The sequence below is a fragment of the Echinicola sediminis genome, assembly GCF_054777495.1.
The window spans coordinates 57,672-100,199 of the sequence record NZ_BAAHAP010000005.1 but is presented as its reverse complement, the minus strand read 5'-3'; the positions used below and the strand labels follow the sequence as shown (position 1 = coordinate 100,199).

38 protein-coding genes are annotated in these 42,528 nt (G+C 43.3%); 21 read left to right on the top strand and 17 right to left on the bottom strand.

All coding sequences use genetic code 11. The features are described 5' to 3' along the window. Together ACYVAA_RS02545 and ACYVAA_RS02540 are read left to right on the top strand one after the other, a co-directional pair. Positions 1-463: restriction endonuclease (locus ACYVAA_RS02545; protein WP_460538467.1), on the top strand; the 463-nt coding region annotated here is incomplete at its 5' end. Further along, entirely contained in the window at positions 463-1,170 is a 708-nt protein-coding gene (locus ACYVAA_RS02540; RefSeq protein WP_460538466.1) for an exonuclease/endonuclease/phosphatase family protein, read from the top strand. The genes ACYVAA_RS02545 and ACYVAA_RS02540, both read left to right, overlap by 1 nt. A 136-nt stretch (positions 1,171-1,306) precedes the next feature. Here ACYVAA_RS02540 and ACYVAA_RS02535 read toward each other — a convergent pair whose 3' ends face one another. Continuing rightward, complete coding sequence (locus ACYVAA_RS02535; protein WP_460538465.1) at positions 1,307-3,481, bottom strand: B12-binding domain-containing radical SAM protein; 2,175 nt, start codon at positions 3,479-3,481, stop codon at positions 1,307-1,309. A gap of 324 nt (positions 3,482-3,805) precedes the next feature. After that, on the bottom strand, positions 3,806-4,516 hold the full coding sequence (locus ACYVAA_RS02530; RefSeq protein ID WP_460538464.1) for a DsbA family oxidoreductase: 711 nt from the start codon (positions 4,514-4,516) through the stop codon (positions 3,806-3,808). Between the two features lie 146 nt (positions 4,517-4,662). On the opposite strand from ACYVAA_RS02530, the gene ACYVAA_RS02525 reads away from it, so the two are divergent. Then, positions 4,663-4,818, top strand: coding sequence for a hypothetical protein (locus ACYVAA_RS02525; RefSeq protein ID WP_460538463.1), 156 nt, complete (start codon positions 4,663-4,665; stop codon positions 4,816-4,818). A gap of 302 nt (positions 4,819-5,120) precedes the next feature. Here ACYVAA_RS02525 and ACYVAA_RS02520 read toward each other — a convergent pair whose 3' ends face one another. Further along, on the bottom strand, positions 5,121-6,167 hold the full coding sequence (locus ACYVAA_RS02520) for a Fic family protein (RefSeq protein ID WP_460538462.1): 1,047 nt from the start codon (positions 6,165-6,167) through the stop codon (positions 5,121-5,123). A gap of 797 nt (positions 6,168-6,964) precedes the next feature. Between ACYVAA_RS02520 and ACYVAA_RS02515 the strand changes: the two genes are divergently transcribed. From ACYVAA_RS02515 to dprA, 10 genes are all read left to right on the top strand, one after another. Further along, positions 6,965-7,639, top strand: coding sequence for a GNAT family N-acetyltransferase (locus ACYVAA_RS02515; protein WP_460538461.1), 675 nt, complete (start codon positions 6,965-6,967; stop codon positions 7,637-7,639). A gap of 1 nt (position 7,640) precedes the next feature. Next, a complete protein-coding gene (argG, locus tag ACYVAA_RS02510) occupies positions 7,641-8,840 on the top strand; it encodes an argininosuccinate synthase (RefSeq protein ID WP_460538460.1) in 1,200 nt (399 codons plus the stop codon). Then, on the top strand, positions 8,833-9,801 hold the full coding sequence (gene argC / locus ACYVAA_RS02505) for an N-acetyl-gamma-glutamyl-phosphate reductase (RefSeq protein WP_460538459.1): 969 nt from the start codon (positions 8,833-8,835) through the stop codon (positions 9,799-9,801). The genes argG and argC overlap by 8 nt, the downstream gene beginning before the upstream one ends. Before the next feature lie 94 nt (positions 9,802-9,895). Further along, complete coding sequence (locus tag ACYVAA_RS02500; protein WP_460538458.1) at positions 9,896-11,041, top strand: aspartate aminotransferase family protein; 1,146 nt, start codon at positions 9,896-9,898, stop codon at positions 11,039-11,041. Between the two features lie 198 nt (positions 11,042-11,239). Further along, complete coding sequence (locus ACYVAA_RS02495; protein ID WP_460538457.1) at positions 11,240-12,181, top strand: Rossmann-fold NAD(P)-binding domain-containing protein; 942 nt, start codon at positions 11,240-11,242, stop codon at positions 12,179-12,181. A gap of 33 nt (positions 12,182-12,214) precedes the next feature. Beyond that, positions 12,215-13,015, top strand: a complete 801-nt coding sequence (argB, locus tag ACYVAA_RS02490) for an acetylglutamate kinase (RefSeq protein WP_460538455.1) — start codon at positions 12,215-12,217, stop codon at positions 13,013-13,015. Positions 13,016-13,056: 41 nt separating this feature from the next. After that, complete coding sequence (locus ACYVAA_RS02485) at positions 13,057-14,124, top strand: M20 family metallo-hydrolase (protein WP_460538453.1); 1,068 nt, start codon at positions 13,057-13,059, stop codon at positions 14,122-14,124. A 114-nt stretch (positions 14,125-14,238) separates the two neighbouring features. Beyond that, positions 14,239-15,573 (top strand): argininosuccinate lyase, encoded by a 1,335-nt coding sequence (argH, locus tag ACYVAA_RS02480; protein ID WP_460538452.1) that lies wholly within the window; start codon positions 14,239-14,241, stop codon positions 15,571-15,573. A gap of 144 nt (positions 15,574-15,717) precedes the next feature. Next, positions 15,718-16,071: a MerR family transcriptional regulator gene (locus tag ACYVAA_RS02475; RefSeq protein WP_460538451.1), complete on the top strand. Its 354-nt coding sequence runs from the start codon at positions 15,718-15,720 to the stop codon at positions 16,069-16,071. After that, positions 16,052-17,170: a DNA-processing protein DprA gene (gene dprA, locus ACYVAA_RS02470; protein ID WP_460538450.1), complete on the top strand. Its 1,119-nt coding sequence runs from the start codon at positions 16,052-16,054 to the stop codon at positions 17,168-17,170. Before ACYVAA_RS02475 ends, dprA begins: the two co-directional genes overlap by 20 nt. Before the next feature lie 229 nt (positions 17,171-17,399). On the opposite strand, the gene ACYVAA_RS02465 is transcribed toward dprA, so the two are convergent. Continuing rightward, on the bottom strand, positions 17,400-18,245 hold the full coding sequence (locus ACYVAA_RS02465) for a hydroxymethylglutaryl-CoA lyase (RefSeq protein ID WP_460538449.1): 846 nt from the start codon (positions 18,243-18,245) through the stop codon (positions 17,400-17,402). Positions 18,246-18,634: 389 nt separating this feature from the next. On the opposite strand from ACYVAA_RS02465, the gene ACYVAA_RS02460 reads away from it, so the two are divergent. From ACYVAA_RS02460 to ACYVAA_RS02435, 6 genes are all read left to right on the top strand, one after another. Beyond that, complete coding sequence (locus tag ACYVAA_RS02460; protein WP_460538448.1) at positions 18,635-19,147, top strand: YybH family protein; 513 nt, start codon at positions 18,635-18,637, stop codon at positions 19,145-19,147. 251 nt (positions 19,148-19,398) lie between these two features. Continuing rightward, positions 19,399-21,834 (top strand): YfhO family protein, encoded by a 2,436-nt coding sequence (locus tag ACYVAA_RS02455; protein ID WP_460538447.1) that lies wholly within the window; start codon positions 19,399-19,401, stop codon positions 21,832-21,834. Then, positions 21,818-22,528 (top strand): class I SAM-dependent methyltransferase, encoded by a 711-nt coding sequence (locus tag ACYVAA_RS02450; RefSeq protein ID WP_460538445.1) that lies wholly within the window; start codon positions 21,818-21,820, stop codon positions 22,526-22,528. The genes ACYVAA_RS02455 and ACYVAA_RS02450 overlap by 17 nt, the downstream gene beginning before the upstream one ends. A gap of 15 nt (positions 22,529-22,543) precedes the next feature. After that, entirely contained in the window at positions 22,544-23,401 is an 858-nt protein-coding gene (locus tag ACYVAA_RS02445; RefSeq protein WP_460538444.1) for a glycosyltransferase family 2 protein, read from the top strand. Between the two features lie 53 nt (positions 23,402-23,454). Continuing rightward, the gene (locus ACYVAA_RS02440; protein WP_460538443.1) at positions 23,455-24,171 is read left to right on the top strand and encodes a class I SAM-dependent methyltransferase; all 717 of its coding nucleotides are present in this window, start codon (positions 23,455-23,457) and stop codon (positions 24,169-24,171) included. A 3-nt stretch (positions 24,172-24,174) separates the two neighbouring features. After that, a complete protein-coding gene (locus ACYVAA_RS02435; RefSeq protein ID WP_460538442.1) occupies positions 24,175-25,656 on the top strand; it encodes a lipopolysaccharide biosynthesis protein in 1,482 nt (493 codons plus the stop codon). Between the two features lie 129 nt (positions 25,657-25,785). Here ACYVAA_RS02435 and ACYVAA_RS02430 read toward each other — a convergent pair whose 3' ends face one another. From ACYVAA_RS02430 to ACYVAA_RS02395, 8 genes are all read right to left on the bottom strand, one after another. Beyond that, the gene (locus ACYVAA_RS02430; RefSeq protein WP_460538441.1) at positions 25,786-26,661 is read right to left on the bottom strand and encodes a DUF6528 family protein; all 876 of its coding nucleotides are present in this window, start codon (positions 26,659-26,661) and stop codon (positions 25,786-25,788) included. Between the two features lie 127 nt (positions 26,662-26,788). Then, the gene (locus ACYVAA_RS02425; protein WP_460538440.1) at positions 26,789-27,880 is read right to left on the bottom strand and encodes a DegT/DnrJ/EryC1/StrS family aminotransferase; all 1,092 of its coding nucleotides are present in this window, start codon (positions 27,878-27,880) and stop codon (positions 26,789-26,791) included. After that, a complete protein-coding gene (locus tag ACYVAA_RS02420; protein ID WP_460538439.1) occupies positions 27,861-29,174 on the bottom strand; it encodes a glycosyltransferase family 4 protein in 1,314 nt (437 codons plus the stop codon). The genes ACYVAA_RS02425 and ACYVAA_RS02420 overlap by 20 nt, the downstream gene beginning before the upstream one ends. A gap of 159 nt (positions 29,175-29,333) precedes the next feature. Continuing rightward, a complete protein-coding gene (locus tag ACYVAA_RS02415) occupies positions 29,334-30,509 on the bottom strand; it encodes a glycosyltransferase family 4 protein (RefSeq protein ID WP_460538438.1) in 1,176 nt (391 codons plus the stop codon). A 163-nt stretch (positions 30,510-30,672) separates the two neighbouring features. Next, positions 30,673-33,621: an FAD-binding and (Fe-S)-binding domain-containing protein gene (locus ACYVAA_RS02410; protein WP_460538436.1), complete on the bottom strand. Its 2,949-nt coding sequence runs from the start codon at positions 33,619-33,621 to the stop codon at positions 30,673-30,675. A 103-nt stretch (positions 33,622-33,724) separates the two neighbouring features. After that, positions 33,725-34,462 carry a class I SAM-dependent methyltransferase gene (locus ACYVAA_RS02405; protein WP_460538435.1) on the bottom strand — a complete coding sequence of 246 codons (738 nt, stop codon included), beginning with the start codon at positions 34,460-34,462 and terminating at the stop codon, positions 33,725-33,727. Continuing rightward, positions 34,459-35,796, bottom strand: a complete 1,338-nt coding sequence (locus ACYVAA_RS02400; RefSeq protein WP_460538434.1) for a DUF2254 domain-containing protein — start codon at positions 35,794-35,796, stop codon at positions 34,459-34,461. The genes ACYVAA_RS02405 and ACYVAA_RS02400 overlap by 4 nt, the downstream gene beginning before the upstream one ends. Positions 35,797-35,876: 80 nt before the next feature. After that, positions 35,877-36,248, bottom strand: coding sequence for a hypothetical protein (locus tag ACYVAA_RS02395; protein ID WP_460538433.1), 372 nt, complete (start codon positions 36,246-36,248; stop codon positions 35,877-35,879). Positions 36,249-36,453: 205 nt separating this feature from the next. Here ACYVAA_RS02395 and ACYVAA_RS02390 point away from each other — a divergent pair, with 205 nt between their 5' ends. Beyond that, positions 36,454-36,807 carry a single-stranded DNA-binding protein gene (locus ACYVAA_RS02390; RefSeq protein ID WP_460538432.1) on the top strand — a complete coding sequence of 118 codons (354 nt, stop codon included), beginning with the start codon at positions 36,454-36,456 and terminating at the stop codon, positions 36,805-36,807. Between the two features lie 45 nt (positions 36,808-36,852). Here the strand turns inward: ACYVAA_RS02390 and ACYVAA_RS02385 are convergent, their stop codons facing one another. The 5 genes from ACYVAA_RS02385 to ACYVAA_RS02365 form a co-directional block, all read right to left on the bottom strand. After that, positions 36,853-37,494, bottom strand: coding sequence for a carbonic anhydrase (locus ACYVAA_RS02385; protein WP_460538431.1), 642 nt, complete (start codon positions 37,492-37,494; stop codon positions 36,853-36,855). Positions 37,495-37,525: 31 nt separating this feature from the next. Next, positions 37,526-39,172 carry a SulP family inorganic anion transporter gene (locus ACYVAA_RS02380; RefSeq protein ID WP_460538430.1) on the bottom strand — a complete coding sequence of 549 codons (1,647 nt, stop codon included), beginning with the start codon at positions 39,170-39,172 and terminating at the stop codon, positions 37,526-37,528. A gap of 134 nt (positions 39,173-39,306) precedes the next feature. Next, complete coding sequence (locus ACYVAA_RS02375; RefSeq protein WP_460538429.1) at positions 39,307-39,672, bottom strand: hypothetical protein; 366 nt, start codon at positions 39,670-39,672, stop codon at positions 39,307-39,309. Between the two features lie 143 nt (positions 39,673-39,815). Continuing rightward, positions 39,816-40,712, bottom strand: coding sequence for an aldo/keto reductase (locus ACYVAA_RS02370; RefSeq protein WP_460538428.1), 897 nt, complete (start codon positions 40,710-40,712; stop codon positions 39,816-39,818). 49 nt (positions 40,713-40,761) lie between these two features. After that, on the bottom strand, positions 40,762-41,748 hold the full coding sequence (locus ACYVAA_RS02365; RefSeq protein ID WP_460538427.1) for an aldo/keto reductase: 987 nt from the start codon (positions 41,746-41,748) through the stop codon (positions 40,762-40,764). Positions 41,749-42,126: 378 nt separating this feature from the next. Between ACYVAA_RS02365 and ACYVAA_RS02360 the strand changes: the two genes are divergently transcribed. Then, entirely contained in the window at positions 42,127-42,519 is a 393-nt protein-coding gene (locus tag ACYVAA_RS02360; RefSeq protein ID WP_460538426.1) for a Dabb family protein, read from the top strand. Positions 42,520-42,528 lie beyond the last annotated feature (9 nt).

The following is a 42,528-nucleotide window of genomic DNA, read 5'->3' as shown; positions in this document are numbered from 1 at the left end:
GTTAAAAGCTGAAACTAATTTATTAGAGGTGCTTCAATCATTATCTCCAAGCGGATTTGAAAATGTCTGTAAAGAGCTTTTACGAGAACATGGGTTTGAAAATGTTCTAGTTACAGGACAATCCCATGATGGTGGAATAGATGGCTATGGTGTCCTTGAACTTAACCCTTTTGTCAGTTTCAAAGTTTTGTTCCAGTGTAAAAGATATAAAGGAAGCGTTTCTAGAGCTCAAGTTGGAGATTTCAGAAACGCAATGATTGGTCGTGCTGAAAAAGGCATTATCATGACAACAGGATTTTTCACAAGAGAAGCTGAAAAAGAAGCATCAAGAGATGGCGCTCCGCCAATCGAGTTAGTAGATGGTAAAAAGCTGGTAGAAATGTTTGAAAAAGTTGAACTGGGCCTAAAACCCAGAACTGTTTACGAGGTTCAGCTTGGCTATTTTGAAAAATTCATGAATTGATGAAAATCGTCTCTTGGAATTGCAATGGTGCCTTTAGAAAGAAATTCCATTTACTCGATGAACTATATGCTGACATTCTAATTATTCAAGAATGTGAAAACCCAAGCTGTACAAAAGACCAAAATTATCAGAACTGGGCATCTAATTATCTTTGGATTGGAGACAATAAAAATAAAGGATTGGGAGTTTTCGCCGATCCATCCATCAAACTTGAAAACTTAAACTGGTCTAACGCCTATCAAGACCACTTTGTCAAATATTTCCTCCCCTGCTCCATTAATGACCAATTCAATCTTTTAGGAGTATGGGCCCATCACAACAACTCCCCTAACTTTGGCTATAACGGTCAACTCTGGAAATATTTGGAAATAAATATCCATGCCTTCACCAATATCATAATTGGCGGGGATTTAAACAGTAACTGCATTTGGGACCAATGGGATAGATGGTGGAACCATTCAGATATAATAAGATCGCTCGCATCAAAAAATATTAATAGTGTATATCATTCTTGGCATACCGAAGAACAAGGAAAGGAATCTACTCCAACCTTCTTTTTGCAAAGAAAAGCCGAAAAGCCTTATCATATTGACTACTTTTTTGCATCAAAAAACTTACTTGATTCCATTAAACATTTTGAAGTTTTAACAGATGATAAATGGTTAGATGTAAGTGACCACCGACCTTTGTTAATGAAACTAAACTAACAAGCAAAAATAGTCTTGAAAATTAATTATTTCAATCTGTGTTGATCACCTTCATCTGTGGCCAAAATGAAAAATCAATCTCCGTCTCTCCGTGCCCTCAGAGCCCTCAGCGGTTATTTGTAACTGCATAAGACAACTAAAAAACCAACAAACCATGCTCCTTCAAAATCTCCCACACCTCTGACGCTACCAGTTCTCCAAAATCACCCATTGTCGCCTCATAATCTTCCCAAACCACTTGCAATCGATTTAAAGGCTGCTCATAAGAAACCGTGGCCAGCATGTCGGCCACCCATTCGGCCAGTTCCCAAGGAAGTTCCATAGCAAAGTCCTCCTTCTTGCCTGAAAACACCAACTCCGCGTGCCCTTCCTCTTCACTTTCCATCAGATCAGGCTGTGATCCTATCCAAATGATCCGATGATGCTTTTTATAGGCCAGAAGTTCTTCCTCTTCAATCTGTCGGCCGATATAGTTTTTCGAAATACTGGTTACCGGAACCTTAAAATCAAACCAATTCTTCAAAGGCACCTCAAAGCCCACCCCATGCATATAATTGAATAGGGATTTGCGCAATCCCTCTGAAAAAGCAGCATGATCCACACCCAAAGGATCCTCATACCCCACTTCATTATTGGCAAATGGCGCCAACTCCAAATCCGTCCTATACACCCCAAATTCCTGAGGAGCCAAACCTACCGGGCTATGGGCTGTCATGGCAAAGCGGTGCCAGAAACCTGATTGGATTACTCCTGCCTCAAAAAGCTGGCGCACCATTTCCAAGGAATCTATGGTCTCCTGAGCCGTTTGGGTTGGATAACCATACATCAGATAACTATGCACCATGATTCCTGCCTGGGTCAAATGGTTGGTCACTTGGGCTACCTGGGGAACGGTCACCCCTTTTTTGATCAATCCTAACAATCGATCCGAAGCCACTTCCAATCCACCCGATACCGCTATACAACCAGAAGCCCTGAGCAGTCTGCAGAGATCTGCTGTAAAATTGCTTTCAAAACGGATATTGGTCCACCAGACGACTACCAATCCTCTGCGAAGAATCTCTATGGCCAGATCCCTCATCAAAGCAGGCGGGGCCGCTTCATCCACAAAGTGGAATCCATTGGTTCCCGTTTGGGCCATAATCTCCTCGATACGGTCACAAAGCATGGAAGCCGTAATCGGTTCATAACGTCCAATATAATCCAGGGAAATATCACAAAAGGTACACTTGCCCCAGTAACAACCATGGGCCAAAGTCAGCTTATTCCAGCGCCCATCACTCCACAAGCGGTGCATGGGATTGGCTACTTCGATCACACTCAAATAATCCCTCAAAGGCAAATCGCTGTAATCCGGTGTACCCACCTCCCGTTGGGAAACGTCCTTGACCGCCGAATTATTGATCATTTTCACCTCCCCGTCCATCCTCACAAATGTCCGTTTTAGCTCTTTCAGTGGTAATCTTCCATCCAAATGCTCCAACAGCAATCGGACAGGCGCCTCTCCATCATCCAAGGTGATATAATCCACATAATCAAATATCCTAGGATCTTTCAGCGAACGTAGTTCGGTATTGGGATAACCTCCTCCCATCCAGATTTTGATTCCTGGATGCTTGGATTTAAGGTACTGTCCACACTTCAGGGCTCCATAAAGATTACCTGGAAATGGTACCGAAAATGCAACAGACTCAGGTTGATAAACCCGGATTTTCTCCTCCAGCAGATCCAGTAGCATCGCATCTATCAAACTTAAAGGCTCTTTCAGCGCAGCTTCCATTTCATCAAAGCTCGCAGCTGACATCCCCAAGCTCTCCGCATAACGGCTGAAACCGAAATAAGGATCAATGGCTTCTGTGATCAGGTCTCCTAGATCTTCTAAATACAGCGTGGCCAAATAACGCGCTTTATCCCTAAGTCCCATGCTTCCAAACGCCCATTCGGTATCATCAAGCTGTTCAAACCTTCCGGCCTGCGGCAGAAAGTCTCCCTCAGAAATATGATAGGCTAAAGTAGGGTTCTTGTCCTGAAGAAAATCAATCACCGTATCAATGGTTTGCAGGTAGGCCGTTTTCATTCTCAGGATTCGGTTCACATTGTCCGAATACTCCAATTCCTGCTCCTCAGCCAGTTCAAACACCTGCTGTAATCCCTTTCGGGAAAACAAACGCAAGATCACTTCCAGGCCCAGATCGGCCTGACGGGAATTTATGTTCAAGGTGTTAAGGTAACCCTTCAAATAAGCCGTGGCCGGGTATGGTGTATTGAGCTGGGTAAATGGAGGAGTGATGAAAAGAACTTTAGTAGCCACTATTTCAGGGATTGATTTGGGGCAAAGTTAAAAAGAAAGGCGGAATAATTAATCTTCCATTAATCTACAGTTGATGGCTAAAAAAGGAAGCATTTAAACTTAGAAAACTTTGAGCACATGGCACACAAGTCCCTGAACAAGGCACAAAATCTCTGTAAATACATCAACCAAATAATCTGTGTTTATACAATTCATCTGTGCCCACTAAAAATATTAATCTTGGACTCCAATCGGGAATACTTCTAAAAGGTATATTTAAAAGGCAGCGCCAATAGCCCTGCCTTCCTTATTAACTAACCAATCACATATGTTCAGAAGAAACTCTTAACAATTACCATCCATATCACAGGCAGCGCCCTCTCCATCCCCTGACACGGTTTGTAATGAAGGTTTCTCCTGCTCATAAGTTTTCCAAGCAGTTTCTAATGCCTGCAAAAAAGTCTCCTTGGGCTGGGCGCCTGAAACTCCATATTTTTGATCCAAGACAAAGAAGGGCACTCCTCTGACACCCAATTGCTGGGATTCGTAGATATCATGATTTACGGCCACATCATAGTCTTTTGATCGTGCAGCTTCTTTTGCCTTTTCCTCATCCAGCCCTACTTCTTGTGCCAAAGGCACCAATGCCATTTCATCAGCAATATTAACTCCTTCGGTAAAATAAGCTTTGAACAACCGTTCTTTCATCTGATCACCTTTCCCCACCAGTTTGGCGTATTGCAAAAGCCTGTGAGCCCTTCTTCCATTGGCCACGACCACCCTATCAAAATCATATTCCAAACCTTCTTCCTTGGCCATATCAGCCACTTGGTTTCCTGCTTCTTTTGCCTGCTCCACTGTCCAACCTTTGGTTTCTGCCAGGTATTGGGCAATGCTTTTCTCCGTATCGGTTTCCATTTCAGGGTTGAGCAAAAAGCTTTTCCAAACCACTTCCACTTTATCCTTATGTGGAAATTCTTCAAGAGCGGCTTCCAGCCTTCTTTTACCGATATAACAAAACGGACACATGATGTCTGACCAAATTTCTATCTTCATAGCATTTTTTGATTATCTTAAGGGTAAATCAATTTTGAGGAATTTGAGTTCCCCTGACCTCCTAAATCACCTGTTCATAAATCAAACAACAACTCAACCCTATAATAACTTAGTAACGTAATAACCAAATAACTCAAAACTAAACCATGAAGACAAAAGAATGCCCCTCCTGCGCAATGGAAGTGGATTCCAAGGCCAAAATATGCCCCATCTGCCAATATGAATTCCCCAAAAGAAGTCCCCTCATCCAAATAGTGGCCATTCTTTTGGTGATTTTGTTTGTGTTGATGTACGTGTTGTAGGGTTAGTATGGAGTAGGGAGTACTGAGAATTGAGGCGCTGAATTTAATACATTAAACACTAGATCTAAAATTAGCAATAAATCAGTAAACCACCTTTGATTCCCAAACTGAACCAAAGTCGGCCCCTGAGTCTGTCGAAGGAAATCTTGAGCGTATCGAAGATGGCCCCTGAGCTTGTCGAAGGTGGTCCCTGAGCTTGTCGAAGGCTGTTCCTGAGCTTGTCGAAGGCTGTTCCTGAGCTTGTCGAAGGCTGTTCCTGAGCTTGTCGAAGGACCATTCAACTACCCTCAAGAACCGCATCTTCAAACCATCTCCAGATGCTGCACCAAAGAATCCTTTACGGCATCTGCCACCAAGTGATAAAAGGGTACCGGGTCATTGTTCACCTGAACCGCTTCCAAAGCTTTGTAGTAAGCTAGCCTTGAAACATCATCCCCTTTCAGATTGGCAATAGTGTAACCATGCCCCACCAATACCAAATTCATCATCAGCCTACTGCTCCGGCCATTCCCGTCCACAAAAGGGTGGATACTTACCAAGCGCTCATGCACCTCAGCAGCAAGTATTACCGGATGAAGAATATTTTTCTGTCTTTGATAGTGTAAGAAATAATCTTCCATCAACTTCCCTATCAAATAAGGCTGTGGCGGCACATGCTCGCTCCCACTGATCCTCACCGGAACAGACCGGTACTTACCCGCATTATCCCTATCTATTCCTTTAAGGATGAGATAATGAAGCTCCAGTAAGCATCGCTGATTGATGTCCATTTTATCTGCTACCAACTTCTCCAGATAATCCACTGCTTCGGAGTGATTGATCGCCTCCAAATGCTCACGCATGGATTTACCACCAATGGTAATGCCTTCATTGATGACCAAGTGGGTTTCCTGTAAAGTCAAGGTATTCCCCTCGATGCGATTGCTCTCAAAAGTATAAGCCACATTAAAATACTCTTTCATCTTTTGAAGCTGTGTATGCCCCAATGGACGTTTTTGCTGCCAGACTTCCTTCAAAGTATCTATTTCATCCAACTTTTGAAGTACATCTGAAGGCACTTTGTCCAGTATTAAGGCCTGCTCTCCGGCAAGATATTCTACCCGGCTTTCGGCCAGGGCCAATATCTCCGAAGCATCCACTTCATACTGCACCAGGTTGAGAATCTTTTCTGCCAACCATTGCTTTTTCAGAGCATCGAAGGAAAGCTGATAAGCCTTGGCCAATTCTTCCAGATTGGCTTCTGAAGGGAGCCGCTTTCCCCTTTCAAACTTACTGATTAGCCCAGCATCTACCCCTGTCTTTATGACGGCATCTTTTAAAGTAAGCCCAAGACCTACTCTTGCTTTCATTAAAATGTTGGCCAATGTGTTCATTTTGACTTTTTTACTTTTGACAAATTTAGTCAAATTACTCAGAAATACTAATCATTTACCTGAAAATCACCAAATTAACCTCACAAAAGTATTGATACCCCAAAAACTAAAGTGCCTCAGCTTAAGCTCATTTCAAAAAATCAAATCTAAATTACATCATTAATTAAAGGATACTGGCCTCCTAATTGCAAAAGTAAACCAGTTCCTCACCGCCTGACCTAATTTGATGGAATTAAAAAACTTTATCGTAGTTTTTGTGTATTCCGTGTAGCGGAAGGTTATTCCAATTAAAGGCTATCGGCTTGATGGCGGATAATCAAACAAACCATTATCGATGACAAATGACCAAATGATAAACTGCAAGAAGTAGGCTTTCCCGAAAATTAGCCCATCAGAAATACATTAACATCCATTCAAAACCTATCCAAACCAAGGATTTCATAAAATTTATAAAAAAATGTTTTGTATATTTAACGATTAATTCGAACATTTGTATCGCATTAGAAAAATGAGCAATTTGATCAACATAGCAAGTCTTAATAATACAATGGATGTCCTTTCCATTAACAGTATTGCTATGCCTATTTTTTCACCTAGGAAAGACTTCAGGAGTCTTTTTAGGGCATAGTCCCTGCTATTTTATTAGACTTCCTACGTAGAGGTCCATTCTCAAAACAAATCAAATTTATTTATTAGAACTTTCAGGAGTCGAATAGTTGGCTGAACACTGTCGGGATTGAGTGCCAATGGAGATTCCACCGATAAATACGAATATGACAAAAAGTCAATTTATCATACAGGCTGCGGGAGAGCAGCACAGTAAGTATGCTCAGGCCATTGTGGATGAAATGGCATTGTCCGCTCAAGCGCGAGGAACGGGCATTGCTAAACGTTCTCCGGAGTACATCACCCAAAAGATGCGAGAGGGCAAAGCAGTAATAGCCCTTTCCAAAGAAGGGGAATGGGCTGGGTTTTGCTATATCGAGGCTTGGAGCCACGGAAAATTTGTAGCCAACTCGGGACTTATCGTTTCACCGAACTTCCGAAAATCAGGCTTGGCGCGTGAAATCAAACGAGCGGTTTTCAAACTCAGCCGAACCAAATTTCCTGATGCCAAAATCTTCGGTTTGACCACCGGTGCAGCTGTAATGAAAATCAATTCTGAATTGGGTTATATACCCGTGAGCTATTCTGACCTCACAGACGATGAAGAATTCTGGAAAGGCTGCCAAAGTTGTGTCAACTACGAGATCCTAAAGAGCAAAAACCGTCAGAACTGTCTCTGCACCGCCATGCTTTATGTCCCTAAGGACCAAAAGAAAAAAGAAGTGGCCATGAGAAAGGACTTTGACAAGAATCTCGGTATTTTCGAACGATTAGTACGCATGAAGCGTGCGGTCTTTACCGGTTTAAAAAAAAAGACAAATAAAACATTAGAATTAATATAAAATGAAGAAAGTTGTTTTAGCATACTCTGGTGGCTTGGACACCACTTTTTGCGCTATCCACCTGTCCAAGGAAAAGGGCTACGAAGTACATGCAGTCCTTGTTAACACGGGCGGGTTCAGTGAAGATGAGTTGAAAGCCACCGAGGAAAGGGCCGGTAAGTTGGGGATTGCCTCTTTTGAAGTACTGGATGTGACCCAAACCTACTATAATGAAGTGATCAAGTACTTGGTTTTCGGAAACGTATTGAAAAACCAAACCTACCCTCTTTCTGTAAGTGCCGAAAGGATCCTTCAAGCCAAGGCCCTGGCCGAGTATGCTAAAAAGATTGGTGCAAAAGCCGTGGCCCATGGCAGCACCGGTGCAGGAAACGACCAGGTTCGTTTTGACATGATCTTCCAGACCATCTTGCCGGAAGCTGAGATCATCACGCCTATCCGTGATTTAAAATTGAGCCGCGAAGCGGAGATCGAATACCTCAAGAAGCATGGCGTGGAGATGAACTTTGAAAAAGCTGCTTACTCCATCAACAAGGGCATTTGGGGAACTTCTGTGGGAGGAAAAGAAACCTTGACTTCTGGAGATACCCTACCGGAAGAGGCCTACCCTACCCAATTGACCAAAACCGAACCAGAAACCATCACCTTGAAATTTGAATCGGGTGAGTTAAAAGGTGTGAACGGTCAAAACTATGACAATCCTGTAGATGCCATTCTGAAGGTACAGGAACTGGCTGATCCTTATGCCATAGGTCGTGACATCCACGTGGGCGACACCATCATTGGAATCAAGGGCCGTGTGGGATTTGAAGCTGCTGCACCTTTGATTATCATCAAGGCACATCAGTTATTAGAGAAGCACACCCTGACCAAGTGGCAAACTTTCTGGAAAAACCAACTGTCTGAGTTCTATGGCAATCATTTGCATGAAGGCCACTACTTAGACCCTGTTATGAGGAACTTAGAGTCCTTTCTTCAGGATACCCAGACTTTTGTTTCAGGGGAAGTAAAAGTAGCCCTAAAACCTTATCAGTTCCAGTTGATCGGCATCAACTCGGAGCATGACCTGATGTCCGCCAAATTTGGCAGCTATGGAGAAATGAACAAAGGCTACACCGCTGAAGACGTCAAAGGATTCACAAAAATCCTGGGCAACCAAACGGCAATTTTCCACAAAGTGAACCAAACCTTAGAAAATGACTAAAATCAAAACGGCCGTAATTGGCGCTGCAGGATACACTGGAGGAGAGTTATTAAGAATCCTTGTAAACCATCCCCACTGCGAGCTGGTTTATATCCATAGCAACAGCCAAAAAGGCAAAAAAATAGATGAAGTACACCCAGACCTGATCGGCGATTCCGATCTGGTCTTTACCGATGAAGTAAAAACAGAAGGCCTTGACGCCGTATTTTTGGGTTTGCCCCATGGTCAGGCCAAAAGTTTTTTGGAGGAAAACAAATTCGATGACAATACCGTAATCATCGACCTGAGCACGGATTTCCGTGATGAATCCAACGGATTCCTTTACGGACTTCCTGAGGTAAATGCAGGTAAAACCAAAGGCACCAAAAGAATCGCCAATCCGGGCTGTTTTGCCACTGGCATCCAACTGGGGCTGGCACCTGCCATTGCTGCCGGCTTGGTTAAAAATGATATTCATATCACGGGCATCACAGGTAGTACGGGAGCAGGAAAAAAACCCGGGGAGACCACCCATTTCAGCCAAAGAACCCAAAACGTATCGGTTTACAAGCTTTTCACCCACCAACACCTAAAGGAAATCAAACAGACTTTTGGTCAGCTTCAGAATGGCTTTGACCAAAATCTTTTGTTTACCCCTTACAGGGGCAACTTCTCCCGAGGGATTTGGATCACGGCGTATTTCCCTTTTGAAGGTTCGCTGGAGGAAGCTTATAAGGTGTACAAAGACTTTTATGCCAATGCAGCATTTACCCTTGTCTCCGAAAAGGATATCGATCTGAAACAAGTGGTGAGCACCAACAAATGTGTGGTACACCTTAAAAAAGAAGCAGGACAACTGGTGATCTATTCAGCCATTGATAACTTGCTCAAAGGGGCATCAGGCCAAGCGGTTCAAAACTACAACCTGGCTTTTGGCTTGGATGAAAAAGAAGGACTAAGACTAAAAAGTGTCGCTTTCTAAGACAATAATTCATTGGTCAACGGCCAATCAGGATCATTTGACGGTGGTCCATTCCCCTATTCCAGCTTAACTCAAGAACATCTTAACCAAAACCATGAAACCATTTGATGTATACCCTCTGATCAATGTCACCCCGGTCAAAGCTTCAGGAGCTAAAATATGGGATGATCAGGGAACAGAATATATAGACTTATACGGCGGCCATGCCGTCATCAGTATCGGCCATAGCCATCCCCATTATACCAAACGGATTAAAGAGCAACTGGAAAACATCGCTTTTTATTCCAATTCGGTCCAAATCCCAATCCAACAGGAACTGGCCACCAAACTTGGAGAACTTTCCGGCTACCCCGACTTTGACCTTTTCCTGTGCAACTCAGGAGCTGAGGCCAATGAAAACGCGATAAAACTGGCTTCTTTTGATACAGGCAAAAAAGGATTTATAGCCTTTACCAAGGGCTTTCACGGAAGGACTTCTGGCGCCGTTGCCTTGACGGACAATCCTAAAATCATAGCTCCTTTCAATGAACATGAGCACGTACATATCCTTCCTTTCAATGATCTTGAAGCTGTGGAGCAGCAACTGGCAAAAGGAGATATCGCGGGCGTGATTGTAGAAGGCATCCAAGGTGTTGGTGGTATTCAGGTACCCAACGATGAGTTCCTTTTGGGGCTTTCAAAGCTAACCAAACAGTACGGTGCCAAACTGATCCTGGATGAAGTCCAGTCCGGATATGCGCGTACGGGCAAATTCTTCGCCCACCAATGGGTAGAAGGCTTACGTCCGGACCTGATTACTGTAGCAAAGGGAATGGGCAACGGTTTCCCAATTGGCGGAGTATTGATCAGCCCTGACTTTAAGGCTTCCCATGGCTTGCTGGGAACCACCTTTGGCGGGAACCACTTGGCTTGCTCTGCTGCACTGGCGGTACTGGAAGTCATTGACGAAGAAAACCTTATTGAAGCCGCAAAAGCAAGTGGAGAAGTATTGATCAAAGAACTGAATGCGATCGAGGGAGTGACTGAAGTAAGAGGCCGAGGTTTGATGATTGGCTTTGACCTGGAAACCGAGGCGGCTCCAGTTCGATCAGCTTTAATCCATGAGCATAAGATATTTACGGGAAGCTCAGGAGGCAAACATACGATTCGTCTGCTTCCACCGCTGAATATTGATGCAAAAACCTTAACTTTATTTATCCAAAAGTTAAAGACGGTATTGACGGCCAATAAAGTGCAGTAATCGGTCTTCATCTTATAAAATCCATAGTACCAACATTCACCTTTTCTCTAAAAAGGTGAATGTTTTGTCTTTGGCAAAACCGTTTGCGGAACAACTAAATTTATGCGATGAAACCTCCCTATCATCCTTTCATCGGTACCTTTTCGGTATTGATTTGCATAGGAAAGTTCCATCTAACCACCAGAACACTATTAATAAATGAAGTACTATACCCAATTTGAAAACAAAAGCCTCGCAGATCGACTCGTCCAAAAAGCATTGGAATACAAGCAAAACCCGCTTTTGGACAAGAGCCTGGGCGCTGGAAAGAGAATTGGACTGCTATTTTTGAACCCTAGCCTGAGGACCCGTGTCAGCACCCAAATCGCTGCTTCTAACCTGGGGATGGAAGCCATCGTGCTCAACATGGACAAAGAAGGCTGGGCCTTGGAAATGGAAGATGGTGCGGTGATGAACCAGAACAAGGTAGAACATATCAAAGATGCGGCCGGGGTTTTGGGCAGCTATTTTGATGTGCTGGCGTTGAGGGCCTTCCCTTCCCTGACCAATAAAAAAGAAGACAGTGAAGACTTCATTCTTCATCAATTCATCAAGCATAGTGGTTTACCGGTAGTAAGTTTGGAGAGTGCCATCCGCCACCCCCTGCAAAGCTTGGCCGATATGGTCACCATTGAAGAACATAAGAAAAAAGACAAACCAAAAGTGGTCTTGACCTGGGCCCCACACATCAAGGCCATCCCCCATGCAGTAGCCAATTCCTTTGCGGAATGGTCCATCGGCTGCGGCCATGATGTTACCATCACCCACCCAACGGGGTATGAACTGGATGAAAGGTTCACAAAAGGAGCCACCATCGAATACGATCAGGACAAAGCCCTCGCTGATGCGGATTTCGTTTATGTGAAAAACTGGAGCGCCTTCAATGAGTACGGCAAGATCCTTTGTACCGATGAATCCTGGATGCTGAATGAGCAAAAGCTGATCAATGCTCCCCAGGCAAAAGTAATGCATTGCCTGCCGGTAAGAAGAAATGTGGAGCTTTCGGATGAAATTTTGGATGGTGAAAGAAGTTTAGTCCAGTATCAGGCCAAAAACCGGATTTTTGCTGCTCAGGCAGCGTTGAGTGAGATTATAAAATAAACTATATAACCACTAACAACCTTTAAACCAATCATGAAAATCAGCATTGTCAAAATCGGCGGTAATGTCATTGACAACCCCGAAAAACTCCACGAGTTTTTATCCTTATTTGCCCGGCTGGAAGGAAAGAAAATCCTCATTCATGGCGGTGGAGTCATGGCTTCCAAATTCGGGGAAAGTCTTGGCATAGAAGCAAAAATGGTAGAGGGCCGGAGAATTACCGATGCCGCCACGCTGGATGTAGTGACCATGGTATATGCCGGTTTGATCAATAAAAAGATAGTAGCCAAGCTGCAACAGCTTGAGCAAAATGCCATGGGTTTTACCGGAGCGGATGGAAATCTGATCAAATCAGCCAAACGTCCTGTCAAGGACATAGATTATGGATTTGTCGGGGATGTAAAGCAGATCGATACAGAACTTTTGGATGTCTTGCTGGAAAAGGACATTGTCCCGGTTTTTTCAGCCATTACGCACGACAAAAAAGGCAATTTACTGAACACTAATGCGGATACGATCGCTTCTGAAATAGCCACTTCAATGGCCGTTAAACATACTGTAAGACTTTATTTCTGCTTTAACAAAGCAGGGGTTTTGCTTGATGAAGACAACGATGATTCTCTGGTTCCAAAAATCAATGAGGACATCTACGATGAGCTCAAAAAAGACAATGTCATCCATTCGGGCATGATCCCTAAGCTGGACAATGCCTTCGCCGCCCTGCAAAAAGGGGTCAGCAATGTTTGGCTAGGTAAAGCTGAGAACCTGATTTTGGCAGCAAAGGGGAAAAAATCGGGCACCAATATCGAAAGGCATCGCTACGATCTCTATTGATCCGATTCAAGTATATTAGGAAGATTAGATTCTGCTCATACATGCAAAAACTAAAGGAAGATGCCAAACAGCTTCTTCAGCAAATAATAGAAACACCTTCCCTAAGCCGGGAGGAAGAAAACACTGCCCAGCTGTTGGCTGATTTTCTTGTCAAAAAAGGAATAAAGGTCAACAGAAAACAGAACAATGTGTGGGCGGTCAACAGGCACTTTGATCCCAGTTTGTCCAGCATCCTGCTCAACTCACACCATGACACTGTAAAACCCAATAACGGTTATACCAAAGATCCCTATAAAGCCATTGTCGAAGATGGAAAGCTCTATGGATTGGGCAGCAATGATGCCGGAGGCTGTCTGGTCAGTTTGATCGCTGCTTTTGTACATTTTCACGATCAAGAACTCCCTTATAATTTAATATTAGCGGCTACTGCTGAGGAAGAAATCAGTGGAAAAAACGGTATTGCTTCCCTACTTGAAGACTTGCCGGAAATCCATCTTGCCATCGTGGGAGAGCCTACCCTTTTGGATGTGGCTGTCGCAGAAAAGGGACTGATGGTCATAGATGCCACCGTCAACGGAAAAGCCGGTCATGCAGCCAGAAATGAAGGCATCAACGCCCTATATGAAGCCCTGCCTGACCTGAATGTCATCAAAGATTATAAATTCAAAAGGGTATCTGATTATCTGGGAGAAAGCAAGGTATCCGCTACCATCATCCAATCAGGCTCCCAGCACAATGTGGTACCGGACAAATGTGTGTATACCTTGGATGTACGTGTAACGGACAGCTATACTCTTCAGGAAGCTTTGGATGAATTAAAGGAAGTATTGAAAGCTGATCTTCAGCCCAGATCAATGCGCCTGAATTCCTCGGCCCTGCCGAAAGACCATAAAATCTGGGAGGTAATCCATAAATTGCAGCTAAAGTGCTACGGAAGTCCTACCTTGTCCGACCAGGCATTGATCCCTTATCCTTCCATCAAAATCGGCCCCGGAGATTCAGCACGATCCCATACACCGGACGAGTTTATTTATTTGGATGAAATCGATCAGGGAATTGATAGGTATGTTGAAATTTTGAGATCATACTTTAAAATAAGTACCCGATAGTTATTAGAAATCGGTGATCAAAAAATAAAGATCACCGATCACAGAATACTATTCACACACTACAGCCTAGAGGCTCAATAACTACAAGAAAAAACCAGAGATAAATATACCATCATGAAACTTTGGCAAAAAAACACCACGAGTACCAAGGAAGTCGAGCAATTCACGATCGGCCGTGATCCGGAATTTGATATAGTACTGGCTCCCTTCGATGTACTGGGTTCATTGGCGCATGCCACCATGCTAGAAAGCATTGGCTTGCTCACCAAGGAAGAATTGGCCACGCTAAAAAAGGGGCTAAAAAAAATCTATGCAGAGATCCAGGACGGCACGTTCGAAATCGCCCCAGGAGTGGAAGATGTTCACTCCCAAGTAGAATTCTTGTTGACCGAAAGGTATGGTGATGTGGGCAAAAAACTTCACAGCGGCCGATCCCGAAATGACCAGGTGGCGGTGGACCTAAAACTTTATTATCGCGCTGAAATCCAAGAGGTCTTGGAAACAACCAAGGCACTGTTTGACCAACTGGTTAAACTGGCAGATAAACACCAAAAAGATCTGATGCCGGGCTATACCCACACCCAGTTGGCCATGCCGTCTTCTTTTGGACTTTGGTTTGGTTCATTGGCAGAATCACTCACGGAAGACCTGGAATTATGGCAGGCTGCCTATAACCTGGCCGACAGAAACCCATTGGGGTCCGCAGCCGGATACGGCTCTTCTTTCCCGCTAAACCGCTCCATGACCACAGCTTTGCTGGGCTTCAAAGAAATGCATTACAATGTCATCAATGCCCAAAATGGCCGGGGAAAAACCGAAAAAGTCATTGCCTTTGCCATGGCTGGACTTGCGGGAACCTTGAACAGACTGGCTTCGGACATGATCATTTTTATGAACCAACATTTCGGCTTTGTCAAATTTCCCGACAACCTGACCACCGGTTCGAGTATCATGCCGCACAAAAAGAATCCGGACGTATTTGAATTACTCCGTGCCAAAGCCAATCAAATCCAGAGCGGTCCCCAAAACCTGATGATGCAGATGACCAACACCACCACGGGCTATCACCGGGATTTGCAGTTATTGAAGGAAACCACGTTCCCGGATTTTGAAAAGCTCAAGGACTGTCTGCAGATAACCAAATTCATGCTGGAACATATTGAGGTGAAATCGGAGCTTTTAGACGACCAATTCTACAAACACCTATTCAGTGTGGAAGAAGTAAACCGATTGGTACTTGAAGGAATGCCCTTCAGGGATGCCTATAAAAAAGTAGGGCTGGACATTGAAAGGGATGACTTTGCCCCTGCTCACACCGTCAAACACACGCATGAAGGAAGCATTGGCCAGCTTTGTCTGGACCAGATCAAAAGGAAAATGGACTATGCACTCGCCAAATTTGACTTTGGAAAAATTGAAGCAAGCTATAAGAAGCTGCTGGAGGAATAATTTTGGAAATGAGACACAAGACGCTAGACACTGGACTTTAGAAGTCTAGTGTCTAGCTCAATACTCAATACTGACTACTAAATACTCTTTTACCATTGCCATCTTTATCAGAAATTCGTTATTTTGAATCTTAAATCATGAGCGGTGCCGTACAAAGAAAGAGAAATAGAGAAGAAATATTACTCCATAGGAGAAGTTGCCGAAAAATTCAAAGTGGCCACTTCCCTGATCCGTTATTGGGAAGGTGAATTTGACATCATCAAACCCAAGAAGGACAAAAAAGGCAACCGCAGGTTTACCAAGGAAGACATCGAAAAGATCGGCTTAATTTTTCATTTGGTAAAAGAAAAAGGCTATACCCTTCAAGGGGCTCAGGAAATCATCAAGAAAGACCAGTATGAGATTTCCGACAAAGCCAATATGGTCAACCGCCTGAAGGAGATCAGGAACTTTTTAATGGAAATTCGCAACAATATTCATGGAGAAAACCACGGATGAAGCATTACAACATACAATTGCCCTTAGCCTGATCCCAAAACTGGGGCCCTATGCCTTTAAAAACATCATCAGTTACTGTGGTTCGGCACAGCGATTTTTCAACCTTCCCAACGGCAAAGCGGCAAAAATCCCCGGCATAGGTGAAAAGCTTTTGGCAATCAGGAATAAAAAAGACACCTTTCTTAAGGAAGCTGAAAAAATCCTGGATGATTGCTTAGAGCACAGGATTAGCATTCACACTTATCAGGACAAAAGCTATCCCTCCCGTCTGAAATCCTATATCGACTCCCCTGTTTTGGTTTTTTCTAAAGGAAATGTCGAATTTAACCCTTCAAAGACCATTGGCATAGTCGGTACCAGAAACGCTTCAGCGTACGGAAAAAGCACTACCCGAAAAATCATAGAGGGACTGGCGCCCTTCAGCCCCACCGTGATCAGTGGGCTGGCCTATGGCATTGATATCACGGCACACCGGGCAGCTCTTGAATTTGACCTTCCTACTATCGCCATTCTCGGAAACAGCCTGGAAACCATTTATCCAGCAATACACAGAAATACCGTCCAAAGCATGTATGAAAAAGGTGGCCTGGTGTCCGAATATAAAATCGGCACCAAACTGAACCCCAACAACTTTCCCGCTAGGAACCGCATCATCGCGGCACTATCAGACGCCATAATTGTGGTGGAAGCAGCAAAAAAAGGAGGGGCTTTGATAACCGCTGAAATTGCTTACAGCTATAACCGGGAAGTATTTGCCGTGCCGGGCAACCTCCAAAACACCTACAGTGAAGGCTGCAACAACCTGATCCGCTCCATGAAAGCCAGTATCTACACCGGCGCCAAAGACATTCAGGAAGCCCTTTCCTGGACAAAAGCAGATGAAGAACCCCAAATAACATCTCCCCAACTGGATCTCAGCCAGTTCTCTGCATCCGAGAAAAGTATTCTTTCACTTCTTACGGAATTTAAAGAATTGGAAATCGACCAACTCAGTTGGCAAAGTCAACTTCCCGTCTCCCAACTGGCCTCACTCCTGCTCAATCTGGAATTCCAAGGTCTGGTAAAGTCTCTACCAGGCAAGAAATATACGTTGGCTTAAGAAATTGAAAGATTGGGAAATTATAGCATTGGAGAATCGGAAATAGCAACTGGTCGGAATTTGCAATTCCGACCCTCCCATAAGAACGGATACCAAATACACCTTAGCAAAATTCCTAATTACAAATGACCAATAGCTCGAACTAAAAACTTTGTGTTTCTCCACGCCTCCGTGGTTATAATGCACCACTTGAAACAACCCAAACTTCTAAAATAAATTCGTAGACTGTTCACCCAAAAACAAACCTGGCCAGTTTCATCGCCTCCCCAAACTCTTCCTTATTTATCTCCAAATCATAACCGTTCTTTTCCAGTACCTCTATCATCTTTTCTGTGGCCACATTCCCCACTAGCGCATCATTGGCCATGGGACAGCCCCCATATCCATTTATGGCCCCATCAAATCTCCTGCATCCCCCACGCAATCCTGCTTCTAGTTTTTCTGCAATGGTCTCAGGTCGGCTGTGAAAATGTGCTCCAAACTCGATTTCCGGATAAGCTTGAATACTCGCTGTAAAAAGCTCTTCTATCAACTTTGGCTCTGCCACTCCAATGGTATCAGACAGGGCGATGATTTTGATCCCGATCTCATCCAGCTTGCTCACAAATTCAGCGACGATCTCTGAGGAAAATGGCTCTCCGTAAGGATTGCCAAACCCCATACTCAGATAAGTCACCAAGGTCTTTCCTTTTACCTCACAAAGGTTCTGGATATCCTCCACCGTTTCCAACGCTTCCTTAACAGTCTTATTGGTGTTCCTTAACTGGAAGGTCTCAGAGATGGACAGTGGAAAACCTAAATAATCGATCTCCTCAAAGTGTAGGGCATCCTCGGCACCTCTTTTATTGGCCACAATGGCCAACAACTTTGATTTGGAATGAAAAAGATCCAGTAATTCCAAAAGCTCAGCGGTATCCCGCATCTGCGGCATGGCCTTAGGACTAACAAAACTCCCAAAATCCACGGTATCAAACCCCACTTCCAAAAGCTGGTTGATATAAGCTGCCTTGATAGCCGTATCGATAAACTCCTCACGGCCCTGCATGGCATCCCTTGGACATTCTATGATTTTCATGATAAATAGATCCTTTAAAAGTAATGATCGAAATTAAAGAAATTTATTGGGATTAATAATCCCATTGGACTTCTAGACATCGCAAGCCCTTATGCATATGACTAAATACTGAAGGTTGCTACACGACATTGGAATACAGCTTAAAATACGGGAATCTGAAAAAGCTAACTTGTTTAAAACCAACTCACCACAAAACCATAAACAACACAAAAACAGCCATTTAACCACCTTATTTTATTCCAAAAGTGGTTCAAAAACTGTAATTTTACAGAAGATTTGTTGACCAAAAAAGCAAAACACATCAGTGCTTTCGAGTCACATTCATTTGGAATTTTGATTACGGAGAAGCCGAAAACCGATCAGAGTAGGCCACAATAAAAAACTCTACTATGAAAAATTCAACATCAATTTTGTCCTTGTTATCAATAGGGCTATTCTTCGCTTATTCCATTACCAGTTGCGGCCAAAAAACAGAAGAGGCAAAAGAGACAGAAGAAATGGTCATGGAACCCATGTTTGATTTGAGTGCTGCCAAAATGGAAATAGAAGCCCAAAACCAGAAATTTATGGATTTCTTTTCGGCTTCTGATTCTGCAGGTTTGGCCGGGTTATATGCACAGGACGCCAAGTTTATGATGGAAGGCGCTCCGGCTATTTCTGGAAGAATGAACATCCAGTCTACGTTTTCCGGTCTGATGCAATCGGATATCACCAAGGTGGAACTTAAATTAGTCGATCTATGGGGAACGGAAGACCTTCTTGTGGAAGAGGGAGAGTACACTCTCCATGTGGGAGATACCGAAGCTGACCATGGTAAATACCTGGTGCTTTGGCAAAAAGAAGATGGAGAATGGAAACTCTTCAGGGATATATCCAATTCTAACCTATCACCTGAAGAATAAAACAGATTTTAAAAGCCTTGTATACCCCATAAAACATCATTTAGCCAGGTGTAGCGTAAAAGCTACACCTGTTATTGTTTTACGACTCCCCCGGCAAAAAATTGATCAATGGATCTTTTTGGGATAATTTTGAATTTCTGAATACCTGCAGACAATATCCCTTCAAACATCTCAATTCAATCCCTATTAGAAATCCACATTAATTTTTAATTTGCACATCATTTTGACATTGTGATAACCAAATCAGCAGCATGCAAATCAACTTTAAAAAGGAGGTCTTACCGCACCTCTTAGGGATTGTTTCTTTTTACATCTTGATCGTACTGTATTTTTCCCCAATGATTTTTGACGGAAAAATGATCTTCCAAAATGATATTCTCCAGTGGGAAGGTTCCGCTAAGGAAGTAATTGATTTCCGGGAGAACACCGGGGAAGAAGCGCTATGGACCAACAGCATGTTTGGCGGGATGCCAGCTTATTTGATCAGCACAGAATATCCAGGAGACATTTCAAGGGCGGTAATAAGTGCCTTGACACTGGGGCTTCCCCACCCCATCAACGGACTGTTTTTTGGGATGCTTAGCATGTATTTACTGCTGCTTACTTTAAAAGTCAGGCCTGAAATATCGGTCATGGGAGCTTGGGCTTTTGCCTTCAACACCTTTCACATGCTCAGTCTGGAAGCAGGTCACAATTCCAAAATATGGGCGATATGCCTTATCCCCCTCCTACTTGCAGGCATCCATATGGCCTTTGAAGGGAAAAAACTTCTGGGCTTTGCCATTACAGCTTTGGCACTGATGCTGCAAATCCGCTTCAATCACCTGCAGATCACTTATTATACCCTGATCGTTGTATTGATCTATGCGATTGGTCAGCTCATCTATTATATTAAACAAAATCGGCTCGCTGAATTTGGCAAAATTGCCGGACTCCTTATTCTCGGGGGAATCCTTGCCGTCGGGGCTAACACAAGCCGTCTGATCTCCGTGTTGGAATACGGCAAATATTCCATTAGAGGAGAAAAAACCTTGGAGGGCAGCAGCGAGAATAAGGCTGGACTGAGCAAAGATTATGCTTTTAGCTGGTCCCAAGGGAAACTGGAATCCATGACCCTCTTGATTCCCAATTTTTCCGGTGGTGCCAGCCAGGAAGACCTAGGTGAGGGCTCCCATACAGAAAAAGCCCTCCAGCAAAACGGTGTGTCTGGGGCCCAGCTCAATAACTTTATCAAAGGAGCTCCGACCTACTGGGGAGACCAACCTTTCACAGGCGGGCCGATTTACGGCAGCATCATTATGGTCTTCCTGTTTGTGATCGGAATCATCTATGCCCCAAATCGGTTCAGAAACATCTTTGTGACCATTACCGTAATTTCACTGATGCTTGCTTGGGGCAAAAACCTGGCCTGGTTCAACTTCACCCTTTTCGATACCTTGCCTGGATATAATAAATTCCGTGCAGTATCCATGGCCCTGGGCATTACTCTTTTTGCAATTCCAGTGTTGGGCTGCATCGGCTTGGAAAACCTCTTTGCAGATACCAATGAAAAGAAAAAGCTGAAAGCCCTCTTTATGGCTTTTGGACTTGTCGGTGGGCTTACCCTACTGCTCATCCTCTTCGCAGAAGCTTTTGGTTTCAAAGGTGTCGCCGATGCAAATTTCCCGGATTGGCTGGCAAAAGCACTTCGCGAAGACCGAAAGGCCATGCTTCAAAAAGATGCCTTCAGGAGCCTCGCCTTTATTGTACTTAGTGCCACAATTATCTTTCTGGCCTTGAAAGGTAAAACCAACTACCTTTATGCAAGCCTTGGCATAGCTGTTCTTGTCATCGCCGATGTTTGGACAGTGAACAAACGCTACCTCAATGACCGTTCGCTGCAAAAGAGCCCGAGTGAAAGTTATTTTGCCCCCAGCCCTGCGGACAAAAAAATAATGGAGGACAAAGGCTATTTCAGAGTACTTAACCTTCAAAACACCTTTCAAGAGGCCAGAACCAGCTACCGATTCAACAGTATCGGGGGCTATCATGGTGCCAAAATGAGAAGATATCAGGATTTGATAGACCAAGTACTGCATCCGGAGATCAGCCAGTTCATCCAGAAAGCTCAGGAAGGAGATTTTGATTTTCAGTCATTGAATGCCGTTAATATGCTCAATACCAAGTACCTGATGGCTGGCAGTGCTGAAACGGCTGTCTTTGAAAACCCTCAGGCCAATGGCCCCGCATGGTTTCCAAAAGAAATCATTCCTGTGAGTTCCAATGACGAAGAAATTAGCCTAATAGCTTCCCTTGACACCAAAGCGCAGGCCACGGTCAATACCGATGATTTTCAGGCAACTGCCGGAGAAGGGACTGCCACTTTAAAAGAGTACAGACCGAATCGACTGACCTACACCATCGATGCAAAAAAAGAAGGGCTGGTGGTATTTTCGGAAATTTACTATCCTGAAGGCTGGAAGGCCACCATCGATGGTAAAGAAGCAGATATCCTAAGGGTAAACTATCTCCTAAGAGGATTAATGGTACCTAAAGGGCAATCAGAGGTGATATTTAATTTTGAACCTATTAGCTATTATCGTGGTTCTTTTATAGCGGTATCATCCCAATATTTCATTATATTACTACTTCTCGCTGGAGCAATTTTATCCATTAAAAAACTCAGAAAAAATGGAAGAAAAGGATAAGTACATCAGTTTCTATGACCAGTTTACATCTGATCCAAAAAAAAATGAGACCAGTGTGCTGCACATGTATATCCTTGAAAAATTAATAGCGGAAGGACTAAAATCAAACCATAAAGTACTGGAGGCTGGTTGTGGTCTAGGCGAGCTGAGTCACCTTATCGCCCAAAAAGTAAAGAAAGGAAAAGTAATAGGAGTCGATCCCAATGAAGAAACGATAGCCAAAGCTTCTAAACTATGGGAAGGGCAAAAAAATCTGAGCTTTATAAAAGCCGTGATGAAAGCGTATGACAATAAAGAGGAAACTTTTGATTTTTTTATTCTTTCTGAAATCCTGCAACAAATATCTTCTGATAAGCATTTTCGCTTATTTGAAGCAGTCAAAAGACATTCCCATAAGGACTCTGTTGTATTTATCAATTTGCCCACTCCTGGCTTCTTGCAATGGAAAGCCCAAAACGACCCTGAAAGCCTGCAGTATATTGAACCTATGATCAATATCGGTGGACTGGTGGAAAGCCTTACGGCAAACGGCTTCTATCTGGAGAAGGCACTGTCCTACAATGTTTTTTATGAAGAAAATGATTTTCAGTACCTTATCTTCAAACCGATAAGTAAAATCCAAGCTCCCACTCCTAAAAATAAATGGAACTTGATGAAAGACAGGTTCTTCAACAATCCCCTTAACTTGTTTTAACCCAATATTCCCCTTATGTTAGATTACTGTGTGATTGTACCAGCGCACAATGAGGAAAAGTTTTTGCCGGGCATGCTGGATTCCCTGATGAAACAGAGCCACCTTCCTTCTCAAGTAGTTTTGGTAAACGACAATTCCACTGACCAGACAGCGTCAATTATTGATAAATATTGCGAAAAGTATCCCGTTTTTAAAAAAGTCAATACTTCAGCAAACCACGCAAGGCTTCCAGGAAGTAAAGTGGTTGCCGCTTTTCAATTAGGATTAAAGGAAGTCGATAGGCCCTTTGATTTTATGGTAAAACTTGACGCAGACCTCATACTTCCCGAAAACTATTTTCAATCCATCGCCGCTTGCTTTGAAAATGACCCCAAAGTAGGAATTGCGGGAGGCTTTGCTTATGAAGAGGAAAATGGTGAATGGAAACTGCACCATACCATGAACAAGGACCATGTAAGGGGAGCCTTCAAAAGCTACGTCAAAGACTGTTTTGAAAAAATGGGAGGACTGAGAAGTACCATGGGCTGGGACACTGTGGATGAACTTTTGGCAAGGTATCATGGCTATAAGGTGGTCACCTTGGAACAGTTGAAGGTAAAACACCTTCGGCCTACCGCCAGCTCTTATTCACAGAGAGCCAAATACATGCAGGGAGAAGCCATGTACAGAATGAGGTACGATATTGGGATTGCCCTACTCACCATGATTAAGGTCAGTTGGAAGCAAGGTAAAATATCCTATCTCAAGGATAGCTTTATCGGATACTTAAAATCCCATTTTAATGGAACAACACGTGCTGTCACTGCTCCCGAAGGGAAATTTATCAGACAGTATCGCTGGAAAAACATCTTTCAGAAGTTAAGCGGTAAATAAAGCTATTTTTCCTATGTTTGGAATCTTAAAAGCCAGGGGATTATCCAACTAATATGACTAACCCAATCATTGAGCAACTAGCAAGAGCACAGCAAAAAAGTATCCTTCCCAATGAAAACTGGAGGCGTGAAAAAAGTGATGGCCTGCAGTATCTCCGCTATCGTATCTTCCGCCCATTGATCAAAGGTGTTTTTTATACTTTCCGATGGTGGAACAAGCCGACCCCTTGGTTTGCTCCCTCTGCAGTAAATTTCCTAAAAAGCTGGCTGAACAAAGAGATGATCGGATTGGAATTTGGCAGTGGCGCCAGTTCCAAGTTTTTTGCGCAGAAAATCAAAAAATTGGTCAGTGTGGAACACCATAAGGGCTGGTATGACCATGTTTCACAATGGTTTGCAGAAAACAAACTGGACAATATAGACTATCGGTTCATTGCTGAAAAGCCTAATTTCCAACCCAAGCATCTCCCCCACTTCTTTGAGACCTTAGGCTTAAAAGAATCAGATTATCGATTCAAAAAACAGTTCTGGGATTACTTCCATGTGGCCGATGAATTCCCCGAGGAATACTTTGACTTTATTCTGGTGGACGGCAGGGCAAGGGTAGCTTGCCTGCTCAACTCACTTTCCAAGCTTAAATCAGGTGGATTGATGATCTTGGACAATTCTGATCGCCCCAGTTACCAGCTTGCATTCACAGTTTTAAAGGACTGGGAAAGCTATACCTGTACCACAGGACTTTCTGACACCACCTTTTGGATCAAACCTTAATCAATGGGGATCATTAGGAAACAGTCATCCCAAACTACCCTCATTGCTTATGCCGGCATCCTGATTGGCTTTGTGGGCTCTGCATTGCTGCGCCCTAAAATCCTGTCGGAGGGGGAAATAGGCCTGCTTCAATTGGTGCTGAACACCACCGCCCTTTTTGCCTCTATTTTCACTTTGGGCACCAACCTTACCACCCTGAAAATGATCCCCGAGTTCAAGGACAAGTTGGAAAAGAAAAGGAGCTTTATCACCTTTTCCCTGCTGGTCGGACTAGTGGGAACAATATTGGCCGTTCCTGCTTTCCTCCTGTCCAAAGCCTTTATTTTCCAAACCCACGATGGCGGTTTTGAAGGCTTCAATTACAATATCCCCTTCTATACTGGAATTTTGGTGGTAATTGGGTTTCGGGTATTCCAGCATATCCTGGACGCCTATCTCCGCACCAACCATCAGCCCTTACCGGGTGTTTTTGCCGACAGCATTATACAAAAGTTCTTGCCCATCCTTGCCCTGATACTTTATTATTTCCAATGGATCGACTTTCAGGAGCTTATCTATTTTAATCTGGCCATCTTCATTCTTCCTGTGTTGATTTCCTTTATCATGCTCAAAAGAGCAAACACCTTTACGCTAGGAAAGCCAGGGCCATTTACCCCTGATGAAAAAAAGACAATAGCGGGCATTTCCACCTCAGGAGTTCTGGAAATACTCAGTGGCGGTTTGATCCTATACATTGACGCTTATATGGTCCAGTGGCTGATGGGGGAAGATGCTGTGGGGATTTATACCACCTTGTTCTTTTTTGGCGTGGTCATCAGTGTTCCTGCCAAGGCCATCCGCCGAGTGTCCATCGTAACGATTTCTGAGTCCATGGCCCAACGGGACTATACTAACATCCAATCAATCTATAAAAAGAGCAGCCAGACCTTATTGGTTGTCGGTGGCCTCCTGTTTTTGGGGATCTGGTGCAACCGCTACAGTGTGGGGGAATATTTGGGGGAAAGCTATGCAGCAGCCATTCCCGTTTTGCTTTTTATCGCCCTTGCCCAGTTGGTGGACTGCATTACTTCCGTCAATTATCAAATCATTGCCGTGTCCAAACACTATTACTACAACCTCTTTATAGGCTTTCTCACACTGGCTCTGCTGATCATTTCCAACTACCTCTTGATTCCTGAAATGGGTGTGGCCGGCGCTGCTTTGGCCTCGCTGATCAGTATGACCTTGATCAATGGGATGAGGTATTTCTTCCTCAGGAAAAAATACCAATTGAGTCCGTTTTCCCCGGAAAACCTCAAAACCATTCTGATTATTGGTGGAGTGCTGTTTTTGGTAGATTGGATTTCTAACCTTGACAATATCTACCTTAACCTTGTCTTTAAAGGTACCTTGGTACTGGTCCTTTATTTACCTGCCGTTTATTTCACCAAATGCTCCACAGACTTCAATATGGTCGTCGATAAATACCTAAAAAAGCTTGTCTAAAAAACTAACAGAATAAAATGGTGGGCCTCCGGGGCTTTCTCTCCCTAAACTTGAAGTGACTTTCTTCTAAACTCAGGTTAATTAATAAAGAAATCCAGGTTTAATGCCAGGACCTTTCTACTGGATAACTTACTCAAACCATCTCGCCTTGTAAACCTTCATATCCGGAAAGGCAATTTTCTTGTCAGGCCAATAAAAAGTAACATGATGTGTCCACCAGCTTTTTTCAGGGATGGTGAGGATAAACTGCCCCGAATGATGTTCCCCAAGACTCTTGATGTTCTCTGCATCCCGGATCTTTTCCACCTTTCTAAATTCCTCTGATTCCAATTCAAATAGCCAGGCTCCTGTATGTTCTGTTAAAAACAATTTCTTCCCATCGGCGGAAAGCTGAAGATCATGGCCTCCTTCTCCAGGGATTTTCCATTCTTTTTTGAGTCGGAGCTGATTCTCTGCAGGCATGTCGTATTCTCTCAACACATCATAACCTAAGGCGAAAAGGGAATTCCTTGCCTCAAGCCAAACCAAACCATGGGCAGAATATAAGCTATCCTCAAATAAGACCTCCTCGTTCTTTTGAATATCGAAAAGCATGATCTTATTTCCGGAACTATGTGTAGAGGCAGCCGCAACCAATCTATTCCCAGGCAAGACCTCCACTGAATGCGCATTGGGCACAGATGCATAAAACAATACATTTCTCTCCTTAGCATCCAAAAGGGCTATGCCACCGGAAGATGAGGAAACCAACAATTGCTCTCCGCCCTTTATTGGCTTGCAATCATCCATGGTATTGAATTTATTGTTTCTGTATTCTTCAGGTAAATCAAGCGCCTGCCGTGCATCCCAGGCCCATAGAGTATGAAACTCATTTTCAACGGACTGCTCATAATCTACCAATAAAACTTTGCTATCACCGCAAACCAAAAAAGACTTCGTCTCCTTTGTAAGGCTACAAGAAGAAAACAATACAATAACAAGCAGTTGAAAGATATAAGGTTTCATACACAGACTTTTGCCTACATAATTACTAAAATTTTACGGATTTCTGCAATTCGAATCAACTATTGAAATTTAAAATTCCGCCAATATATATAAAAGGATCAAAACTTAAATCCCGCAAATCACCCGATCATTGTTTAAAAAAACTTCTGATCCCTTCACAAACCTGCCTTACCTCACTTTCCCCTAAATAAGGGTGGAGCGGCAAAGAAAGCGTCGTGCGTGCTATTTCATTGGCCATAGGAAAATCACCCCGCCCCTCAAAAGCCATGGTGGCCGGCACTGAGCTAGGATAGTGTATGGCAGTACCGATTCCCTTTTCGGCCAGATAGGATTTGAGCTTATCCCTCTCTTCCAACCGAATAGTAAAAAGGTGCCTATTATGATCTGCTTTAAGGATTCCCTCAGGGACCCTGATCCCTTTTAGATGCTGCAGCTGTTCCATGTATAGGCCAGCTAATTTTTTCCTTTTTTCCTGCCAAAGCTTAAAATATGGCCACTTAACATTGAGAAAGGCTGCTTGCAGCGTATCTATTCTGCTGTTTCTTCCGATGAGCTGATGCTCATCACGGCAAACCTGGCCGTGATTTAACAATAGGCGCAGTCTATGCGCATAGTGGTCATTCTCTGTCGCCAACATACCCGCCTCTCCCAAGGCTCCTAAATTCTTTGTGGGATAAAAACTAAAACAGCCAATATCCCCCCAAGCACCTGCAGGTTTACCTTTTTGGGTGGCCCCAAAAGCTTGGGCTGTATCCTCCACCACAAAGAGTCCATAGGCTTTTGCCAAATTCATCAGCGGGCTCATATCCACCATCTGACCATATAAATGTACCGGAATAACCGCTTTGGTTTGGGCTCCGATGATTTTTGGAAGACTTTGGACATCCATCAATCCCCTATCATCCACATCACAAAACACTGCTTTGGCTCCCGTAAGGTGAACAGCTTCCGCTGTGGAGACCCATGTAAGGGCAGGAACTATAACTTCATCATCTGGACCGATCCCCAAAGCCCTCAATGCCAATTCCAGCGCATCTGAGCCATTTGCGCAGGCAATCGCATGTGGTATCTGCAAACTATTCCGCATGGCATCTTCCAATACCTCCACTTCCCTTCCGCCAGAAAAAAGCCCCTGATCAACTACCTGAGCAAATTTCATCTTCAGGTCGTCAGCCAGATCCTGATGCATGGCTTGAAGGTTAAGAAACGGTATCATCATTGAATTCATCAAGTATTTTAGCCAATTTTTTGGTTAATGATTTTCTTTCAAACTGTTGCACTTCAATTGGAAGGGTGCTGCTTTTAGGAGAATTCGACACAAGTGCCAAGAAGTCTTTCATTCCTTTGGTATCATTTTCTGCTAAAACCTTCCCTGCGCTGGTTTGCCCAATAATCGCTGCAGCATCCCCCTGAGGATCACCTATTCCGATGATCTTTTTCCCTGTTGACAGATACTCAAAAAGTTTCCCAGGTATATTTCCTTTAGAATAGCTTCCCTTGGGGAGTATAAGAAGTAAAGCAGAAGCCCTTTGATAATAGTCGAATACCTTCCGATGGCTTACATAGCCTATCAGCTCAGTATGTTCCTTTAGCCAGCTATCTTGCTGAATGAATTCTCTGACCTCCTCACTGACTTGTCCTACAAAAGTCAGTTTGGCCTTCACCCCACTCTCAACAAACAACTCCTTAAAAGCCTCTATAAAAGGAAGGGGGCTTTGAAAAACATTGATCACGCCAGTATGGACTACCTCAAAAGTGTCGTCATTTTTTGATTTGTCATTTAACAGCACACCTAAATCCTCCGCATCATATCCGTTGGTTATTAAGTCGACCTTTCTTTTTCCCTTCTTCGAAAAATTGGCCACAAAAGAAGGGGTGACGCTGATCACCCTATCTGCCTCACTTAGGACAGATACTTCCATGTTTTTGTGCCTCTTTTTTATAAACGGAGTCATCGGTAAGGCATCCAAGAACCCCCACCCCGTCCAAGGATCTCTAAAATCAGCAATCCAGGGCAATCCTGTTTTCCGCTTTAGGTTCCTTCCTATCAAATGGATGCTATGGGGTGGCCCTGTGGTGATCACTGCATCAATCTGATTTCGAGCCGTAAAATCCATCAGGTAGTCCACTGCAGGTTTTACCCAAAACACCCTGGGATCGGGTACTAATAGGTTGGCCCGTAGCCAAATGATCAGCTTATCAAACCACCCTTTTTTCTTCTTTTCCAAAATTTTGAAGGGGTCAGCCGAAGAGCTCTTGCTGTGTTTTTTAAAAGACCTAAAAAGCCCATACGGTTCCCAAATCGGGAATTTGATCACTTCCAGATTCTTGGAGATTTCTTGGAGCATCGATTTATCCTGCAGCTCAAAATCGGGATTTTCCGGAGTAAATATCACTGGTTCCCAGCCATTTTCGGGAAGGTATTTCGCAAATTTTAACCAACGCTGTACGCCCGATCCAGCACTGGGTGGCCAATAATAGGTGATGATCAAAACCTTTTTGGTGCTTTTCATGCAGCAAAGATAGGATTTTCGCTCCAAGGTTGGAACGGGTAAAAGTTGAAAGGTTCGTAAGTGAAAAACGGCAAGGTACTATTCTCTGGATAATATCATCCTCACCCCAGCAGGCAATCTCCGATAACGGATCACCGAACATGGATCAACTATTTCAGATCATTGACTGCTTTTTTCTGAGGATTTTTGCTGAATCAAGCTTCTGTACTTTTCCAATATTAGGGCATGCATTTTCTTTCGATCATATTTCTGGCGAACCTCCCTGTAAAGATTATCTGCCAAAACCTGCATGGATTCCCTCTTTACAAATGCAAACTCCAAGGCATCTTTAAGGATCGATACGTTTTTTACGGGAAACACCAGACCTGTTTTCTTGTTTTGTACAATGTCCGAATTCCCTATAATATCGGAACAGATCACAGGTACCTGCATGGCTCCAGCTTCCAACAGCACATTGGGAAAGCCTTCCCTGTGTGAAGCATGTACCAGCACATCCGAAATGGCCAGGTAATGTTCCACATGATCCGACCAGCTGACTTGAACGATTCTTGGGTGGTCTTCGATTTTTCTTAGCACATCCTCATCAATAGGATTCAGGTCCTGTTCGAAGTCACCCAGTAGCACCAGTTTAGATTGATTTACAATCTTAGACTTCAAAAAAGCCTCCACCAGCTCTTGGATCCCCTTGTCCTTGACCAACCTTCCTATGGCAAGAATGATAAAATCATTCTCTCCGGGCATCACGCGCATGGTAGCTGCTACCAGATGGTTCTCTTTAAGGTTGTCACGGTTAAATCTTTCCAGGTCCACACCATTGGAGGAACCGTGCCCCAATACTTCCACCTTGTTGGAACCCACCAACTTCTCCTTTACGATAAAATCCTTAAGGGAATCCGCATTGGGCCAGACATGGGTGGCAAAATCAAAAGTCCACTTTTCAGCTTTTTCCAGTAGCTTACGGGTGTTGTCCTTAGTCACCACATAGGGCAATCCCGCCACAGTGTGTATGCGCGTTTTGACCCCGGCAAATTTTGCGGCCATCATGCCCAACAAACCTGCCTTAGGGGTATGGGTATGTACAATATCCGGCTGTTCCTTTTTAAAAAATTGGTAAAGTTTCCACAGACATAAAAGATCGTGCAAAGGGGTGATTTTTCTGGTAAAAGGCACCATAAAATGCTCACAGCCCTCTTTTCTTCTGATTTCATTGATTTCTTTTCCGTCCGCACTTACCATCTGTACCTCCCATCCGGCCGCTTTCATGTATTTCATTTGGCCTGAGAGCAATAATTTTAGGGAAATGGGTACAGTGGTTATCCGTATCAGTTTTGGCATGAACTCTTGCTTTAAAAACACAAATATATACCTAAAAAATGAAGGTATACAGGTCTTTGGCGAATTATAAATACAGTGAAATGCACATCATCAAATATGACACCAAAAAACAAAAACCAATAAAAAAGGTTGACAGGCGATAACACCCTGTCAACCACTTTATTTATAGACCTGCCGCATCGAACAGGACTTCTATAGGATGGAGCGCTTTACGCCCAGTTCCATCAGCAATCTGATGCCTGCAGCTGGTTCCCGGGGCGGCCACTATCGTTTCCGATTCGGCTTTTCTCACCGCAGGAAACAGTACCAGCTCCCCTACCTTCATACTGACCTCATAATGCTCCTCTTCATAACCAAAGGACCCGGCCATGCCACAACAGCCCGAAGGAATGGTCTCCAAAGTATAGTTCTCAGGAAGCCTCAATAGTTGCTGGGTAAACTGCACAGAAGAAAGTGACTTTTGATGGCAATGGCCATGCAGCAGCACTTTTTTACTGGCCTTGGTAAACTGGTCAGCGGTGATATTACCCCTCATGGCCTCTTTGGCCAAAAACTCGTCAACCATCATGCTGTTCTGCTTGAGTTTTTTGGCATCCCCCACCAGATCTTTATCTACCAATCTAGGGTATTCGTCTTTGAAGCTCAGAATGGCCGAAGGCTCCACGCCTACCAGAGGTTCATCCAAGCTAACAATATCCTTAAAAAGCCTTACATTTTTATTGGCAAGCACCTTAGCCCTGTCCAATAGGCCTTTGGAAATGGCCCCTCTACCACTTTCAGGATGGTCATTCAGCTTGACCTCATAGCCCAAATAGCGTAACAGCTTGATTGCCTTCACCCCTATCTCGGTGTCATTGAAATTGGTGAATTCATCACAGAAGAAATTGACAGTGCCCACCTTTTTCACGGGCTCAGGCAATTTACTATAGTTCTTTTTATACCAATTCCTAAGATTGACCTTTGCTATGGTAGGCAAGCTCCTTTGTTCGGCTACCCCCAGGAATTTCTTCATCATGGACCCCGTGGATTTATTGGTCATGAAGAAATTGGTGAGCCCAGGGACTAGGCTTCCCAGTTCATTGAGATTATTAATATAGGCAAAAGCTTTGCTGCGCAAAGGCACTCCATGTGTCTTATGGTACTGATGGAGAAACTCAGCCTTTAAGCTGGCCATGTCCACATTCGATGGGCATTCTGAAGTACAGCCTTTACAGGAAAGGCATAGATCCATCACCTCTTTGATCTCTGGGTGGTCAAATGGATTAGGCTGGTTGTTTTTGGTCAAAAACTCCCTTAGCGTATTGGCCCTGCCCCTAGTGGTGTCTTTCTCATTTTTAGTGGCCATATAGCTCGGACACATGGTTCCGCCCGAAACAGGCAGCTTCCGGCAATCTCCTGAACCGTTGCATTTTTCGGCAGCCCTTAAAATCCCCCCCACATGGCCAAAATCCATGGTGGTTTCTATTTCAGGAGTAGCCATATCCGGCTCATAGCGCAAGAAGCTGGTCATCGGCGCAGTATCCACAATCTTCCCTGGATTGAAGACATTATTGGGATCCCAGGCCTTTTTAATCCTTCGGAAAAGCTGGTAGTTCTCTTCCCCGACCATGATCGGAATAAAGGCAGCACGTACCCTTCCATCACCATGCTCCCCACTCAATGAACCATCGTATTTTTTGACCAGTTTGGCTACCGCTTCGGTAATTTTATAGAATTCCTCCACATCCTTGGACTTTTTTAGGTCAAGGATAGGTCGAAGGTGTATTTCTCCGGCTCCCGCATGGGCATAGTGAACGGGTTTTTGTCCAAAGCCCTTCATGATTTCACCAAATTCATCAATAAAATCAGCCAGATCATCCAGGTCTACCGCCGTATCCTCTATACAGGCCACCGCTTTTTCATCTCCGGGGATATTTGCCAGAAGTCCCAGTCCGGCACTTCTCAGCGCCCATACATTATTGGTCCGCTCCCCCGTGATGATCGGATAAGCATATCCCAGACCTGCGGTCTTCATGCCTTCGATCATTTTTTGGGCTTGTCCCAAAGCTTCTTCCTCTGTCTGCCCTCTGAATTCGATCATCAAAATCCCCTCTGGGTCACCTTCAACAAAATAACGGTTCTTGCTTTGCTCGATATTTTCTTTGGTGCAGTCCAGAATAATCTTATCCATCAGCTCACAGGCTGTAGGATGATATTTCATGGCCAACTGCGTGGCCTTCATACTTTCATGAATGGTATTAAAATGGGCAGCGACCACCACATCCTTGGGCGCTGGCAGGGGATCCAAATGGATCTTGATCTCAGTAGTAAAGGCCAACGTCCCCTCAGAGCCACAAAGTAGCTTGCAGAAATCAAAGGCCGGTTTTCCCTCGGTAAAAACTTCTGACTCCAACAAATAATCCACCGCATAGCCGGTATTCCTCCTTTGGATGGAAGGTTTGGGAAACTGCTTTCTGATATTGTCTTGATTTTCGGGATTGCCCAATTCCTCAAAGATCATCTGATAAACGGCCCCTTCAAGATTTTTCTGGGACTTTTTCTGCTCAAATTCCTCCTTGGATACCCGGCCGAAAGTGGCTTCCGAGCCATCACTTAAAAGCGTCTTAATTTCTAAGGTATGTTCTCTGGTCGAGCCATAAATGATGGAAGTAGTCCCACAGGAATTGTTTCCCACCATTCCCCCGATCATCGCCCGGTTGGCCGTAGAGGTCACCGGACTAAAAAAGTATCCGTGGGGTTTTAAAAAGGCATTCAGCTCATCCCGGACCACACCCGGTTGTACACGCACCCACCCTTCTTCTTTATTGAATTCCAAAATCCGGGTAAAATACTTGGAGACATCCACCACAATGCCGTCCCCAACACATTGCCCGGCCAAGGAGGTTCCGGCTGTTCGAGGAATAAGGGACGTATTATGCGTTCGCGCAAACCCGATGAGTTTTTTAATATCTTCTTTGGTCTTTGGCAGTGCCACCGCCAAAGGTAACTCCCTATACACAGAGGCATCTGTGGCATAAAGGGTTCTCATTAACTGATTGTAATGCAAATCACCTTCTAATTCTTCGGCCAACTTCGCCAAAAAAGGTGACAAATTCTCTGGTTTATTAGACATGCCATAAAATTAAAACAGTTAGCGGAACAAATAAATAATAAAACAAAATATCTATTGAAAAAACTTCAGTCACTCAATCTCATCGGTCAAAAAAGCACACCAATCACTTCTTCTTCCTTCCAACCTTCAGAATCAAAGGAAACTCCACCGCTTTGCTCGGCTCGCTGCCCCAGCCATGAACAAACTCTTGTTTTACCAGATCTAAAGGGTTTTTCCCTTTTGCTTTTTCATAATGCTTCACTGCCGACCAAGTATTCAGGTACCCCAATAGCTGGTCTATACTCCAATGGCTTTTTAAGGATATTTTGGGAGGCACCACCTCCTCAAAATCAAAGGGGATTGCTTGGTATTGTTCTTCAATATATCTCCTTTCAGGATCCCAATATGGCCCGACTACCTCCTGATAAAAATAATGGATGAGCTCTTTTAAGCCTTCCACCTCCACTAATCCATAGCCTATCAAGGCAATGATCCCAGAAGGCTTTAAAGTCCTGTTTACCTCTTTGAAAAACGGTTCAAAATCAAACCAATGGACAGCTTGAGCTACGGTGATAAGATCAAAACTTTCGCTTGAAAACGCAGTTTTCTCTGCCGCTTGAATCGAATAGTTGATATTCCTAGACTTCGGCGCCTGCTCAAGCTGCTCTTTACTTATATCGGTGGCCTCCACCCTACCAAAAACGTTGCTGAGCACCTCGGCCACTTGCCCGTTTCCGGTCGCGCAGTCCCATGCAGCTTCCTTTTGAGGGACTAGACTGAATAAAAAGTCAAAAAGCTCCCTAGGGTACCGCGGTCGGAATAGGGAATAATCCTTTGCATGTCCAGAAAAATTATCCTTCATGATTTATCCTTAGGTTCTTGGTAATGGCTTTTCAGTTCATCGTACCTTTCCTTAAGGTCCTGAAAGTCATTACGCTCACCAAAATGCTCTTTTCCAGCCATCAAGATCATCTCTGCGTGCTCGGAAATGATTTGCTGATGATGCTTCTTCTTTGCCATGGTAAATATGGTCACCATCGCATCCATTAACCGGATCAATACCGCGGGACTGTGCTGACCATATTGCCTTATTTGATTAAAGGCTACACTCACGACTCCATCAAAGCTAATCACCTTAGTGATCAACCTTAATTCCCCTTCCTCATCAAAGCACTGCCCGTTAGGAAGATCTACTTTGGTGAGGTAACAAATCGAATCTGTCAATTTATCGATACAGGTAATGGCGGTATAAGGATCGTTCACTCCTGGGGATAGCGCCCTGGCTGCCACCTCCACCATTTGCCTGATGGCAAACTCTGCATCCTGTGTGGATGTCCTTTTTCTTCCAATAATCAAGGCATCCCTCATCCTATCCTCTGCTTCTTCGTCTATTTCCTCCCCAGAAAACACCTCAAACACCTCCTGTCCCTTTACCAAAAAATGCCCGGCATGTTTCTTTATTTCTATCACTCCATTGATATCCGTAGCCAACTCCATAAGGTCCGAACGACTGACCGTCTGCACATACCCACTTTCTTTTACCGACACCACTGTTTTATACCTTGCTCTATCCTTTAGCTCCTTAAGCTGCTGTTTATTTAAACTATTTTTATCATTGCTATTTTCTAGAGGAAAGAGATTTTTAAAGTTTCTGTTCAGCAGGTCGTTTACGTTGGAGATCACCTGATCTGCCTGTATGCTTACAGAAATATGATGGATAAAAATGACCAATAAGAAAATATTTATCACTGCAAGTAGCAGGGCTATCATTATTGAAATGCTTGGTAAAAAAGTAAAGCTGTCTGTCGATTTCACAGCGTTCAGTACCAACAAACAATACATGAAAGTGGCTATATACGAGCCCAAAACAACTTGGTTGATTCGGTCATGCATGAAATTTTGCAATAACCGGGGACCAAACTGCGAAGATGCCAAGGTCAATGCAACAAGAGTAATGGAAAAAACCGTACCTGCTACACCTATCATCGCCCCGGCAATGATGGATAAAATACTCCTCGCGGAATCGACACTTCCGATCAGGAAATAACGGAGAATCCCTTTTGGTTCAAATTCCAATACATTATCTAAATACACCGATCCAATTGAGGCAAATATGGCGAGCAATATCAGCTGTAATGGAATAAACCAAAAACTGGACTGCAAATTGGACCAAAAATAAACAAGCTTTGTCTTCACTCTTTTAGCGTCTAAAACCCAACATTCTTTAAATCAAGAAACAATTTTTTATTAGGAAACAGGCAATACACTCCCCCCTATTAGGCTTCCCCCCTTTCCCTTACAATTAAAAACAAATCACTTTCCAATTCAAGATATCCATAATCATAACAATAGATATAAGTATCCCCTTTTTTGTTGATATACTTATGCGTCTGGTACTTGAACTGAAATCCCTGTATCAGCAACTTTTCCCGGGAGACCTTGACAGTATCCCCCATGGTTGATAAGGCTGCTTCCAGGATTTTATGGTTTTTCTTCAAGGCATTGTTGATGTTTCTGATCAAATTATTTCTGCCCGCTTTCAGTTGATTATTATAGCTGTTGCGACATTGGTCATCACAGAATTTTTTATCCGACCTCCCTTGAATCACTCTTTCGCAGTACAAACAATTTCTATTTTCTAAAAGCATAAAAAGTACGGTTAAGATGAAAAACTAAGGGAATTTACAAATTAACTTCTTAAACATCAAACGTTTACAAACGACTACAAACACTTACAAACGGAACGAAACATTTATTAACCGACTCATGAGAGGGACTTTACCCAATTTTGTATCAGACGATCCGGTAAACGGGCTTCTTTTTCATAGTATTTCTAACTAAACTGTTTTTATCATGAACACCTTAAGAAACAAAGTACAATTGATCGGACGCTTAGGCGCCAAAGCAGATTTTAAAGTTCTGGATAACGGGAATTCCCTGGCAAGGCTGAGCCTGGCAACCAATGAAATTTACAAGAACTCAAAAGGAGAGCGGGTAGAAGACACTACGTGGCACCAACTGGTGGCATGGGGAAAGACCGCTGAGATCATCCATAAGTACACCGACAAAGGATCTGAGATCGCCATCGAGGGCAAACTTATCAACAGGACTTACACTGACAAACAAGGGGCGAAAAAGTACATCACGGAAATACAGATCAATGACGTGGTCTTATTGGGTGACAAAAACAAAGTAGCAGAAGCATAAAAAAAAGCCGCGAATGCGGCTTTTTTTTATTGGTTAAATCAATCATTATTTATCGTGCAATATTGCTTTGGTAAAGTCCACTTCTCCTGTCTCCACATCGTAGTATCCACCGGCAATACCTATCTCTCCGTTTTCAAACAGTTCTCTTAGCACCTCGCTTCTTTCCAGGATATGATCCATCGTATTGATGATATTATGATGGGAAACAGCCTCTACAAAAGCAGGATCAGAAGGCTGCTTGTCCGGCATTTCTTTTTTCACCTCTTCAATTGAAGGATTTACTTTACTTAGCAGACCTGTCAAATTTCCCATTTGTACTCCACCGACGGCTCCTTTGATGGCTCCACATTTACTGTGTCCCAAAACCACGATCAGTTTTGAACCTGCCACCTTACAGGCAAATTCCATACTTCCCAAAATATCCTCATTGAGAACATTCCCTGCAATCCTGGCACTAAAAATATCTCCCAATCCCTGATCAAAAATCAGTTCGGCTGAGGTTCTACTATCGATACAACTTAAAACAATCGCAAACGGCCATTGTCCGTCCTTGGTATCGTTTACCTGCTCTAACAGGTTTCTGTTGTATTTAAGGTTACTTACAAATCTTTGGTTACCTTCTTTAAGAAATTCCAGGGCTTTCGCTGGAGTAACTGTTGCTTGCGTTTCAGCAGTGTGTGCTCTCATAGTTACTTTTACAGTTTTAATAAAATCAAACTTAGTTTTTTCCGTTAATTAATTCTGTGATCACTTCTTGATGTGAAGTTTTCCCTTTTTTTCTATAATTCAAAATCTCCTTATGTTCCAGGGAAACGTGGTTCAGTTCATCCAAATCGTTCTCCAAGTTATAAGCTTTCTTAAATCCTACCAGTTTCACTGTAATTTCTCTTTCTGGCGCTTGGACATCCTTGAATTCCCTGATCAGCTCCAAAACATCGTGGGCCACATATACCGTATCAGAAGCATCGATGACCACATTAGCTCCTTTGGGGATATGGTTTAGCGTTTGCTTGATGGCTGCTTTGTTCAAGAAAGAAACCTCTTGGGCCAGGTCAACATGGATAACGTCGCCGTCCTTATAACCTTCCTTGTTAAAGTAGTAAACTCTCTTCGCATTTCCTCTTAGGATAAAGAAAACACTGATGACCAATCCTAAAGCCACACCTTTCAATAAATCCAAAAACACTACAGCAGAAAGGGTTGCGATAAAAGGTACAAACTGGTATTTACCCTGATTCCAGAAATACTTAAAAGTCGCTGGCTTGGCCAATTTATAACCAATCATCAAAAGAATGGCTGCCAAGGTGGCCAAAGGAATTTTGTTGAGCAGGAATGGAATGCTCAGTACACTTATCAACAAAAACACACCATGGATGATAGCAGACATTTTTGACTTTGCCCCCGAATTCACGTTGGCAGTTGTTCTTACCACTACAGAGGTCATGGGCAAACCACCGATCAAACCGCTCACGATATTTCCTACGCCCTGTGCTTTAAGTTCAATATTGGTGTTGGTCACCCGCTTCATTGGGTCCATCCTATCAGCTGCTTCAATACAGAGCAAGGTCTCAATAGACGCTACAATGGCAATGGTAATCGCTACCACCCAAACTTCAGGATTGGAAATGGCCGAGAACTGAGGTAAGGTAATTAGGTTCTTAAAATCTTCTGCAGATTCCGGTACAGGTAAGCTAACTAGGTAATCTTCACCAATGGCCAAAGGACTTCCAGTCATCAGGAAAATTTCATTAATAACAACCCCTACAATTACTGCAACCAGGGCTGCAGGAAGTAATTTCAGTTTTTTCAGTGCCGGGATATTCTCCCATCCAATCAATATACCAAGGGAAATGGCAGTCACCACAATAACCCCAATCTGAACTCCAGTGAAAGAAGCTGCAATACCGGTGAAAATTGCGAATCCGGAACCTATCTCAGCATCTGATCCCAAAGCCACAGGAATCTGCTTAAGGAAGATGATTACACCGATCCCCGCAAGCATCCCCGTAATTACATTACTTGGTATATAGTTGGAGATACTTCCTGCTTTGAGAAAACCCAGTATAAGCTGTATCAAACCGGATAAAACCACGGCCACCAGAAATATTTCAAACCCTCCAAGGTCCTGAATAGCTACAATTACAATTGCGGTCAAACCGGCCGCTGGACCGGAAACACTCACATTGGACTGGCTTAAGAAGCCCACTACAATTCCGCCCACAATTCCCGTAATGATTCCTGAAAAGAGCGGAGCTCCTGAAGCTAAAGCTATACCTAAACATAGCGGCAGCGCTACAAGAAAAACCACCAACCCCGAAGGGAGATCTGATTTTAAATTAGCAAAGAGATTTGTCTTCTTTGTCATAAATTTTGTCTTTAAATAAATATTAAGGATGATTATGCATGCTTTGTTCAAACACAAAGCACTCCCTCTTCTCGATGCACTACATTTGCTTCCAAGGGATTCCACCTGCAAACCCGGCGGGATTCAACAAAATATTAAGACAGTTCAGGAGGAGGGCAAAATTGATCCCTCAAGACAAAAGCATAGTCTTTTTCTCTATGATACCCCATTTCATTTTCCTTATTGGACAGGGTCAAAAATATATTCCAATCGATTACTTTCCTTATCAGGTGTTTTTTGGCCGGTGTATGATTTTCAGCACTCTCTTCCTCTTCCTCCACCATGGAATAAAACATAGACACATCCACATCACTGTCGATCAAGACAGTTGCCGTGGGTGCAAAAACAAACAGACAAAACATCACCATAAAAAAGGCGGCTATTTGCTTGCGGTTATATGTAAATGTTTCCTTCAACTGTTTCGACTTTTCACTTGTAAGGCCTACGGCAAATTTAACCAAAAGTTTAAAAAAAACCATTACGCACCTATATAAACATTCGGTTTTTTGACACTTATTAAAAATTTTTCATAAAACCCTAACCCAAATTCAAAATTCCCTAATATCAAACAAATTCATTCCCAATATTTTACCTCGTTTTTTTTTTATCGATGTTCTTTATAGAAGTTGACAGGTAACACCTCCATGAGTTTGGCCACCTTCTCTTTCACATCATCCACCTTGGACAGGGCCTGAACGGTTTCAAGTAATTGCTCCTCTGTACGGATGCCAGAAACGACAGATATCACAGCAGAATGACGCAAAGGAAAAGAAAGAGCCATACCTCGGATTTCATTCAGATCATTCCCCAAACGCTGGAGCATATCCCTTACCTCTTCCACTTGCCCTACTGACCAATCCAAATATTCCTTTAAGGGCTTGTCCAAAAGCAAACCTTTGGCATATGCCCCGCGAACTACGGCACTCACACCTTTATTGGCCAACTCATCCAAGCAGTGTTCCTCAGGCCTTCGGTCCAGCAAGCTATACTGCATCATTACCGAGGCGATATTGGACTTCTTAAGGTATTCTCTGATCACATTGGGACGTATGCTGGAAAGGCCATAGGCCCTGATTTTGCCTTGTTGTTTTAGGATTTCAAATGCTTCAATAACCTCGTCTATGGGATCCTCGATAGTCCCTCCATGCAATTGATAAAGGTCTATATAATCGGTTTGCAGCCTGCTCAAGCTCTTTTCTACTGCTGTCAAAATATATTGCTTTCTCGGGTTCCAGTCCCAGCCACTCCCATCTGCCCTCATTTCATTGCCTACCTTGGTGGCCAAAACGATATCTTGACGCTTCCCCTTAAATGCTTCTCCGACAATTTTTTCATTTTCACCTGCATCGTATAGGTCTGCCGTATCAAAATAATTGAAGCCCATATCCATGGCCTTATGAAGCAAGGCTATGTTTTGACTCTTTTCGCCCTTTAACGACATGCAGCCGAATGACACCTCACTTACCTTCAGATCTGATTTTCCTAGTTGATTATAGTTCATTTCTGGATTTCCATTTATTGGTTTACCTCTCTACTCTACCTGAATCTTCCTACCACATGGGGTGTACATCAGGCTTGATTCTTTTTTCATAAATCTCCTGGACCAATTCCATCTTTTCTCTGGTAATAGCAGGCAGGCTGCCCGCACGGACATTTGAAGTTACTTGGTCGACATTTGACGCCCCTGGGATCACCGTTCCCACTTGATCAAACATTAATATCCACCTCAAAGCCCATGAAGCCAAGGTTTCGTTCCCTTTAAAAACAGACTTGAGTTCTTCCACCGCTGTCAGGCCCTTTTCGAAGTCTACCCCTGAAAAGGTCTCTCCTTTGTCAAAGGCTTCCCCATTCCTGTTGAAAAATCTATGGTCATTTTTATCAAAACTACTGGACAAACTCATCTTACCGGATAAAAGCCCGCTTGCCAAAGGCACTCTGGCAATAATGCCCACATTATGCTCCTTTGCTATAGGAAAAAACTCCTCCAATGGTTTTTGCCTAAACATATTGAAGATAATTTGCACAGTGCTTACGTTAGGGTACTTCATGGCCATCTTTGCCTCTTCCACCTTTTCGACACTTACGCCCATATTTTTTATTTTCCCTTCATCTTTCAGTCGATCAAAAAGTTCAAAGAGCTCATCCCGGTTATACACTGCCGTAGGAGGACAATGGAGCTGTATGAGGTCGAGACATTCCAGCTGCATGTTTTTCAGGCTTTGCTCCACATAGTTCCTGAGGACCTCTACTTGATACCCTTCATTTATATGTGGCTGAATTTGCCTCCCACACTTACTGGCCACAAAGATCTCCCCAGACCTTTCTTTGAGTAACCTTCCTACCGCTGCTTCACTTTGTCCATCATCATACACATCCGCGGTATCCAGGAAGTTCACTCCCTGATCGATGGCGGTGTTCAATATTCTTGATGCGGATTTTCTATCAAATGAACCTCCCCATCCTCCTCCTACTTGCCAGGTCCCTAAACTCACCTCTGACACGCTCATGGCCGTTTTCCCTAAAATCCTATATTTCATATTCAATAAATATTATTTTTAGTTGTTATTTTTTTATACTTTAGCAACAATTACTTATTACAACAAGCGTTTCACCCATTAAAATATGGAATTGAAACACTAAATTTGGTCATTTATCAATAAATCCTCGGTAATCAACAGAAGCTCTATAAGAGAAATATTTCTTATGTCCATTCCCGAAGAATTTTTGTAAATAGACCGTTCAACACTTAAAAATGGGGATAATCCTGCTGAGATAAAAACGGAAGAGGGGTGGATTGAATTTATTTCCCAAAAGCAGTTTAACCATCCCCCCAAGGGCAACCTTTATAACTTATTTAAACCATTGAACATTAAAGAAGATTAAGTTTTTCTTACATCATTAACTTTAAAAAAGCTATGAATAACAGACGAAAATTCTTTAACCGACTTGCCCTGTTTGGGGCAGGCTTATTTTTATCCAACAAAACCCGTGCAAACCAATCCCGATCCTATATGATCCATCAAGTTTATTTTTGGCTAAAAGACCCTGAAAAAGATATCCATGATTTTATCAAAGGCTGCGAAAAGCTCATAACGATCGACACGATAGAGAAAGCTTATATTGGCCTTCCTGCACCTACAGAAAAAAGGGAGGTGGTGGACCATACTTTCCATGTAGCTTTGACCGTCCATTTTAGCACATTGGACGACCATAACAGTTATCAGGTGGCTCCCATTCACAAAGAATTTATCGAACAACATCAAGATAAATGGGAAAAAGTTAAGGTGTATGACGCAAAATTAAGTTAAATTGAATAG

Bases quoted from the DNA above. Each gene is read 5' to 3' on its own strand.
- argG (WP_460538460.1), top strand. From the start codon at position 7,641: ATGAAGAAAGTTGTTTTAGCATACTCTGGTGGCTTGGACACCACTTTT.
- ACYVAA_RS02530 (WP_460538464.1), bottom strand. From the start codon at position 4,516: ATGAAGATAGAAATTTGGTCAGACATCATGTGTCCGTTTTGTTATATC.
- argB (WP_460538455.1), top strand. From the start codon at position 12,215: ATGAAAATCAGCATTGTCAAAATCGGCGGTAATGTCATTGACAACCCC.
- ACYVAA_RS02520 (WP_460538462.1), bottom strand. From the start codon at position 6,167: ATGAAAGCAAGAGTAGGTCTTGGGCTTACTTTAAAAGATGCCGTCATA.
- dprA (WP_460538450.1), top strand. From the start codon at position 16,052: ATGGAGAAAACCACGGATGAAGCATTACAACATACAATTGCCCTTAGC.
- ACYVAA_RS02380 (WP_460538430.1), bottom strand. From the start codon at position 39,172: ATGACAAAGAAGACAAATCTCTTTGCTAATTTAAAATCAGATCTCCCT.
- ACYVAA_RS02540 (WP_460538466.1), top strand. From the start codon at position 463: ATGAAAATCGTCTCTTGGAATTGCAATGGTGCCTTTAGAAAGAAATTC.
- ACYVAA_RS02365 (WP_460538427.1), bottom strand. From the start codon at position 41,748: ATGAAATATAGGATTTTAGGGAAAACGGCCATGAGCGTGTCAGAGGTG.
- ACYVAA_RS02495 (WP_460538457.1), top strand. From the start codon at position 11,240: ATGAAGTACTATACCCAATTTGAAAACAAAAGCCTCGCAGATCGACTC.
- ACYVAA_RS02405 (WP_460538435.1), bottom strand. From the start codon at position 34,462: ATGAAGGATAATTTTTCTGGACATGCAAAGGATTATTCCCTATTCCGA.
- ACYVAA_RS02460 (WP_460538448.1), top strand. From the start codon at position 18,635: ATGAAAAATTCAACATCAATTTTGTCCTTGTTATCAATAGGGCTATTC.
- argH (WP_460538452.1), top strand. From the start codon at position 14,239: ATGAAACTTTGGCAAAAAAACACCACGAGTACCAAGGAAGTCGAGCAA.
- ACYVAA_RS02385 (WP_460538431.1), bottom strand. From the start codon at position 37,494: ATGAGAGCACACACTGCTGAAACGCAAGCAACAGTTACTCCAGCGAAA.
- ACYVAA_RS02445 (WP_460538444.1), top strand. From the start codon at position 22,544: ATGTTAGATTACTGTGTGATTGTACCAGCGCACAATGAGGAAAAGTTT.
- ACYVAA_RS02450 (WP_460538445.1), top strand. From the start codon at position 21,818: ATGGAAGAAAAGGATAAGTACATCAGTTTCTATGACCAGTTTACATCT.
- ACYVAA_RS02395 (WP_460538433.1), bottom strand. From the start codon at position 36,248: ATGCTTTTAGAAAATAGAAATTGTTTGTACTGCGAAAGAGTGATTCAA.
- ACYVAA_RS02430 (WP_460538441.1), bottom strand. From the start codon at position 26,661: ATGAAACCTTATATCTTTCAACTGCTTGTTATTGTATTGTTTTCTTCT.
- ACYVAA_RS02435 (WP_460538442.1), top strand. From the start codon at position 24,175: ATGGGGATCATTAGGAAACAGTCATCCCAAACTACCCTCATTGCTTAT.
- argC (WP_460538459.1), top strand. From the start codon at position 8,833: ATGACTAAAATCAAAACGGCCGTAATTGGCGCTGCAGGATACACTGGA.
- ACYVAA_RS02500 (WP_460538458.1), top strand. From the start codon at position 9,896: ATGAAACCATTTGATGTATACCCTCTGATCAATGTCACCCCGGTCAAA.
- ACYVAA_RS02390 (WP_460538432.1), top strand. From the start codon at position 36,454: ATGAACACCTTAAGAAACAAAGTACAATTGATCGGACGCTTAGGCGCC.
- ACYVAA_RS02360 (WP_460538426.1), top strand. From the start codon at position 42,127: ATGAATAACAGACGAAAATTCTTTAACCGACTTGCCCTGTTTGGGGCA.
- ACYVAA_RS02415 (WP_460538438.1), bottom strand. From the start codon at position 30,509: ATGCCAAAACTGATACGGATAACCACTGTACCCATTTCCCTAAAATTA.
- ACYVAA_RS02420 (WP_460538439.1), bottom strand. From the start codon at position 29,174: ATGAAAAGCACCAAAAAGGTTTTGATCATCACCTATTATTGGCCACCC.
- ACYVAA_RS02410 (WP_460538436.1), bottom strand. From the start codon at position 33,621: ATGTCTAATAAACCAGAGAATTTGTCACCTTTTTTGGCGAAGTTGGCC.
- ACYVAA_RS02370 (WP_460538428.1), bottom strand. From the start codon at position 40,712: ATGAACTATAATCAACTAGGAAAATCAGATCTGAAGGTAAGTGAGGTG.
- ACYVAA_RS02465 (WP_460538449.1), bottom strand. From the start codon at position 18,245: ATGAAAATCATAGAATGTCCAAGGGATGCCATGCAGGGCCGTGAGGAG.
- ACYVAA_RS02515 (WP_460538461.1), top strand. From the start codon at position 6,965: ATGACAAAAAGTCAATTTATCATACAGGCTGCGGGAGAGCAGCACAGT.
- ACYVAA_RS02455 (WP_460538447.1), top strand. From the start codon at position 19,399: ATGCAAATCAACTTTAAAAAGGAGGTCTTACCGCACCTCTTAGGGATT.
- ACYVAA_RS02485 (WP_460538453.1), top strand. From the start codon at position 13,057: ATGCAAAAACTAAAGGAAGATGCCAAACAGCTTCTTCAGCAAATAATA.
- ACYVAA_RS02425 (WP_460538440.1), bottom strand. From the start codon at position 27,880: ATGATGATACCGTTTCTTAACCTTCAAGCCATGCATCAGGATCTGGCT.
- ACYVAA_RS02440 (WP_460538443.1), top strand. From the start codon at position 23,455: ATGACTAACCCAATCATTGAGCAACTAGCAAGAGCACAGCAAAAAAGT.
- ACYVAA_RS02525 (WP_460538463.1), top strand. From the start codon at position 4,663: ATGAAGACAAAAGAATGCCCCTCCTGCGCAATGGAAGTGGATTCCAAG.